The sequence below is a fragment of the Mucilaginibacter sp. genome (genome assembly GCF_025359345.1).
In the GTDB taxonomy this organism is placed as follows: Bacteria; Bacteroidota; Bacteroidia; order Sphingobacteriales; family Sphingobacteriaceae; genus Mucilaginibacter.
This window is the reverse complement of the sequence record NZ_JANYGQ010000017.1, coordinates 229,512-286,669: the sequence shown is the minus strand read 5'-3', so window position 1 is coordinate 286,669 and position 57,158 is coordinate 229,512. Positions and strand designations below refer to the sequence as shown.

Below are 57,158 nucleotides of genomic sequence, written 5' to 3'. Positions count from 1 at the left end.
GTTTGGCAGCGACAGGGCCACAAAGTAATTTACATCCTTTGAGCGTGCGTAAACCTTGTTAAATACCGGCGTAAAACCATACCGGCCTGATGTTTCAAAAGCCAGCCGTGTGATAATGGTAAACCCGTGTTCGAAGCGGAACATGGTGCCCGGGTCGAACAACAGGTTGCTCATTTTGCTGGTTCCGCCTGATGATTTTATAGTTGGCGTGAACTCGTAGCTAAAGCCAAATTTGGCGCTGTACAACACGTTAACGCCTACCGGGAAACCGATGCTGGCGGTATGATGATCGAAATTGGGGGTGAATTTACCATCAGCATGGGTAACTATCGGTACTATAAAACTCAAATAGCCCACCACTTTGGGGTACTCCGGTTTCTCTTTTATTTTTTGATAGGTGGCACCCTGTACTTTAATGGTATCAGGCGGGGTCTGGGCTTTTGTCAGCTGCGGCGCCAATGAGGCCGAAAGAAATACAAACGCTAACAGCGCATTAATTTTGAAATACTTTAGAACGTTTTTTTTAAGCGAGGGTAAGTTGGTTTGCATAGTATAATAGGTTTTGGGTTGACAGGGTTAAATTTCCAGTATAGGATTCGTTATACTTTTAAAAATATAATGATAGGAAAAAAGAAGGCCCAATCAAAATATGGTCGGCAAATAAATTATATTTTAAAAAGAGGTAAAGCCGTTTATAAATGCCTGACTATATTTATACCTTAACAGTTGAAAACAAAACCAGGCCAATGGAGCAGATATTTACACTAAACGGGCGGATATGGGTTGAAACAGCCGGCGAGAAAATCCTGGGCCATGGCCGTATCGAGCTGCTGGAGCGGATAAATCAATCCGGCTCTATCAGGCAGGCAGCGCTGCAGATGAAAATGAGTTACAAACAGGCGTGGGACCTTATTAACCACATGAACACCCACTTTAAATCACCATTGGTAACCAGCCATCGTGGCGGCAAAGGCGGCGGCAACGCAACGCTTACTGCCGAAGGGTTGAGGATAATAGCGGAGTTTCACCGGCTACAGGATAAATTCAAGGTTTTTTTGAAAGAGAACAGTGTGGGGATGGGGTTTTAAATTACGCGCCGTCCAATGTTATTTAACAAATAAAATGACACATAACACTACGGCAAAGGGCACACCTAAAATAATAGCCAGCACGAAATACGATTCCCGCCGGTTAAAATTAAGCGACCACCCCCAACCATTGGTCCGTGGCAGAAAGATTGGCTCTTTATTTTCGGGTGACGGTTGTTGGTTGGTGTATTCTTCGTTTGGGGTTTGCATGGTGGTTGTGGTTATTCAAATATAAGGTTTATAAGTACCGTTTTTGCGGTGCGCTAATGATTTTGAAATCTTTAAACTGGAGCAAAAAAATAACGGGCACAATAAAAAATACTTAGACTTTATTATCCGTTAAATACCTTGTCGCAATGAAAAAATCAACACTTGTTACATTATTTTTAGTTTGTGTTACAACTACTGTGCTATCACAAAGCAATGCTAATAATATATGGCGCCTAACTATTGCCGATAGCCTTACCTTAAAAGGTATTGAGCGCGCAACAGTTTCCGGCATTAATACCGGTAGCTATATCACAGGTGCTGATGGGGTAATTAATATTGATAAAAACAACATCGGTGGTAAAAGCATAACGGTTTCGTGCGTTGGCTATAAAACCCTTTATTATAAACCGGGCGGCAAATACCCGGATACATTGATGCTCAGTGCTATTACCACCGCACTGCACGAAGTAACCATAAATTCGAAGCCTAAAGGCACCCCCTTCGGCAATATTAACCTGCAGGCAACCGGCGGATACTTGTTTGCTACCAACGAAGAGATTGCCGAATACATACCCAATAACGATAAACTTACCGGCACTGTTACCGCAGTTGAATATGTATTGCTCAACAACCATAAGGGCATTGAAAGGGCGTTTAGGGTGACCCTATATTCGAAGGTAAAAGACAGCATGGAGCCTGGCGAACCGCTGATTAAGGACACCCTTATTGTATACAATCAAAAAAAGCTGCCGGTATTCAGGGTGGATATTTCGAAATATAATATCCAACTACCCGAAGACGGCCTTTTTATCGGTATTGAAACACTTTCGCGGGAACGCTATGGCACCGAAACTGTAAACGACCATGGCAGCCTTTATCCCCGCGTCCCCGGAATTAAGGGCGTTTTTAAGGGCGGCAACTTTCGTTACGACGACATCCCACGCAATGGCGTTAAATATGCCGTTTACCGGAGCGCCCTGAATGTAATGGAGTGGTCGGTTTTTGAAGACGGGACAAACTTTGCTATCGGGGCTGTTATTAACTGATCGGCTGGGTAAAACCTCTTGGGGGAAATCCACAAATCATTCCTGCACATCCTGAACCCATCATTCAAAAATCTTATATTTACCCCATGCCATTCACCTTTGCACATCCTGCTATTGTTTTGCCTTTTGGCAAGATTTTTAAAAACGGGCTCTCGGCTACGGGGCTGGTTATTGGCAGCATGGTGCCCGATTTTGAGTATTTCGGGCGGATGCGTATTGTTAGGGTCTATAGCCATACCTGGCAGGGGTTGGTTTGGTTTGATGTGCCGCTGGCCTTTATGCTGGTAATTTTGTACGAAATTTTTATCAAGGAAAAGCTGATAACCCACCTGCCTGGCGGACTTAACCGCCGCTTTTACTGGGCCAGGCAGCACGTTACTTTTTATACCGTTGGGTATTTCCTGGCTATCCTGGTTTCAGTTGCGCTGGGGGCGGCATCGCATATTGTGTGGGATGGTTTTAGTCACCCCAATGGTATGTATGTGCACCAGTGGCCGGTTTTGCAGCGGGTGTTTAACATATATGGCTACCATTTATTCGGGTTTACCATATTACAGCATGGCAGCACTGCGCTCGGGCTTTTGTTTATCGCTATTGTATGCTTAACCCTGCCTAAAGGCGAACTTACAAGCGCAAAAAGTATATCGGCTTTTTGGCTGCAACTAATATTGGTTACAGCGGTAACCGTTGCTGTCCGCCTGGCCACTGGACTGCCGCTGCATCAGTATGGCAATTTAATCGTTACCGTTATTGATGGCGGGTTGCTGGGGCTGGTGGTTGCATCTTTGTTGAGTGAGTAGTTGAATGTGGAGTTAAGTAGTAAGTGGCAGTTTCGATTAGCTGTGTTGAGTAGAAGTGATGAGTGGCAGTTATATGCTTCAAAAAGGTTGTTCTCATCCGCACTTCTGCATATTCGCACATCTGCACATCAAATCCTACAATCCAATAAATCCTATAAATCTTAGTTTATATTTGCACATCGGCACATTCGCACATCAACCCCATGCTACAAATACAAGAAAACGTATCGCTTAAAAATTTTAACACTTTCGGCGTTGATGCCAAAGCCAGGTATTTTGTGGAGATTAACCGCAATGACCACCTTGTTGAGTTGTTTATGGATCCGCAGTGGAAGCAGATGCCTCACCTGGTTTTGGGCGGCGGCAGCAACATGCTGTTACTGAAGGATTATGAGGGGCTGGTTATTCGGATAAATATCCGCGGCATTGAGCACAGGATCAGCCATAACGATGTGTTTGTTGAGGCCGGCGGCGGAGAGGTTTGGAACGACCTGGTGAACTTTTGCGTGGCACGCGGCTATGCAGGGATGGAGAATTTGAGTTTAATACCGGGCTCGGTGGGTGCATCGCCTATACAGAACATCGGTGCCTATGGGGTCGAGCTGAAAGACGTATTCCAAAGCTGCAACGCCTTTGAGCTGGCAACAGGCACCTTTAAAACTTTTACCAAATCCGATTGTAAATTCGGCTATCGCGAAAGCATATTTAAAAGCGAACTGCAGGGAGAGTATATTATAGTGTCGGTAAAATTCCATTTGTCGCTAGTGCCCAATTTTAATTTAAAATACGGTGCCATTGAGCAGGAACTGCAAAACCGCGGAATAACGGAGCCAACATTAAAAGATGTATCGCAGGTAGTGTCGCATATCCGGGTATCCAAACTTCCCGATCCTTCGACCATTGGCAATGCGGGCAGTTTTTTTAAAAATCCCATCATCAGCGCCGAACTATTTGCACAGGTGCATGCCAAATTCCCGGAAGTGGTGAACTACCCCGGCGGCGATGGACTGGTAAAGCTGGCTGCTGGCTGGCTGATTGAACAGTGCGGATGGAAGGGAAAAGTAGTTGGCCACACAGGTACGTGGAAAAACCAAGCGCTGGTACTGGTGAACCATGGTGGCGCAACGGGCGAAGAAGTGTACAGTTTTTCGTCGCAAATCATAGACAGTGTGTACACTAAATTTGGCGTTTTGTTACAACGCGAGGTGAATATTATTAGTTAAATAATTTTATTAGAAATAAAATACACCTTTAAAAACCGCTGGGAAATATAACATTCCTGTTACCTAAACTCGCTACTCCTTAGAGAAATAGTGTCATAGAATTGTCCGCAATACTACTGTTTACCAACGATTTAAATATATCAATAGTGTAACATATACACACTTTAAAATTCCAAATAATTACTTGTTGTACATTAAAGTCGTCATAGCAGGCAAAGCGTAAGTGGCACTATGCTTGCCTAAGTATAGTTACAAAACTTTAACAAGTATGACAAAGATTGAGTTTAACACCCTAGTACTACGTCAGGCAACCTCATTAAGGTCTTATGCCCTCCATTTTACCCATGACGCAGATGATGCTAACGACCTTGTTCAGGATACAATGTTGAAGGCCATAACTTATTATAATAAGTTTAAAGAAGGAACAAATTTGAAAGGGTGGTTATACACAATTATGAAGAACACCTTCATTAATAACTATCGCCGTTTTATAAAAATGAACACTTTTGTAACCAAAAGTGACGAAATAAGCTCTCCAAACCTGGTGTTCAGCTCGACCAAAAATCAGGGCGAAGCCAAGTTTGTGATGGACGACCTGAAAAAAGCATTAGACAGGTTGCCTGCTGATTATTACGTGCCCTTCACCATGTATTTCGAGGGCCACAAGTACCACGAAATTGCCGACCATTTAGAAATACCTATCGGCACCGTTAAAACACGTATACACGTTGCACGCAAGCTGCTAAAGAAAAGCCTTAAAGCTTATGATAACGGCGTAGCAAAACCTGTGTACGCCGAAAATTAAAAATTCATTTCAGTTACATCTATCTATATAAAACAAAAAGCCCGGATTTTTTCCGGGCTTTTTAGTTGTCTGAACCGGGATTTGTCCGATTTGGGGATTTATTGGATATTGTAATACAGCCATTGTTTAAAAACGCATAGATTTGCGTGTAATATGGCAGAACTTGCTACCTACACAAAATCGCAACTCGCTTTACGCAACGGGCAGGACAAACCTGAGGTATGGATAGCCTATAAGGGAATTATTTACGATGTATCGCGCAGTCGCCTTTGGCGCAACGGCAAACACTACGAACACTGGGCCGGCCAGGACCTTACCGCCGAACTTGGCGACGCACCGCACGATGAGTGGGTGTTTCAGAATTTAGATGTGGTGGGGAAGCTGGGCTGAAGACAGAAGCCGGAGGTCAGATCTCTGATTTCAGACCTCCGATTTCAGACCTCCTATAATATCTCAAACTTCGACAGGCTCACAAATTCCTGTACCCTTGCAGCAATTTCTTCCTGGGTTAAGTTAAGAATTTTTTCGGTACCGAATTTTTCAACGCAGAATGACGCCAGTGCCGATCCAAAGATGATCGCATTTTTCATGTTGTTAAAATTAACCGAACCAACCTTTGCCATATAGCCTACAAAACCGCCGGCAAAGGTATCCCCGGCGCCCGTAGGATCAAATACTTCGGCTAGCGGCAATGCAGGTGCCGAAAATATTTTGCCATCGCCAAACAGCAGCGCACCATGTTCGCCTTTTTTTATAATGAGATATTTGGGACCCATGGTTAATATCTTGTTGGCAGCTTTTACCAGTGAGTATTCGCCTGATAGCTGACGCGCCTCGGCATCGTTAATGGTTAGCACGTCTATCATTTTAATAGTATCCAGCAGGTCGTCAAGCATAATGTCCATCCAAAAGTTCATGGTGTCAAGCACAATCAGCTTAGGGCGGTTTTTAAGGCGCTTAATAACGGTTTGCTGTACCTGCGGCGTAAGGTTACCCAGCATCAGGTATTCGCAGTCCTGGTAGTTTTCGGGAATGATGGGATCAAAATCAGCAAGCACGTTCAACTCGGTAACAAGGGTATCGCGGCTGTTCATGTCGTTATGATACTTACCGCTCCAAAAAAATGATTTTTCACCCTTTTTTATCTGCAGGCCTTCGGTATCAATGCTGTGCTTGTTAAAATCCTTTATAAATGGTTCGGGGAAGTCGTCGCCCACAACGGCAACAATTTTTACCTTGTCGTAAAAATAGGAAGCTGCAAGACTTGCAAAGGTGGCAGCGCCGCCCACAATTTTATCCGTTTTGCCAAAAGGCGTTTCAATAGCATCAAATGCAACGGTACCAATAACCAGTAAACTCATGTAGTAGTAATTAAAAATTTTGCAAATATTATGAAATTAAGCCATAGTAGCCTTATTTACGCCGGCACAAAAACATTTAAAGCGCTATTAATGAGCCATTAATTTTGCACAGGCTTAATTTTTTAATTTTTTTTAAAAGAGTTGTTGCGTAATTAAGTCAGAAATCATACTTTTGCACACTCCAAACCGGAAATGTACTCCTGAATAGCTCAGCCGGTTAGAGCATCTGACTGTTAATCAGAGGGTCGCTGGTTCGAGTCCAGCTTCAGGAGCAGAAGCCTCACAGAAATGTGGGGCTTTTTTATTTAACGAATTTTACAGGCAAAGTATCATAGCTATAGTGAAAACACGACCAAAGGCAAAGAACACGGCTTAAAAACGTTAAATTTTAATTAGCATCTCATAGAACTTTTTCACAGCGTTCTTTTCATAGGCTTCTCTGAGAGAAATAATCATAATGGTTCGCCTCATGTTTTTTCCATCAATGGGAATAGCCACTACATCGGGGTCGTTTACACTGGTATCACTCAATATGGTATGCCAATGCCCTGTTTTTACAATTTCAAATAGCGTAGGTATGTCGTTTATTTCCATACAAATATTCGGGGTCAGCTTTTTTTGACTAAATGACTCCTCGATAAACTGTATAGTACTGTAACCACTGAATGGTAAGGCCAATGGCAACTCAGCCACTTCATTAAGTGATATATTGTTCTTTTGGGCCAGCGATGATTTTTTAGCAGTTACCAATACCATATTTGATTTTAACAGGGTTTGATACTTCAGCTGAGCATCTTTGGGTTCTTCATTGAATGTCAAAATAAAGTCGAATTGATGCAAATTAAGTTTTTCGAGAAGGTCCTTTGTGGTGCCAAATACAACCTGGATTTTGACATTGGGATACCGGTTTGCAAACTGTATCAATGTTTTGGCAAATAGAATACGCATGGAGTAAATTACACCAATAGTTATTTTTCCCGTATTCAAATTTTTCAGATCTTGTAAAAGCAATAATCCTTCATCAGCTTTGTTTATGCTCTGCAAAGCATATTCACTAAACAGGCTACCAGCTTCGGTAACTGTAATTCTTTTTCCAATACGGTTAAACAATGGAACATTTAATTCATTTTCCAGCTGCTTTATTTGTTGTGATAAAGTACTTTGACTGATATTTAAGGCTCTTGCGGCTTCTGTAAAATTCAATAACTCATTGGCTTTCAAAAAATATTTAAGCTGTCTTAATTCCATATTCCTAAATCGGTTTTTTCGATTGATCTAATAGAAAAATAACGTTTTGCAAATAAAGGCAATATGTTAATATTTGTGTAATAATACTCAAATTGAACATTTTACCAGATAAATAAACTAATTATGAAATTAAAACTAATGGTATCGGTTTTCCTTTTGTCTGCTTGTTTTACTGCATTTAGTCAGGAAAAGCAGAACATGGCTGTTGTTGAAAAAGGCTTAACTAAAGTATCCATCATGTACCCTTATGCCGACGGTAAAACCTTTAATATGGAGTATTATGAAACTAAGCACATGCCTATGGTAGCGACATTTTTAGGATCAAATTTGGTTAAATACACCATTGAAAAAGGGCTTGCCAGTGGTATTCCTAACCAACCACTACCTTTTATGGCTATCGGTACATTTTATGTAAAAAGCCTGGTCGAATATCAGGCGGCTATCGGGCCGCATAGAGACGCCATTCGTGCGGATTTTTCAAATTACACCAATATCAGTCCCGTCATTTTGGTGAGCGAGGTAGTAAAGTAACCATAACGACATAAAAATCAGTTCGAAAAACACACAGCCTGTGGTGCAAAACAAAAAGCCCTCAGCGCAAATTCAGAGAGCTTTTTGTTTTTATTTATCTATCAAGGCAAGCTTTATTTTGCTAAAATACGCACTCAAAAATCTATACTCACCACAATTTAACCTGCCCGTTATTGATTTCCGCCCGGTTTATTCCCGGTTTCTTTTCCTTTTGTGTCGTCGTTCTCAATGCCGTGTGCATTTTTCTTAATATCCCCTTTCAACCTGCCAAACCGGTAGTTAAAACGCAGGGCAAACGAGCGGTTGTAAGTTTGGGTGTAGGTTGTCTGGTAAAAATCAGCAGAGCGGATATCAGTCCTAAGGGTGTAAAATTTCGAGTATGGGTTGTTGGCCGCCAGCCCGATAGTTAGCTTTTTGTTAAGAAAGTCTTTTGTGAACAGGTATTGATTAAATATATTATCAGCGGTACGCCCCTGCAGGTTCACATTGCCGCTGAAATAGCCAGCGTTGAACGAAAGTGCAAACCCGCTGGCGCCAAATCTGTACCGCATGCTGCCAAATCCGCTGCCGGTAATCCCATCGTTTTTGTACACCACGCCATTAAATCTGCCGCTTAGCCTTACGTAATTCAATTGCCCGTTGAGGCTCAGGGTAAAATTTTTGGTAATGCTAAGGTTGGTGTTTATGTTTAGTCCCAGGGTTTTATTTGTTCCTAAGTTCTGGAACGTAGTATAAGTAACCGTATCAGGTTTGTTATTTATGTTTTCTACGTGCAGGCTCGATACGTTCTGGATTGAATTATTGGAGAACGCATAACTAAGATCGATATTGATGGAACCTCTCGAAAAGTTGCTATAGCTGAGATCGAAAGTATTATCCAACTCTGGTTTCAGCGCGGGATTACCGGTGGTGATGAACGCCGGGTTAGAGCGGTCGAGAAAGGGGTTGAGCTGGAATATACCCGGCCGCTGTATGCGCTGGGTAAATCCAAGGTTTAAACTGCTGGCGGCAAAACTTCGCTGTATTGAAACCGACGGGATCAGGTTATTGTAGCTTGGTGCAGTAGTAACTCCCGCCGAAACAAAATCGGCGCTTATAGCAGTGCGCTCCAGCCGTAAACCTGCTTTTCCTGTCCACTTCTCCATTTTTAGCTGGTACGAATTATACAGGCTGTAAATATCCTGGTGATAATTAAAATTATCGGTTAATTGGCTATTGGTAATAAACTGTTGGGTGGCAGTGTCCCGGTCATCAACATGAAAACTGCTGTAATTACTGCGCAGTATCATTTTCGCCCCGGTCTCTATTTCTATTTGTTTGGTAAGCGGCCCGGCATAGTCTATTTGAACGGTGTGATCCCTGTTGCCGGCGTTATTGTATTGATGATAGTCAGGAAACAGCGATTCCGGGTAATTGAATCGCTGGCTGAACATATTGTCGTTGAATTGTGTGTTCGGCGCGTAGCTGTATTTATACGAAAATGTTAGCAGGCGGTCTTTTGATCTTTTAAAACCGAGCTGGTAGTTTACAGCAAGATCGAGGCCTAATGTGCTGGTACGGCCTGTATTTTGCCAGTTATAGGTTTGTTTGGGCTCACCAAGGCTGTCGGTGGCCGAAAGCTGGCGGTTATCCAAATGAAGGTTCTCCCCAAAAACATTAACCGAGGCTGTAACCAGGTTCAGGGTATCGATCTCGTAACTCAGTTCGGCCCCGCCATAGTGAAAGTTCCCATTTTGAAATGTTGTACCTGATTGCGAAATAGTGGTCTGCGTGGCAAAAATATTTTCTGTGCTTCCCAGTAAAGTGGGCTTATTGCCCCCGCTGCCACTAAAACTTCTGCCCACGCCTCCGAAAGCAGCCATCCCAAATTTACCTTGTTTAAATGTCCCGTTCAGGTTAACGCCGGGTCCGAACGTTGAATTGAACCTTGTAAACATGCCTACATTGTAGCCCTGGTCAACGCTTCTTTTCGTAATGATATTAATTATGCCTGCCAAACCCTCCGCATCGTATTTGGCAGGTGGGGTAGTAATCACCTCTATCTTATCTATATTAACCGCAGGCATAGATTTGAGTATATCGGATGGGTTTTTACTCATCAGCGCTGATTCTTTTCCGTTGATCAGTATTTTATAATTGCCGCTGCCCTTTAGCCGGATATTGTCGTTAGCATCAACAGACAGTAACGGCACCTTCCGCATCATATCCAATACAGTCTGCTGTTTACTGTCAGGATCGGCCTGGATGTCGTAGGTAATCCGGTCCACTTCCTGTTTCATCAGTGGCCGCGCCGCAGTGATGGACACTTCCTTAAGCTGCCCGTTTGAGGGCGACAATAATAATTTCCCAAGGTTGATATCTGATGCACCGCCATTTACCGAAACCACTTTAGTATTGTATCCTACAAAAACAAGTACCAGTTGATAGGGTTTGCCGGCCGGCGCCTTTAGCGAAAAGCTGCCGTCATCTTTGGTCAGGCTGCCTTTAACAGCGGCATGTGTTTGCGGGTTCTGCAAAACCACGGTGACAAAACCTACCGGTTGATTATGGGCAGAGTCTGATACCGAGCCGCCTATAGTAATTGTTGGTTGCTGGAGATTTTGTCCCAAAGCCGGGAGCGCACACAGCAAACAAAACAATGCACCGAGAAACAATAGTAATTCAGTGTTGAAGGAATGCGTTTTATTCCCCGGAATTATTAAAAACGCTGGCCAGGTAGTCATTTGAGAGGGTTTGATTGATTATCTATGTTCTCTCCAAAGTTATCGCTATAACTTATAGCGAAGTTCACCCCAAAAGGGTGAAATTAACTGGCGCACAGTGGTATAATCAATTATTTTTTAGGTGGGAGATAGGGGTTTTGTTACAACAAGGTCGCTGGTAACTAAAAAAACAGATGGTATCGGAATAACCGATCCATTTTTGTCCGCTCACCCGGCAATCTTTAGCCATCCTGTAATGCTCATTCTTGGCAAATGGGTTATCAGTACCTCGTGTTCCAGTTCGTTGCTTTTAAAAAACACGCTTTTACCAGCATTGGGCGAAATGTCACGGAAACTACTACGCTGGTAAATGCGTAATTCTCCGCCGTCAACCTCGCTGTTTAAGTACATGATCATCGAAAATGCCCGGGTGCCATTTTGCTTAAAATTATCTAAATGGCGTTTGTAAAAAGCACCTTTTTCGTAAAGGGTGTAGTGGAATTCATAGCCTGTGATTCCTGCATAGCAAGTCCGGTTCAGGTGGCTCACAAAGTTATCCATCAGGTCAAAAAAAATATTTTCATGTACGTCGTTGTGAGTCCTGTCTAACCAGTAAATTTTATCGCTTCTTACCAGTTTATCATGGTTTACCAGCTTATTGTTTCCTGTGCCAGCTGAGAGGAGTAAATCGGCAGCATAAAGCGCTGTTATATTATCAGCCAAGTGGGCTGATAAGGCTATACTAAGAAAATTGCTGACTGTACCCACGTTAGTAGCCAGGTAGCTGTCGATGAGTTCGTCGAATATGATTTCCATACCGTTGTAAGGTACGCTAATTATCGACCATTAATACTATAGGGTCGATAAGTGCACGAGACTCTTCTACGGGATAGTGCGCGTTACGCTTTTTGCTGCGCAGCTATTTTCTTTATTTCGACTTTGGCCAGGCCAAACCATTTGCTGTTGCTGCGTTTTTCCATCTGGCTAAGGTGCTGTTCTTCATTCAGCATGTCACTAAAAATTGTCCAGGCATCGGCTTCGCGGTCGTTACGCATCAAAAACAGGCCGTATTGATAACGTTGCTCGAAATATGAGTAGCGGCCTTTCATCGCCTTAAATTCGTTTTCGGCCTCGTCAACTTGTCCCAGCTCTTCAAGCGACATGGCATAAGCCAAGTGTGCCTTAGAGCGGGCAAACTGCGGTATTTTGTACAGCTTTTTAGCTATTGGGATAACTTCTTCATACTGCTGCAGTTCGTAATAAGCGATCATCAAATGCATTAAACCATGCTCATTTTCGGCAAAGGCGCCAGTGAGGCTGGTTTTATAAAGGTCGGCTGCTTTTTCGGTTTGGCCTGCCGCAAGGTAGGCGTCTGCCAGTTTCATCCGGTTGGCAAACGTATCGGTAAAGTTTACCTCGTCTTCCAGTTTTTTGATATTGCCCCCGGGGTTTATTACTGCACCTAAATTAATTTTAGGCGCATTGAAACGTCGATTTGAAAGAATCTCCTGATAGATATAAATCAAACTGCCCAATACCGGCAAAACTATAATTATCCAAAGCCACCGGCCTTGAGTACCGCGGCGCAGGCAGTGTATGGCGCAGAAAATCTGCAGACCGATAATTAGGTAATAATAAGAGCCGCCGCCGTAAAACATGGGGGTAATAGTTTGATTGTGATTATCAAAAATAAAAAATTTGGCGATATTTTGTAATGAAAATCAATTTATACCTTTAGCAAACTAAATCACTGTTTCGCAATCGACTTTTCAATTATGGAAGAATCGGAAAATAAGTTCCTCCTAAAAGCAATTTACAGATACCTCTTTCATCTGGCCGTATTTATCGTTTTTGCTTTTCTATCACCGCGACTATACTTCGATTTTCAAAACTTAGCTATAAAGGTTCTGTCGGCTATTAATTATAGCGGTAACATCAAAACATCGCCTGAATGGCTGGTACTTATTTTAACGGTAACGCTGGTATGTTACCGGGAAGATTATCTACTTATAAAAAAAGCGAAACTAAACGAGTATTATATTTTGCCACTTTTGGGTTCAGATGTTATTTGCTTGATTATTGCAACGCTTGTAATGATAATTTACAACAACATTATCCACCCAAAAACAGAGGATATTAATTCTTTAAATAATCCGTTAATTGCTGCGGGATTGATAATGGTTAAGAATTGGGTAGTTGAGTTTATTCTCAAAAAACGAAGTATTGCGACGATTAAATTTGCTGCTTAATTCAATCTTAAAATCCGTTAAGCCTTTAATTTTAGTTGAATCGGTGAAATCCTAACTGCAAATTTTCTCAAACGGCACACCGTACACCTCGCCCATCGATTTTTCGTACTCGGCGGCGAAATCATTATAAATTTTGTGTGCGTAGTCAATGCCTTTGGTTCGACGCAGGGCTTTCAGCTTGTACATTATAGCCACATCATTAAATGGGTCGATATTTAAAATTACGCGGGCGACCTCGATTGTTTTGCGGTAATCAGCTGCCTCGTAAATCCGCTTTACTTCCGGTTGTATTTCGGGCATCAGGGCTTCTTCATAAGCCAGCCTAATACCATCCAGCCAGGTTTCAGGGATGTGTTGCAGCAAGCCACCGCGGGCAATAAGGTCAAAATGGGTCAGTATAGTTTCATCAGCAGGCTTGGCCTGGGTGCGCAGTTCGTTTATACCGCCCATCACCAAAAAATAATCGCAAAACAGCTCATCGCTTAATTTAAAACAATAGGTATCGTTTAAAAAGGTAAGCTCCATACCTTCAATATCAGCCAGAATACCACGCAGGTGGTTTATGGTAACGTTTTTTATATTTTTTGTTTTGGCAACATCCTTATCGGGCCATAACGTGGTTGATATTTTTTTAGATACCACGCCAGTCTCGTCCTTACTGTGCAGCAATACCAATATAAAAAGCTGCTTTATTTTAGGGCTAAACATGTAGGTTATGTCCCGGCTGTTTTTATCGTACACGGTAAACTCGCCCAATAAATAAATGGCATTGGCGCGTTTTTCATCTTCTTTACGGTGTATAGCGATAACGGCAGGGTCGCTGTCAATATCAACGGGTACCGCCGTACTCTTAGCTTCTTTTCGTTGTTTTAAATAAAAGATTATACCTATGACTACTCCGATAAATAGAATAATTGTCCACCAAGACGTAACCAATCTAAAGCTAAAACCGCCCGCAACCGGATTTTCCTGCTGCGATGCCAAGTAATCTTTCTCCGTAACCGGCGGCGAGGCCAGCGAGTAAACCCGCACTGTCGAATAATCGGGCGAGGTAAACTCCTGTATGGCACAATAAAAAGTTTCCTGCTGGTGGTTATAAAAAAGGTTAATGTCGGTTTCAATCTTTTCGCCCTTGGCTGGTATACTTCCGCTAACAGCCTCGTATGCCCCATCCTTTATCGAAAACCTGTACAGCCTTAAGCTGGTTTTCGGTTTATCATGCGCGTAGCAAATGGCATAGAAATACTTTTTGTCGCTACTGACGATGAGGTTATTCGCTGCCACAAAATCTTCGGCAGGCGGCTTTATTTCCCAGCATTTTTTGATGGTATGGGTGCTTAGGTTAACACTATACAGATCGTAAAAATGCATACCGCCAACCACCTGGTTACCGCTTTGGTTACCATAGCCGCCAAAAATGTAAACGTTGTTGTTTTCATCCGCCTGGCTATAACCCGAAAAAAAACGGGGCATAATTTTATCGCCGGTAAACTGCACTTTGTCCCAGGTATCGGCTTGCCTGTTGTACACGAAAAAATCCTTGTAATATGAGTACGAGCCATAACCGCCAAACAAAAATATACTGTCCTGCGCCTTATTATAAAAAATATTGTGGTGGTGCCGCTGTTCTTTAATAGTCCCAAAACCGGTTATATCCCATTTCAGGGTATTCAAATCGAGCGAAGCAATGCTTGGGCTGGGCTTCGGAGCTTTTAAGGTTTCGTACGAGTAGAGCTTATTTTCGCGGGTATTGATTATGCTTTTGCCCAAATGCAGGGGCACCGGGCATTTATTTTGATAAGTCTGGCCCGCTAGGTTGTTGCGCTGCACATCATAACTTATCAGCGAGTCGCTTTTAAACATGATCAATTTTTGTGCAGCTTCATTAAAGTTTGCGCCTGCAACTTCGCTAAAACTGCGGGTAAACCTTGGCGCCCAAAAGTACGATTCGTTAATCAGCCACACCGGGTTGTCAACAACGCCAAGGTTATCGCCATCGCCGCTGTATACGTTTTTGCCGCTCCACTCATTCAGGGGGAACGAATAGTTTTTGTTGCCGTCGCCGATTGTTAAATTCCTGATGGCCATTTTGGGCACGTCAAAATAGTGTTCGTTTTTCCCGAAATATATTTCAGGCGCAATAGTATTACTGAAACCAAAATCGTTTGCGCGGTACCATTTGCCATTTATCAATATGCCTACTGTATTTCCTTTTAGGTCAATATCTATTTTCACCGGCATCCAGCTCCGTTTTTTCAACTGCCCCCTGGTGAGCGGAATTTTTATTTTATTAGCCTTGCTGTCGATGTTAAAATTCAAAAAGGGCGATCCGTCATATATTGAGCTCAGGCTATAAGAGTTGTTTTTAGCATCGGTAATGTCGAGGATATACCCCAGGTGCTCGTTATCCCATAATGAAAGGTCGAAATTGATATAAAGGTGTCCTGAAAACGTGGGTTGCTCAGTTTTAAAAACCGAATACGAGGTACGTTTGGCCAGCAGGCTGTCGTTTGAATTGAACTGCAAACCCTGGCCTTTGCCTTTAACTGCGGCCAACAGTATGATAAAAGCAAATACAATTTTATATACATGAAAATGCAGTACAAAAATTTTATTCTTTCTTATCATTTAGCAATATAGGGTTAGCAAAAATTATAAAGGTAGCCTGTTTAAATAGCACAGCTAAATTAGAAATTTTTAGCTTGTTACACTAAGGTAAATACGGAACACAAACAGGTGGATTTATTGTTTGTTTTGTAAAGGATTTGTAATAGAGATGCGGGGTTATCCGTTGCCCGGTTATTAGCACCGGGTTGCACCCGGGCGCTACGGAACAATAGTTCTAAAAGTAAGATTTATCCTTGGCCGCACCACCTTCTTCGATTTTGGTAAACTGTGCAACCAATTGGTTTGGGTGGCATCCTTCATCACCAGCAGGCTGCCGCTTTCCAGTATTACCGATACCGTTTCTTTGCCTTTTTTATGTTTAAGGCTAAACTTTCTTTCGGCGCCAAAACTGAGCGACACGATGGTGGTGTTTTTGCCAAGCGACGACTCATCATCGCTATGCCAGGCCATGCCTTCATCGCCATTGTGGTACAGGTTGAGCAGGCATGAGTTAAAGGTCGTGCCGGTCAAGGTCTCAACCATTTGTTTTAACTCGAGCAGTTCTGGTGTCCAGGCAAGGGCTTTTTTAGTGGTGTTTGAGTAGGTGTACAAATACCCTTCATCGCCATACCAGGCCGCTTTGCGCTTGGTGATAATATGTTTGCCGAAAATTACAGCTTCATCATTTTTCCATTGTATCGTTTCCATTAACACGTTGTGGTAATTTGCCGCGGCACCGGGCTTCATAATTTTGCCGTGATAAATTACCGTCCCGCCAAATGGCAGCAGGTTTTCAGTTTGGCCTGTGCTAAATAAGTCCATGTAAATTAACTTAAAGCATCATGAAAAATCACACCTGCTGTGTAACGCGCCCCGCTGTGCAGCTGGCTAACTCCATGTTTCATATTAACCCGGTAGTAGCCTTTTGTGCCTTTCACCGGGCGGAAATTTGTTGTAAACACCAACACATCGCCCTTGCGTGGCTTTAGCACGATGGCCTTTGACTGCGCCCTCGGTATCTGTTCTGTCAGCACAAACTCGCCGCCGGTATAATCGTTATCCGGCTCAGTTAAAAATAGCACCATTTGCATGGGAAAGTACACATCGCCATATAAATCCTGGTGCAGGGTATTAAAGCCACCCGGGCCATATTTTAAAATCAAAGCGGTTGGTTTCGTTTGGTTATTAGCGTGGCAAAGCTGTTGCAATTCGGCAAACGTAGCCGGGAAGATGGTTTGAATATTAAGTGCTTTCATCCAATTATTTGCGATCGGTGCCAGCCTCGGGTAAACATGCTCTCTTAACTGCTGAATTAACGGCGGCAAAGGATAGGCAAAATACCGGTATTCGCCCAGGCCGTAGCGGTAGCGTTCCATCACCACCGTTTTGCGGTATGCCTCCGAATTACTGTAATTGCTAATCAACTCGCTGCAATCTTCGTCGCTAATTAAGTTGGGTATGATAGCGTAACCGTTGTCGTTCATGTTTTCGGTTACGTTTTGCCAGTCTATTTTTTCTATGGATGTTGTTATGTCGGTCATGTATTGTGTTTCTACGGGTGAATTAATTAGCAATTTCCATTTGTGCCGCCTCCCAGCCAATAATGGCTGTTTTGCGATTGCTGCCCCAGTGGTATTGCCCAAATTCTCCGGTTGATTGTATAACCCTGTGGCATGGGATCAAAAATGCTACCGGGTTATCCCCTACCGCACTTCCCACCGCCCTAGAAGCTGTGGGCTGGTTTAGCTGATTTGCTATATTACCGTAGGTTGATAATTTACCTGCGGGGATTTTCAACAGCGTTTCCCATACCTTCAATTGGAATTCGGTACCCTTTAGGTGCAGTTTAATTTCCTCCAGCTTGCTCCAGTCGTGCCTGAAAATATGCAGGGCGTTTTGCTGTATTAAATCCACCATGGGTTTGTAGGTAGCGTTCGGGAATACTTTTTGCAATTCAGTTAATCCTTCTGCCTCGCTGGTTGCAAACGTTATATGACAAATGCCTTTTGGGGTCGATGCTACCATTACATTACCAAACGGGCTTTCCGCATAGCTGTAGTTAATTGCAAGACTTTCGCCGCCGTTTTTGTATTCGCCGGGGGTCATACCTTCAATGTTTACAAATAGATCGTGCAGTCTGCTGGTGCCCGAAAGGCCGGTTTCAAAAGCGGTATCAAACAATGTGGCCTGGCTGGCAAGCATTTTTTTAGCATGGTCCAAACTGATGTATTGTAAAAACTTTTTTGGGCTCACGCCTGCCCAGTCGGTAAATATGCGCTGAAAATGGAAGGGGCTTAAATGTACCTTTTCGGCAATTTCGTCAAGTGTAGGCTGGTTTTTGAAGTTGCTGCGGATATAGCCTATTGCGTCCTCAATACGGCTATAGTTTGTTATTTCCTGGTCTTTCATTTTGTTTTTCTTTAATTGTACATAACAAAAGTACAGCGCCTGCAAACCGAACCCTACCCGAAACTTGCGGAGTTTAAATTAAGGAAAATGTGCCCCGGCTATGTCTGGATATGTTTATAGTTATTTCACTCTCACCTCCAAAGGTTGAGCATAATAAAAAGCCCGGCTATCAACATCTACAATTTTAACATCCATAGTTTCGTTGCTTTTTTTGATGTTTACATTAATGCTTCCATCCGGATTTACCGGCACACTTACAAATTTCCTATTGTCCGCCTTCGCAGGCGTAATAAATCCTTTAATAAGATTGATGCTTAAGCATATTGCTATAACGGTAAGTACAGCCTTTGTATAAAAATCGATTTTCATGATTACGGTATTTTACATTTAGAATCTAAAATACCAATTAATAATTCGAAACGATTGAAATTAATTTATACTGCTATATAGAAATGGGGAAGAGATTTGTCAACTTTTAAAGGCTGACAAATCTAATCTAAATTCGCATTTGCGCGAAAGCTACAAGCAACCAGTTTCGTCTTTCGGACCCTCGGTCTTCCGGACTTTCGGACTCCTACTTCAAATCCTTATTTATCTCATTCAGCAAATACTCTTTTTTATCGTCGCTGTATTCCCAAAACATCACGCCGGCTAAACCTTTTTTGTTTACATAGTCGCATTTGTTTTTTACCGACCACTCATCCTCGTACGATATAAACTGCCGAGTAGCAGGGTTAAACAGATAGGGCGCCGCGGCGTCATTATCGCGATAATATTTAAAGCCCTTTGTAGTATTGGTAACCAGGCTGTCTTTTATAAAAGTGAAACCGCCGGCGCGCATTTTACCATCAGTTTTGGTACCAAGACCATTTGCCAACGTATCCACAACCCTCGACGACCGGCCGTAAAAAGCCATGCCCATTACCAGTTTATTGGCAGGCACGCCTGCGTCCATAAAGTCGCTGATGGCTTTGTCGGCATTGTCATAGGCGGGGTTATATCTTTTTGATACGTACAGGTTAGTGTGGTGTACGGCAACGCCCAAACTATCCTGGAAATAATCATATGTCATCAGGTTTACATAGTTTAAGTACTTGGCCACCTTATCCATCTCGCTATTAAGGGTAAACCGTTTAAAGCCGCCTATTGCCGCAGTAAGGAAAAGTTTTTTGCCGGTTTCTTTTTCCAGTTTATTCAACTCCATCCTGAGCGCCTTAAACATCAGTGTAAAATTCTGCTTGTCCACGGGGCGGAACACATTGCCGTCGCCAATATCATTAGGATATTCCCAATCTATGTCAACACCATCAAGCTTGTATTGTCTTATGATCTCAACCGCACTGGCTGCAAACGCGTTCCGCGCAGTATCAGTTAACACCGCATCCGAGAAATTTTTACTCCATGACCATCCCCCAATTGAAATCAGGATTTTCAAATCGGGGTTTACTTTTTTCAGTTTAAGCAGGCTCTTAAAATTGACAGTATCAGTTTTAATATTGGTGAGCCATGCCCGGTTATTTTTTACGTTTACAAACGCATAATTAATATGAGTGAGCTTTTTGGCATCCACCATCGTGGTATCAATTAAACCGCGGTAACCACCTACATAGCCAATAATTACATGTTTTTTGGGCTGGGCGGCGGCTGTAAAAAGGCAGGTTGACAGCGCGATGGCAGCAATCAGGCGGAAAGGTTTTGGTAAATGACGCATGGTATAGTTTGTTGTTTATTGAATTTTATTTTCATAACAAATCGACCGGATTTAAAAATAGCGATGAGCTTGAAACCCATCGCTATGATAATATAGTCAATTAAAATAATCCCAGCTGCCCTTTATCGTCAATATCTATATCGTCAGGATTAGTTATTTCAAAGTCTATTTTTTTAGGTTGTGGTTTCACCGACTCTTCTTCAGTTGCTGGTTCCACCACTTTAGTTGGAACGGGCGGAACGGGTTTATCTTCCGGCGCATTAGTATCAGCTATTATGTCCCCATCTGTGTCATCATCGTCATCCATTTTTACATCAGCGATGGTTTCCTCTTCGGCACTTTCAACTGTTTCGTCTTCTTCCACATCTGCAATTACTTCCCCTTCCGGCGGTTCAATTTCAGCCATCAACTCAACCGATTTTACAGTGTGCTGCGATAGCCTGTTGCCCATCGCTTTCATCCCTTTAACATCAATCACTGCCGATAGATCAACCTCTATGGTTTCCGGTGTTTGTTCCTTACCTTTTAATTGTATCACGCTTACTACTGGCTGTACCGAGCCTGATATCAACACCAGTTTCGAACCGTTTTCATCGCTGATGATGCTGGTCTGCTTGCCTATGGCCAGGTTATCAAATACAAACCTTTTCACCATATAATTTTTCGACTTGCCGTCGATGTGTATTGCTGAGTAAACCTTTGCCGGGTCATATTTTTCAATCACAATCATTTTATCATCAAAGTGATTGTTGAGGTCGAAGCTGGTCAATTCGTACAAGCCAGTGCTCAATATGGTCAGTATCTTATCGTCGCCGTCAAATTCGCCCAGGTATTTACCCCTGCCATCGGCATTCAGGCGTTTTAATATATCATCGTACCAAATTTTTCGGCCTGCCAGTGTGGACACACCTTTACTTTTCAGGATGATTTTTTTAACCGGGTACTTGGTTATGATGTTACCCATCGAGCCCCGGCCCTTTATGGCCAACGCCGCAAAGTCCTCATCAAACTGCAATTTTTTAAGCTTGCTATGCGGTTTCAGCTGCACGTTAACAATCTCCGCCTCGCCGTTAGGATTGGCAGAAAAATACAATGACCGCGAACCTTTAGTACCCTTGGTTAAATCGTACTCCTTATCGCGGGTAACGCCCACTACCGAGAAACGCTTGATATAGCTTACCCCGCTCTGCCCGTCTTTGTAAATCATGTTATACACGGTACGCTCGTCATTCTTTTTAAATACGGCCACGTGTATTATTTCTTTACCCACAAAAACTTTGTCCTGCACCTTGGTTATCAGGCAGCGCCCATCCTCGCGGAACACAATAATCTCATCAATATCCGAACAATCGGTTACAAACTCGTCCTTCTTTAAACCTGTGCCGATAAATCCATCAACACGGTTAACATAAAGTTTGGCATTGGCCAAAGCCACCTGGGCAGCTTCTACCCTGTCGAACGTACGTAGTTCGGTTTTGCGCTCCCGGCCTTTGCCATACTTGTCCTTCAGTTTCTGGAACCATGCGATGGTATAGTCGGTAAGATGTTTTAGGTGATGTTTTACTTCTTTTATTTCGGCTTCGAGCCCCTTTATCTGTTCATCCGTTTTCTTTACGTCGAAGCGGGTAATGCTGCTCATCGGTTTATCGATAAGCTTCTTATAATCTTCCGGTACAATGGCCCGGTAAAACTGCGGGAAGAACGGTGTAAACAACTTGTCTAATACATCCAGCACCCTTTCAAAATTGGTGGACGTTTCGTAATCCGGGTGCTTATACATACCCTCCTGGATAAATATCTTTAGCAGCGAGCTAAAAAATATCTTCTCCATCAATTCTTTCAGCCTAATTTCCAGCTCCATTTTCAGCAGCTGGCGGGTGTAGTGCGTGCTCTCGGTAAGCATATCGTTCACGCTCATAAAGCGCGGCTTATCATGCTGTATTACGCAGGTATTTGGTGATATCGAAACTTCGCAGTCGGTAAAAGCATACAGGGCGTCAATCGTCACATCGGGCGAAATCCCGGGCGCCAGGTGCACCACAATCTCCACACTGCTCGATGTATTGTCCTCTATCTTCTTTATTTTGATCTTGCCCTTTTCATTAGCGGCAACAATGCTTTCCATCAACCCACCGGTAGTAGTACTGAATGGAATTTCGGTAATGGCCAGTGTTTTTTTATCGCGTTCCTCTATTTTTGCACGTATCCTCACTTTACCGCCCCTTTGCCCATCATTGTAGGCCGAAGCATCCGCCATCCCCCCGGTCGGGAAATCCGGCATCAGGTTTGGCAGGTTGCCCTTCAATACTTCTATTGAGGCATCAATCAGCTCATTAAAATTATGGGGCATTATCTTGGTAGCCAATCCCACGGCAATACCATCCGCACCCTGCGCAAGCAGTAACGGAAATTTTACCGGCAGCGTTATAGGTTCGCGGTTCCGGCCGTCATAGCTGGCTTGCCAATCTGTAGTATCAGGGTTAAAAACTACTTCCAGCGCAAATTTCGACAGGCGCGCCTCAATATAACGCGGCGCAGCAGCCGAATCGCCGGTTACCGGGTCGCCCCAGTTACCCTGGCAGTCAATCAGCAAATTTTTCTGGCCAATCTGCACCATGGCATCACCTATAGACGCATCACCGTGCGGGTGGTACTTCATGGTGTTGCCAATAACGTTGGCTGCTTTGTTAAAGCGCCCGTCGTCCATCTCTTTCAACGAGTGCAGTATGCGGCGCTGAACAGGTTTTAACCCGTCATTTATATGCGGAACGGCACGGTCGAGGATTACATACGAGGCATAATCAAGGAACCAGTTTTCGTACAGCCCGTCGAGTGAGGTAATGGTGTGTAATTTTTCTTCGTTATTAGCAGGTATCTCTTCCGGTGTTAATTCTTCACTCATTATTAGCTACAAAAAATATGGATGGGTAAAGATAAATATATTGTGCGGATGTGTGGATTTTGAGAGCCGGGATTTTTAAACACTTTGAGAGGTATTAACATTGGTGGGGCTGTTTTTTTAACCACGGAGGCGCCGAGAGTATTTATTTAAAGGCCCCGTATTTGAAAATATTAATTATATGCGTAATTTTGATAGTATGACAACGCTAACAGTAGAAATTGACAAAGAACGCGATTTGCCTGCCTTACAGGCGCTATTAAGCCGGATGGGTCTAAAATTTCGTTTGGCAGATGAGGATTGGGGTGATTTGTCTGAAACAGAAATAGAAGGAATAAAAGACGGTCTCGAGGATGTCGCCGCAGGACGTACTTTATCGCATGATGAAGTAATTGCAAGAATTAATAAAAAATTATATCGTTAGTGTAAATCTGTGAGTTATAACTTAAGGTGGACAGAACGAGCCGCCAATGACTACGAAAAATTGGTTGATTATTTATTGGAAAAATGGGGTGTTGAAATTACCATTGATGTTACCCAACAATTCGAGCAGACTATAACTCACATATAAAATTCGCCCGAACATTTTCCAATAGTTATAGTAAGAAAGAAAATACGTCGTTGCGTTGCCTCGCCACAAACATCAATATATTTCACTGCGAATAGAGAAACTGTTGAGATTTTGACATTGTTTGATAACAGGCAAAATCCTGATAAACTAAAATTATAGCTTAACATAGTTACTTTGGGTGTTTCCCGCTGATAGAAGCGGGTCGCGCTATCCGTTCATACGCCTGCGGGCCTTATTCACAGGCCGGTATCCACTGCTATCGCTAACACAGCATTACCCACTAGGTATTGCAGGAAAGTCTTGGAACAGCGATGCGCTGGTGCAAACCCTTGCAGATTTAAAAAACAACCTACTACTTCCCCTTCGTAAACAAATAGTTCTGTCCTCCCTGCAATAACGTAAACTCACCTTTCGCCGGGTTAAAAATCATTGTTATACCAGCCGGTGTAAAAACAAACTTGTCCGTATCAACAGTCTCCAGGGGAAATTGCGATTGGCCGGTGGCCTGTGCCATAAGCGTTGTATTATTTTTGGTGACGGTAATTTTTAATGGCAGTTGGGTGCTTGAATACTCGCCAAGGTATTTGTCCAGGTCTTCTGTTTTCAGGGTGGCGGTTTTAAAAGAAGGTATCACGAAAGGCTCGTTGAAGTAAATACTTAAAACGCCTATCATTACGTCATTTGGTGCATATACGGCTCCATTTGATATGTAAGCCACGGCCATTTTATCTTCGGGGAAATAGGACACCATCGACAAAAAGCTATCAATGCTGCCGCCGTGCCCGTATGATGTTTTATCGTTAAACGGTATTGTAAGCATAGCCATGCCATAATTCTCACGCATAGTTTGCATTTTGTCAAGGCTGCCTTGACCAACCAGTTTTCCACCGAACAGGGCTTCAATAAATTTAACCAGGTCGGTTGGTGTTGAAACTATTGCGCCTGCCCCACCGGGGACGCTCATGTCCGTTTCCGGCTGCTGCTGCCAGCTCCCGTTATAAACGAAGGAGAATGCTTCATTATCAGCGAAATTTGTTTTGCTGCCGTAGTAGGTATCGGCTAGGCCAATTTTTGAAATGATACGTTTCTTTAATTCATCAGCATAGGGGCGACCGGTAATTTTTTCGATGATATAGCCCAGCAGCACAAAGTTTGTATTGCTATAGCTGGCTTTCAAATCTGGCTCAAAGTCGGGTTTACTGTTTTGGATGATTGCCAGCATAGCTGTTTCGGTTTGTGGCTTTGCCATGTACGTTTTGTATTGCGGATCGTCGGTAAAGTTGTGTAGTCCGCTGCGGTGGCTCAGCATTTCCCCTATAGTAATCTTTGAGGCATTGGGGATTTGCGGAAACCATGTTGATAAAGAGGTTTCAAGGGTTAATTTTTTCTCTTCAATCAATTGAAATATCATGGTGCCAGTAAACATTTTTGTTACCGAACCGATGCGGTATTTTGTCTTGGTGGTTGCTGCCGTTTTATTGTCGCCGTTAACAGCACTGTAACCTATTGCGTTCTGATAAACCAGCTTCCCGCCAGCCGAAATTGCTATGCTGCCCATTTGCTTATTATTGGCGCCTAATACATTAAAAAAGCTGTCCAATTTTGCTTTATTTACATTTTGGGCATATGCGGTAACATTTATTGTAAAAGCAAGAAATGCGATAGCGAGTATTTTTTTAGTCATTGCGGTTGTGTTTAGTCTATAAAGATATGTTATTTGTTAGCCAAATTAACTGACAATCGCTATTTTTGGTAATGACCGATGATGAAGTTTTACAATTAATTCTCAATGAATTGACCAGCCCAACTATGGGGGTTACTGAACAATATCTTAAAATTCATCAGCCTGTTTATGATGAGCATGGGCTTAAAATTGAACGCATAGACCGGGAAGAAAAAGGGAATATCACCATAGCCTACCTTCCTGTACAGGGTGAATATTTTTATTTTGCGGTTTATATCGATTCGATTAAAAAGGAAATATATAATGTCGGAACCGAATCACGTAACATAGTATCCTTGCGTGTAACATCTGAAGAATTAACAGCGGCGGAGTTAAGGGGTCTAACAAAACTAAAAGTCACAAAAAATTGGAACAAAGGGGATCTAAAGCAAAACAAAAAGGCGGCGTATACTTTTAGTTGCATCCAAATAACACCTAACCCCGAACCGGATGAATTTGAAAATAAGCTTGGAAAGCTGTTGAACTATCTGAAAACAGATGAAGATGGCATAGTTGCGTTAAAAACCAGGGCTAACGCCTGGCTGCAGATTAACATGGATTTCCATGCCGGTAATCAACTCCTGGGAAGTGCGTCGATAAGCCCAGAATGTATAAAAATCATGAATGAACTGGGTTTGGGGATTGATTTCGATTTTGCTGCTTGGGGAGAGCAGTTTACGTAAGATAAAATTCACGAAGATTTGAAAGACGAATTTTATCAACTCAATATTAAGATGGATTACGTAAAAACGCAAGTTCTCAGCAATATATTTCATTACTTCTCCCAAACCACTCCCCTAACCCCTTTCATCAATATTAGTTACCTTTATAAAATTTCAAATAATGACAGCCGCCTTTGCAAAACCCACCCGGAATATCGCAGCAATAACTATTATAGCGGTGCTCATATTTTTTGGCGGAATGCTAATGCTTCACGCCGTCCCCATAGCCGCCAAAGACAAAATTGCCGACGGCCTGCTAGCTGATTTTGTAATTACGTTCCCGGCGCTCTATTATTTTATTATTATCCGCCCATTAAAAATATCAGCTAAAAAACTTCTGATTGTTATAAGCCTGAGCTGCGGTGTGGCTTACCTGGTATTGCCGCAACAGCAACGGGAATATATTTTGCAGGTACGCAAATTAACTGCGGTAGCCGAAATTGCGTTTATTATTTATGCGGTAACCAAATTCAACAAGTTAAGAAAGATATACCTGGTTCATAAGTCCATTTTTCCGGACCCGGTTTATAATTTGCGCAGCGCAATGGCCGGTGTTATGGGTGAATCGTTTGGTGTAAAAATAATAGCATCCGAACTGGCTGTATTAAGGTACGGACTGTTATTCTGGAAAAAGGAGCAGGCCGTCGAAAACAATAACAGTAGTTTCACCGCGCACCGGGAGTTTGGCTATATTGCCCTGTGGTGCATATTTATATTTGCCATGATGGTCGAAATTGTGGCCTTTCATTTTCTCCTGCGAAAATGGAGCAATACCGCCGCGATAATTGTAACCGTACTTTCCTGTTACAGTTTTATTTTATTCATTGCCGATCTGTCTGCAATCCTGAAAAGAAAAATATTGGTAAACAATAACCAATTGATATTGCGCACCGGCTTACGCTGGCGGGCCGTTACCACAATCAGCAACGTCAGTTCAGTAGAGAAGATACGATATGACTATCATTCAACAGGAACCTATTTTAAAGGCGGTATAACCAGCAAAAGCGGCAACTTGCTTATTACATTTAACGAACCTGTGCTGATTGAAAAACTTTATGGGGCAAGCAGATCGTTCGACACAATTTTGATGAATATTGATGATGTTGAGTTGTTTGCCAGTTTGGTTTCAGCTAAGTAAGCCAGGCGTTACGCATTATCACCGTCCGGCTCAAGCCGATACAACAGCCCCCACATCAAATCTCATTTTTCATCTCCCTCATCATTTTACCATAGTCCCACCTTCGCAACATGGCGTTTACAGTATTTACAATCCGTTTGTTTCGTGTTTCGTTAGTTTTGGCACCGTTTATCCATTTTAGAAAATACTCGCGGTGCGATTTTGCCAGGCTGTTAAAAAAATCCAGGGCTTCGGGCTCAAAGTCGAAACATTCTTTTAAATCCTCGGGTAAATCTACTCTATAGTCTACATCTTCCTCCAGGCTTACCGTAAGCATAGCGCCACTGTTTTTGCGCAGCGCTTTTCGTACTTCGGCCTTTAGTGCCATGATAAAATCACCCTCGCCCATTGGCATAAGGGCCATGCCACTCACGGCCAACCCATCCAGCATTCCCCTAACGCGGAACGATTTTTTGTTGCCCGGCTTTAGCTTCTGCGCCAAATCGGCCGGGATAGAAATATAACTCCAGCCGGTTTTTTCGCCCTGCCCGTCAAATTGTAAAATAATTGTGTTAAACGTAACCATGTATTTTAAAAATACTGCAATTATAAGCCCCTAAGACCGATTTTGGATAAAGATAAGGCACATTTTATGGCATTTAATGTTGTTAATGCGCCTTATTGTTAAATGTTTGTTAAAAATAAAAATCCTTGTAACTATTGGAAAACTAGCGTTGTCTTATTATCAAATACAAAATCACAAATAAATTACAACATTATGAAAACCTTAAAATCAATCGTACTGGGCTTAGCGCTACTAGTTATATGCGGTGTTGCAAAAGCAAACACTATCGACGAAAAAACAACTCCAAATTATGCAATTAATACTTTTGTTGATGCCATGACCCGCGGCAAATTAGCAGGGCTTGATGGCGTTTTGGATAAAACAGCAGAGTTTAATATGCTGCGTGGAAAAACAATGCTGAGCTTTGGCAAAAATGACATGCTTGCCTTCTTTAAAGAAAACAAAAACATAGAGCAAAGCTGCACTACCAGCACATCAATTGTTGAGAGCACTGCAAGCGTTACCATCGTAAAAGTTTCTATGAAATACGACAGTTTTGTACGCAATAACTACGTAACCATTGCCAACACCGGCAACGGCTGGAAAATCACCAACGTGTACAGCGTTTTTAAATAAGAATTTAGTTTTAGGTTTAGTTAAATAGTTTGTTAGTAAAAAGGCCCTGTGGTTGGGGCCTTTTTTATTTATGTAAAAATTACATTAGGAGTAAGTTAGATGTTACATTTGTGCGATAAATTTTTTCACTCCCCAATCAAGCACATAATGAAATCAGGATTCACCCGCATGCTACTGCTGCTGGCAGTTGTATACTGCTATACATCGTGTAAAAAAAGCGCAATCAAGCCGGTTGACAAAACCAACACTGACTATGCCGCCTTAAGTAAACAGATCGCGTTGAACCTTGTGCAGTCAATAAGCGGTAAATATGGCGGCGCAAATATAAACGAGGGAATAAAGGCGCCATCGCATATTTCATCAAACCACTCCGGTCCGGTGTTATTTAGCGTAAATCCGCTTTGCGGCTATACCATTGATACTACCTATAATACCACCGCAACTGCAGGTGACACCACCAAAACCTTCTTTGGTAATTTTAAATTTGTATACACCTGCAGCACTACCATTCCTGATGGCTATTTAGTGCACGACAGTTTGATGAACACCGAAAAAGGACCTTTATTTAATAACAAATACACCACCGCACAGAATTATAAGGTAAAGGCCCTCGACCAAACCTATAAGCTTGTATCTATGGATGGGTACTTATATTCGTTGGTTGAAACCGTAAATTCGGTAGGCTATAATTATGTCTATATCGGCTATAAATTGCAGGGACTTAAGGTGGATGTTTCCAGTGGCTCGGCGGATGTCATTTCCGGCACTGCATTGCTTAACATCACCCTGGTGAGGCAAGATAAGGGCTGGCCGGATAATACAATTAACATGATAGCAGGCACGTTGGAATATTTAGGAAACCACATGGCCAAGCTTACCTTGACGCCTCCAAACAAAAGCTACCTGGTTAACCTGCTTACAGGCGAGGTAACAGCTCTTTGATATATATAAAAAAAAAGAGGCCATTTCATACCAATTATGAAATGGCTTCTTTTCTAATTACGAAATCCAACCTGGTCAACTCAATCAACCTTAGTTCACAAACGGCTCCAATACCTTCTGCCATTTATCATACCCTTTGCTATTCAGGTGCAGCAAATCGCCTTCAAATAAAGAGTTATCAACCATGGTGCTTCCAGGAGCATACAGCACCGTGCTTACGTCAATAAAGATGCTGTTTTTCTTATTTTTAAGATAGCTTCTTATCAGTCCGTTGGCAATATTCACTTCGCCTATAAACTTCACCCTGCTAGGGCTCGGCTTTACCGACATAAAGTATATGGTAGCCTTAGATAATTTTTTGTTAATCATTTCCCAAAGTTTTTGGAATTCTTCAAAAACAAATTTGCCGGTTTTGCCTGCAGCGATATCATTTTCGCCGGCGTAAATAAAAATTTTGCGCGGCTGGTAGGGGAACAATATGTATGGGGTATAATAGTCAACTATCTGCCAAAGTTCGCAGCCACCAACCCCACGCCTGATGATGGGCTCATTAGAAAAGCGCTGTTCAAGGTCCGTCCATTTACGGATGGATGAACTGCCGATAAACAGGATGCCGTTTTTGGGCGGAAATTTCAGACTGTCCTGGTGTTTAAAATCGCGTATCTCGTTATCAAACGGGAAACCTGCTTGCGCGTGCAGTTGGCTGCCGATGCAAACTAATAGGAACAGTAGGATTAATTTTGCTTTCATAACTGGATATCTTCAAACTTACGATGTTTGCAAACGGCGAAGCCCTCAACGAGGCCTATAAAAACAAACAAATCGAGTTAAACTTCGCAAGTTTTGTCACAGGCCTTTTACTTCTGCATTCAGCCTGTTTTCAAAAAACAAAAAAGGCAAAAAGCTATTCACGCCATTCATTACCCAAACCGGGCTATTGTTACAGAATAAGATAATTTCGATCGGCTTATTTTGTTTTTTCTCAAATTCGGCAAGTACCTGCAGGCAGGCGCCACAACTGGTAACAGGTTTCAAAAGCTCAAATTCATCCGTAGCAGCCGTTACCGCCATTGCTTCGATGGGGTCGTCAGCGTGATTGGCGCCCCAGGTAAATAATGCCACGCGTTCGGCGCAAAGCCCCGATGGATAAGCTACATTCTCCTGGTTGCTGCCGTAAACAATTTTGCCGCTTTGCAACCTCAGTGCTGCCCCCACCCTGAATTTTGAATAGGGCGAGTGTGAGCTTTCCATGGCCTTTACCGCCTCAAGGCATAACGCGTGGCTGGCCTTATCCAGTTCGTTTAAGGATATATATTCTTTAAAGTTTATTTCTATTTGGTGTTCTGTCATTTTTAATATCCCCTGAAAATACGGGGGATACAATATACGACACGATTTTGGGATTTAATGGATTTTCATGATTAAATTTGAAAGAACCACTTTAAGTAGAGGTATCTGTTTCATCCCATTCCGAAATTTCACTAAATTTCCGCACCCAGTTTAGTGCGTAGTGCCTCTCGAATGAAATTGCCGGATTTATAATTTGTTCTTCTTTTTTATTGGAAAGCATCAAGTCTCGCAGGTGCCAGGTTATCATCTCGTTGATAATATTCTCAATAAAAATTTCCTCTTTGTTTCTAAGAGCAAGTGTGCTTAAAAAGAAGTCGGGATTTTCATTTATTGGCAATTTGATCATCAACTCATCAAGTTCATCATCAGATATTTGACAATCGAGGTCTGGTAAATTTTCGATTAAATTTACAGCCCACGATAAAACTATACAAGCTTCGATACGCCATGAAAAATCAATCAACTTTCGTTGAGATACTTCTTCTTCAAAAAGCTTTTTCTCACTCTCCGATACTTTGTCCCATAGCCCTGTCGTTTTCAACCAGTTCTCAACAATGTCTTTTTCCGCTGGGGCGCCGGCGACATATGACACAGCCCATAAAATCAATATCCTGCAACCAATGTCCTGGGACGATTGAAAATCATCTTCTGAAAATTCAAGATAAGGCAGGTAACTGATACGGCTGTTTTTTATGCCATAACCAACCAGTTTATTTTCAATAATTTGTTTTCGCTTTCGTAACTCGGCATGGTCGGTCCCAACAGGCTCCGCTTGCTTCTCACCACTTGTGTACCACATTTCATGTTTCGACGACTGGCGGCAGCCCGGACAACTTGTATCCTGCCATTGGTTGCCACACGCCGGGCATTTTCCTTTGGTTTCAAACGTGTTCCACGAGTGACCGCAAGTACATCCCCAATGAGGGTATCCGTCCGGCTCCCAACCACATTTCGGACATTCTATTTTTATTTCGGCACTCATTATCGGCGAGAAGTTATGACGCTACCGGCAACTCCCCACTATCCAAATCGTCAGCAATGAGCGGATTAATCCGCTCATCATCCTTTTCAACCCTTAGGTTATTGATGATGTGCATTTGGCGTGTCGGCGTGTTTTTACCCATAAAATACTCCAGCAGAGCTTTGATGTTAGCGTCCTTTAATATTACCGGGTCAAGGCGGATATCTTTACCTATAAACAAGCCAAACTCATCGGGCGATATTTCACCAAGCCCTTTAAAGCGGGTTATTTCGGGCTTAACACCAAGCCTGGCTATGGCATTGCGGCGTTCTTCATCGCTGTAGCAATACACAGTTTCCTTTTTGTTGCGCACCCGGAACAGCGGTGTTTGCAGGATTGACACGTGACCGGCCTTAACCAAATCAGGAAAGAATTGCAAAAAGAAGGTCATCAGCAGCAGGCGAATGTGCATACCGTCAACATCGGCATCGGTAGCTATCACAATGTTGTTGTAGCGCAGGTCGCCAATGCCGTCTTCAATATTCAGCGCATGCTGCAGCAGGTTAAATTCTTCGTTTTCGTAAACCACCTTTTTGGTAAGGCCGAAACAGTTTAGCGGCTTGCCTTTTAAACTAAACACCGCCTGTGTCATCACATCACGCGATTTGGTTATCGACCCGCTGGCCGAGTCTCCTTCCGTAATAAATAAGGTGGTTTCCTGTTTGCGCTCGTGGGTTTCGTCAAAATGCACTTTGCAATCGCGTAGCTTGCGGTTATGCAATGATGCTTTTTTAGCGCGTTCGTTAGCCAGCTTCTTTATGCCGGCAATATCCTTGCGCTCGCGTTCGCTTTGCATAATACGCTTTAAAAGCGCATCGGCAACGGCCGGGTTTTTATGCAGGTAATTATCTAACTCGCGCTTAACAAAATCCCCGATAAACCCGCGAACCGAAGGCCCCTCAGGTCCAATATTTTGAGAGCCCAGCTTTGTTTTGGTCTGCGACTCAAACACCGGTTCCTGTACCTTTATGGCGATGGCTGCTACAATCGACGCGCGAACATCGGAAGCATCAAATTCTTTTTTATAAAACTCACGGATCGTTTTTACCACTGCCTCGCGGAAAGCCGCCTGGTGGGTACCGCCCTGGGTGGTGTTCTGCCCGTTTACAAACGAGTAGTATTCCTCGCCGTATTGCTGTCCGTGGGTCATGGCTATTTCAATATCCTCGCCTTTCAGGTGGATAATTGGATAGCGTATATTTTCGGCATCGCTGTTGCGTACCAATAGATCGTAAAGCCCGCGCTCCGAAAAATATTTTTGGTTATTAAAGTTGATGGTAAGCCCCGAGTTAAGGAACACGTAGTTCCATATCATGCTATCCACAAACTCCGGGATAAAGCGGTAATGCCTGAAGATGGTATCATCGGGCAAAAAGTTTATAGCCGTGCCGTTGCGTTGTGTAGTTTCCTTTTCCGGCTCGTCGCGTACCAGTTCACCTTTGGCAAATTCAGCCAATTTGGTGCGGCCGTCGCGGTATGATTGCACAATAAATGAGTTTGAGAGTGCGTTCACGGCTTTTGTACCTACACCGTTCAAACCTACCGATTTCTGGAAGGCCTTGCTGTCGTATTTACCCCCTGTATTTATTTTCGATACACAATCAATAACTTTTCCTAACGGTATACCCCGCCCATAATCGCGAACGGATACCTTGTGGTCGCTCATATTTATCTCGATGGTTCTGCCGGCGCCCATCACAAACTCATCTATCGAGTTATCTACAATCTCCTTCAGCAACACATAAACGCCATCGTCGTATGCCGAGCCGTCGCCAAGTTTACCAATATACATCCCGGGCCGTAAGCGGATATGCTCTTTCCAATCCAGCGAACGGATACTATCATCACTATAATTTACAGCTTCAGCCATTTAGATCTTATCAATATTAAATTAAGGGAAAAGGCGGACAGTTCAGCACAGGGCAAACCTGTCCACTGGCAAAAATAGTATTTACGTTATGAAATCATTAACGCAATGTTTTAACTTATCAACAATCGCAACGGGAAAGCAATCACAAATATTTGCCGATTTAACTGATGACGCCGATGATCATTAGAACCAGCTATGGGAAGTGTAAATTTTTTGCAGGACGAGACACAGCAAAGCGTTCCATTTTTACACGCGGAACACCTGGAACGCCGTGAAACATCCTGATTATCAAGCGTTCTATTTTTTAAACCTGCCGATAAAGCGTTCCATTTCTGCAAAACGGAACACGGCACAAGCCGCCGGCCCGTGGTAAATTGCACGTGCAAATATTTCGCTTTTAAAAAATATTCTCTACCTTGCACTTAGGAAATGGTGTCTTCCTTTCAAAAACCGCATTCGCTGATGACGCCTGCAATCAATCAATAGCAATAAAGCTTATTGATATATTTGTTTGTGGGTGAAGAATTTAAATATCATATTTTACAAAACCATCGTCCGGGTAAAACGCCGGCCTATAACTGCTGCTTTTCCTTTCATCAACCTTAACCCCGTCTTGCATGACTGAAAACAAACCCATCCCCTTTAAGGAACATTTCGCAATCATAAAGCACCTCATCCGCTGGACGCTGATGGCCGTCCCCGTTGCCATAGTAATTGGCAGCGTAGTTGCGTTTTTCCTGTGGCTGCTTACCACTGCCATTCATTTCCGTTTCAGTCACCCGTGGTTATTGTTCCTGTTGCCGGTGGCCGGTGTGCTTATTCATTTTATTTACCAAACTGTCGGCAAATCATCTGAAAAAGGGAATAATTTGATAATGGAACAGATACATGAAGAAGGCGGTGCAGTGCCAAAACGGATGGCGCCGGTTATCCTGGCTACCACTATAATTACACACCTGTTTGGTGGCTCGGCAGGGCGCGAGGGTACAGCAGTCCAAATTGGGGGCAGCATCGCCGCCATGTTTGGCAAATGGTTTAAACTAAATGGGGCCGATATGCGCTTGATGCTTACCGCGGGTATGGCCGCGGGCTTTGGGGCGGTTTTCGGCACGCCGGTTACGGGGGCTATTTTCGCACTGGAAGTTTTGGCAATTGGCCGCATTAAATATGATGCCCTGCTGCCGGCTTTGATTGCCGCCGTGGTTGGCGACTTAACCGTTAGTGCCTGGCATGTTACCCATACACAATACCACATCGATATTTTACCCCAAACAACTGGACTTATAAACAGTTACCTGCATTTCGATTTGTCACTACTCGGTAAGGTAATCATTGCCTCGGCATTGTTTGGGCTTGCCAGTTTTTTGTTTGCTGGTATGGTACACGAAATTAAAAACGTGTGCCTTAAACTCTTTAAACATAAATGGATGATACCTGTACTGGGTGGGTTAATTATCATTGGGCTTACCTTTATCAATGACAAGCCCGATTATTTAAGCCTGGGGATTGATCCTGAACATCCCGGCGCAATTACCATCCCTTCTGCATTTCACGCCGGCGGGGCAGATACCTGGAGCTGGCTATGGAAAACCATTTATACTACGGTAACGCTTGGCACAGGCTTTAAGGGCGGCGAGGTAACGCCGTTATTTTACATCGGCGCGACTTTAGGTAACACGTTGGCTGATTTGTTAAATGCGCCGGTTGGTCTGTTTGCTGCGCTGGGCTTTATTGCCGTTTTCGCCGGGGCAACTAATACACCATTGGCCTGTACCTTTATGGGAATTGAGCTATTTGGCGGCGAGCATGCGCTGCTGTTTGCCGTGGCTTGTTTTACAGCTTATTTTTTTAGCGGTAACTCAGGTATCTACAGTTCTCAGCGGATTGCGGTGCCGAAGATTTTTGGCGATGGAAATGCCGGCGAATCTATTGCCGATGCGGCAAAACGGCGGGGGTATATGTATGAGAAATTGAAGAAATATAGGTTTAGGAAATAAGCTCAAATAAGTAAAAGAACCCGCATGCTGAACTTGTTTCGGCATGACGCTGGATGAAATTATAACTTCACCTCAAACGGCGAATTATGGCTCGTTACATACGGCACAGTATTGCGTCTCTGTATAAAAAATCCTGAATGTTTAATGAATAATGTTTTACATTTAAAATAAAAAAACGACCATGAATAACAAACCTGCCCCGTTAAATTACCCGGCCATTAAAAGGCGTAAGTTTTTTGTAAATACCGTTAAGGCCACCGGCGTATTGTTGCTGGCACCACTGGTTAACAAGGCATCGAATTTTATTGCTGCTGATGAAAGCTATACAGTAGGACAGGTAATGGATATGTTTATAAAACAGGTGCCGGGCGGGGCATTAACCAACACCGTGGATACGCTAAAATCGGGCAATAGAGATATAAAAATTACCGGGATAGTTACGGCCATGTTTGCAACGATTGAAGTAATCAGGAAGGCGATTGACCTGGGCGCAAATTTCATCATCGCCCACGAGCCTACTTTTTATAACCATGCCGATGATACCAAATGGCTGGAAAATGACGAAGTATATAAATACAAAGCCAACCTGTTAAAAGAACACAACATTGCCGTATGGCGCAATCATGATTATATTCATACGCTCCGGCCCGACGGTGTAACGCAGGGAGTGCTTGATCAGCTACAATGGCAACAATACGCCGATAAAAAACTTCCGAATATTGTTACTTTACCGCCTGCATCTTTGAGTGATTTAATTGGACATTTGAAAACAAGGCTCGATATCCAGATGGTGCGGTATATTGGCAATCCGGCACAGGTTTGCTCCCGTGCGCTACTAATTCCCGGCGCGGCGGGCGAGGAGAGGCACATAAATGGCATCAACCAGGTAAAACCAGATGTGCTTATTATTGGCGAATTGCACGAATGGGAAACTGCCGAATACGTACGCGATGCCCGCGCCAAAGGTGATAAAATTGCATTGGTGGTGCTTGGCCATATCGCAAGCGAGGATGCCGGGTCCGAGTTTATGATGACCTGGGTTAAAAAGAATGTGCCGGGTATAAAAGTAACACGCGTTAAACCCGGCAATTCATTATCTTTTATGTAGGCAGCGGCTACTTTAATCCGTATACCACCACTTTATTCGAGAACGTTGGCAGGTAAACGTGCCCGTTAACGATAGTTGGCGATGAAAATTTGGCGTAATTGCCGGCGTAGTCCTGGCCTGGATTTTGGCTATTGCTCCAAAGTTCTTTAGTGATGTCGCTGGCGTCGAATGCCCGCAATATTCCGGGACTCACATCGTGTTCGGCATCGCCGGATGAAGCATAGGATGCCCACAAAATTCCTGTGCCTGCTGTCGAGCCATTCGAAGAAACCGATAATACCGCGCCGCTTTGCCCTGTCGGCCCACTTACTGCTGATGTAACTTGCTTACCCACATCCATCAAATTGCTCGTACGCAAAAAAGGAAATGCCCGCAACTGGTCATTTTCTGCCCATATAAAAGCAAACTCGCCGTTAGCTCCTTTAAAATAAGCAGGCTGGCAATGCATATTGGCGCTGGGGTTTAAAGCTATTGTTTGTTGCACCTGGTTGGAGGCTGCATTAAACCCGCCCATATTATCTTTATTTACCAGGTAAAGGTTGCCATCTTTACAACCGGTAAGGTAAAAGTTGGACCCAGGTATTAAAAAAGCCCCCATGCTGCCGTAGTCAAGGTCGTTATCCTCAAGCGTTTGAAAATTGAAAGGTGTAAAAAAAGAACTCACCTTTAGCGTCGACCCGTTTGGCGTAAGCTTCAGCGCACTTTCGCCTCGATTTATCAGCGCGCTTTGATTACTACCTTCGCCAACTGTGCCGTTGCCAATCACCGCGTATAAATTGCCCTGGTCGTCGGCTGCCATACCCATGCCGCTTTCCCAAATTCCGCCGTCGCCGCCATTTGGGGTATCGTTATAAACAATATCCCTGGAGAGTGTTTTTGAATTGTAACCCAGTATCCAGCCGTGGTAAGGCCCCCAGTCGCAATGTGACGAGAACGTTACGTATACCACGCCGTTTAGCAGCGTTAGGGCCTGGCGCTGGTTTTGTCGCTGCGCATCAAAAGTCAAAACGTTGGCCACATTGCCATCGCCATTACCTGTATAAGTGGCGGTAATTTTAACCGGGCTCCCTGTTTGCTCGTCGCCTGTAAGTATATTCACGGCGTGCAAGTATTGTACAAATGCTGCCCCGTCGGTACTGCGGGCAACAAAGTAAATCGTTTGTGCGGCCGAATCTATAACCGGTGTGCCCACTATACCAATGTTGCCGCTAAAATCCTGGTACGAGCCGCCGCATGCCCCTGTCATGTCTGTGTTTTTTGGTGCACGCATACCCTGCTGGGTAAAGTTTTTTTGCCAGTAAAGCTTGCCGCTGTCGCCATCATAAGCATAAACTGAATTATTAACAGTTGCAATATAAGCCACGTTGTGCGTGCCACCAGCTATGGTAATATTGCCGGCCACCAAAGGCTGGGCATAAACCTGGTCGTCAACGGTTAGTGTAAAAAGCCTGCCAAACTGCTGCGAATTAACATTGGCTGTGGAGAGCTTGGTTTCGTGGTTGTTCCAGCCGGCGCGGGTGTTATTGTTATGTTGTGTAAGCACCGAGGTGTGCTGGTCGTTAGGCACGTCGGTGTTAGTATTCGTGGATTGTTTAGGGGCTTGCCTTTTTCCGCAGCTTAAACAAAAAAGTACGGCGATAAAAAAAACATGGCTATATTTTAACATCAATAAAGTATTTAAATGGGTTGCCCAATTTAAATACTTTATGAGGCATATTATTATTCCATCAATAATAAATAATAATACCGGCCGGCTTTTATAAGATCCGTTTAAAACACCACTTTCCCGGTAGCGGTCACCAATGATGCAATCCTAACAGCATCAAAAATACGTTCTTCGGTGGTGCCCAATTTTATCAGCGAGTCCTCATGCGCATTTACGCACATTTCGCAGCCGTTAACTGCCGAAATTGCCAGGCTCATCAACTCAAAAAACTCCTTGCCGGTTACCGGTTTCATCATCAGCTGCATGCGGATGCGCGCCGGTATCTGGGTGTATTTTTCTTTTTGAGTAAAGTGACGGAAACGGTAAAATACATTGTTTGATGCCAGTAATGACGCACAACCAACAGCTTCGCCAATTTCGGCAGCTGTGGCGCCCTGCTCTTCAGCACAATTGGTGAAATAGGTAGTTAAGGGGCCGTTGTTATTGTTTACAGCTGTCGAAAGGCCAAGCAAGGCGCACTCTTTAGTGCTTAATTGTTCGGAAGTCAGGGTGCTGGTAAAGTTCAGCTTTAAATCGCGCAGGTAGCGCGACTCTCCTTTTTCAAGCAAGGTTAAGCTTGCTGTGCGATAAGCCATGTCGATGCCCAGGCCTTGCAGTAATTCGTTTATTATCTCGGTAGATTCGTTCATGATTTGTAATTTGTAAGGAATAAAAAATCCCTTCTTGAAAGAGCCAAGAATCAAGACAAAAAGAGCAAGATTTTACATCTTTTTTCAACTTTTCTATCTTGATTCTTGGCTCTTGATTCTTGAATTCCTGGCTCTAATTATACTGTAAGTGTTTCTTCGCCTTTAACCCAGTTGCAAGGGCAAAGTTCATCGGTTTGCAAACCATCAAGTACACGTAAAACCTCTTTTACGTTACGGCCCACGCTCAAGTCGTTTACCGATACCCAGCGGATGATGCCTGTTGGATCAATAATAAAGGTCGCACGGTAAGCAATTTTTTCGTTTGGTTCTAATATACCCAGCTCTTCAGCTAACGATTTTGAAGTATCAGCAAGCATAGGGAATTTCAGGTCGCGTAAATCGGCATGATCCCTTCTCCAGGCTGCGTGCACAAATTCGGTATCGGTTGATGCGCCAATCAGGCGGGTATCGCGGTCGCGGAATTCACCATAGCTTTTATTGAATTCGGAAATTTCAGTTGGGCACACAAAAGTGAAATCTTTTGGCCACCAGAACATTACTGTCCAAACGTTATCTTCGTTTACCAAAAAATCAGATGTGATAGTTTCAAACTCTTTTCCTTTTTCGATACTTACAACAGCGGTTTTAGAAAATTGAGGGAATTTTTGACCTATAGTTAGCATATTTATATTGTTTTTTAAATTTCGCTACAAATATATCACTTTTAAATACCGCATTTTATATAAAGAATTGATAACATATAGATATAATCTATATGTTATATTCCTTACGATTGCTTTTGCCAATATGACAAAAAAGCTACCTCAGCCGGTCAAATAATTTAAATTAATTTAAATATTCATGAGATAATTGCTCACTATTACAAAAAGGAAAATCCGTTTTTATTTTAAAATGGATTAGTTTATATTTGTTAAACGAGGTATCGCGTTAACCAGCGTTTGGCCCACTTAAACCATATTATTGATAAACAGCCACCTGGTGCTGGTATATAACAATAATCCCAAAACGCAAAATAGTTCGTCTGCGTTTATCGTTCTTAATCACCAATTACAACCATTTCCTGAGAAGAAATTGTTTTTGTTTTACTTAAACTATTGGTATTATGCAACAAAATCCCTTAACTAAAACCCCTGATAGCGGGAATTTATGCCCATGCAGAAGGGCCGATCGGTCAGAAATGCAAAGAATTCCGAGGGGCGGCTTCGTAAAAACTTTTTTCTTTTGGCTTCCGGTAAGAAAGTACAAGTGTCTCAAATGCATGCGCAAGAAATGGATATTGCAATGAGCATTAAAATTTTCGCCTGTTAAAATTACTGTCATTATTACATCCTATTTAATTGCATATAAAGGGTAAAAACCTATTTTTACCGTAACAACCATTTATTGCCTCCACCAGGCGGCTCTATAAGTTAGCTTTCGGAAAAAAATTATCATTAACCTATATGCAACGACGTCATTTTGTAAAATTATCGGCAACTGCCACCGCAGCCCTCTTGTTTAGCCGTATTACGTATGCCAGCGATAACGCCGCTTTAATAAACCACCCGGATGAAGTTTGGGGGCAGTCTGATGCCGATTGGTTCCAGTTGAAACCATCAGGAAATGGCGCGTTCGTTCATAAAGATGTGGAAGTAAGCTTTAAAACCAATGGCAATGCAAGCGGAGTATATGTTCAGTCGCCAAAAACAGTTTTATCGGGCATAAAACTTAAATGGAAACATCAAACTGCCACGGCAGCCAAAACCATGGGCGACCATTTTGAACGCAGCTATGGCGACCTTGCCTGGCGCGGCATGGACAGTGATAACAAAAACCCCTGGTATGTATTAGTAAACGATGGCAAAAACACAGCCTGCTTTGGTGTAAAAACCGGGCCAAACACAATTTGCTGGTGGAATGTTGGCCCTGCAAACCTTGAACTAACCCTGGATACCCATTCGGGCGGGGCTGGGGTACACCTGGGCAACAGAAAACTGCATGCCGCAGATATTGTGACCATGCATAGCACGGCCACCGAAAATACCTACGCTGCAGCCCACCGTTTTTGCAAACTTATGTGCGATAAGCCGCGGCTACCAAAGCAACCTGTTTATGGTATAAACGACTGGTATTTTGCCTACGGCGAGAACTCGTACGAACTGATTAAGAAAACCACCGCCATGATGGCTGAGCTGGTTACTGATACCAATAACCGCCCGTTCTCGGTAATTGACGCCGGCTGGGCCGAATATTCGCCGCTGCTGCCGGGCGATGGTGGCTGGAACGAAACCTATGCAAAACCCAATGACAAGTTTAAGGATATGCACGCCATGGGCGACGAGATAAAAAAACTCGGTATGCGCCCGGGTTTATGGATACGGCCACTTTGTGCAAGGCACGATGAAAAAGAAAGTTTAACATTGCCGAAAATCCCTGGCCGTGACGATCCGAAAGCGCCGATACTTGACCCAACCATCCCCGAGAATATCGAACGCATAAAAGCTTATTTTGATGTTTACAAGCAATGGGGCTTTGAAATGGTAAAACATGATTATACCACTTATGATATTTTTGGGCGCTGGGGTAACAAAATGAAGGACGCACTAACAACGCCTAACTGGAGTTTTTACGACAAAACAAAAACCACTGCCGAAATCATCAATCATCTTTACCGGACGATACGTAATGCAGCCGGCGACGGTATTTATATTATCGGCTGCAATACCATGAGCCACCTGTCGGCCGGGTTGTTTGAATTGAACCGCATTGGTGATGATACCAGCGGCAGGGAATGGCCGCGTGTTAAAAAAATGGGCGTAAACACCATGGCTTTCCGCCTGCCCCAACATAACGCATTTTATGCTGCCGACGGCGATTGCGTTGGCGTTACCAAAGATATATCGTGGGAGCGAAACAAGCAGTGGATGCAGTTGCTTGCCGAAAGCGGTGCACCGCTATTTATTTCGGCCCAGCCCGAAGCTACCGGCGAAGCACAGAAAAAATATATTAAAGAGTGCTTTGCTATGGCCGCCAAACCGCAGCCGCTTGGTGAACCACTGGATTGGATGACAAACCCCTTTCCAAGTAAATGGAAGCTGAATGGCAGGGAAGTTGATTTTAATTGGGATTTGTAACGAAGAATCAAGAAGTCAAGAGTCAGGAATCAAGATAAGAAGACTAGGCGGACTTTTTACTTCTTGACTCTTGATTTCTCGATTCTTGGATCTATTTTTTCCCCGGGCTGTAACCTAATCCCCCAAATAGCATCTCAAAGGCATATACAATCGTTATGGCCTTAGAAATTAAAAACCTTACCAAACAATATAACAAGCATAAAACCGGCTTATCTAATTATTCCATCACAATCGACAGGGGGATCTTAGGTCTGCTTGGGCCCAACGGGGCAGGGAAATCAACCCTGATGAAAATTATTGCCACCATCAGCAAACCCACAACGGGCACGCTGTTTTTGGATGGCGAAGATATTGTTAAGAACCCCGACAACATCCGCAAAATATTAGGCTACCTGCCGCAGGATTTTGGCGTGTACCCAAATCTTAACGCATACGAGTTCCTGGAATACATTGCAGCACTTAAAGGCGTTGGCGGCCCTGATTTACGGAAACGAATTGATATGCTGCTCGACGGTGTTAACCTCACTGCTGATGCCAAACGCCCCATAGGCACCTACAGCGGCGGCATGAAACAGCGTATAGGCATAGCCCAGGCCCTGCTTAACGACCCGAAAGTTTTAATTTTTGACGAGCCAACCGTAGGTCTCGACCCGGAGGAACGTGTCCGCTTTCGCCAGTTAATTTCCGATCTGGCAAATGATTGTATCATTATACTTTCGTCGCATATTGTATCAGATATCGAGGCCATTGCCGATGAGGTTGCCATTATGCAAAACGGCACGCTGCTTGAAAAAGGCACACAGCCCGATATAGTGAAACTGGTTGAGGGCAAGGTATTTGAAACCATACTGGATAGTCAGCAACTTAACGATTTAAAGGCGCGGCATCTTGTTATTGATACCAGCCGTCAAAAAGATCAAACAAGGGCGCGCTATATTACCCGGGACCACCAGCCAGAGGCAGGTTCTATCGCAGTTAACGCTACACTGGAGGATGCCTACCTGTTTTTAACACATACTAAAGCCTAACGCCGTGAAATACATTTACAGCATCATAAAGGCCGACTATTTGCAGCGCACGCGCAGCTATTCGTTTTTAATAACACTGGCAATTACCATTTACGCGGCCTATTCGTTTGTGCCGCCGCCAACAGCCTCGTACACCACACTGAATGTTGTCGGTTATAAAGGAATATATAATTCGGCATGGGTGGGGCATGTTTCGGCAATGATGACAACCATCATGCTTTCGCTCTATGGGTTTTTCCTAATAAACGGAGGTATCAAAAAAGATGTAGATACAGGCATCGGCCAAATTATTGCCACAACACCCATTACCAATTTCGGATACTTATTAAGCAAATTCCTCAGCAACTTTTTTGTTTTGCTTACCATTTCGGCCCTCACATTCTTGATTAGCATTGTCATGTTTTTTGTGCGAACAAGCGGCAGCCCTTTCATCATCGGCGATTTTATACTACCATTCCTGTTTTTTGCAATTCCGGCCTTGTTCACCGTATCGGCGCTGGCCATAGTTGCCGAAGTTTTTTTGGGGCGAAGGCTGATCCTGCAATACATTATCTTCTTCTTCCTGTTCGGTGCGCTGATGGCAAATGTCGTCGGGCACAAGAGCAGCACGGTAAATACGTTCATCGACACCTTTGGCGTAAACACCATGACCAATAGCGTGAAGGACAAAGTAAACACGCAATATCATGAACATATCGACGCCGTTAACCTTGGCTTTACTTTTAGCGCCAAACACCGGTTTAAAACTTTTGAGTGGGATGGCATTAGCTGGACAGGCATTTTTATTGCAAGCCGGCTGATGTGGATTTGCATTGCATTTGGCTTAGTTTATTTTTCATCCTCTTTTTTCCACAGGTTTGATTTTAAACAAGCCGCCGGTAAAAAGAAAAAAGCCCTGGCACCGGCAAACATATCGCATACCAATGGCACCTTTGCAGCCGGAATTAATGTGTCGTTGTTACCGCCTGTGGTTACCGATTACAGCATCTTCCCGTTTGTTAAAACCGAACTATTACTGCTTATCCGCAAAGGGCCAAAATGGTTTTGGCTGGTCAACGGCGGGCTTTGGATAAGCATGGTGTTTGTTAAGCTCGATATAGCTTATGCATATCTTTTGCCCATATTGTTGTTTTTGCAGGTTACGCGCTGGTCGGAACTGGCAACCAAAGAAGTAACAAACCGGCTTCACTATTTCACCTGGTCGTCATACAAGCCATTACAGCGCATGCTGCCATCGCAGTTATTGGCAGCTTTTACAATGGCTGTTGCATTAGCGCTGCCGGTGATATTGCGCAGTGCCGCCGCCGGGAATATTTATTCGGTGTTCAATATTATCAACGGCGCTGCCTTTCTTGTTTTACTCGCGGCAAGCCTCGGGATTGTAAGCGGTGGCAAAAAGCTATTCAAGATTCTGTTTTTCTTTATCACCTATCTTATAACGCAAAAAATACCATTAACCGATTACCTCGGGGCGTTGCCACATGATTCGCCCATAGGCTTTATATCGATTATGTTGATGCTGAATGTATTTTTGGGCGCGGTGAGTTTTTCGGTAAGGAGCTGGCAGGTAAGGCATTTGTAAGTACACTTTATCAATTATTAAAAATTGATGTGTAATTTATTTTGTTTTTTTGTATAGCTTAGATTACAATTAAACCAAAGATAGCCGGACTTATGACGCGCCTTGCAAAACAATATAGCCTGTCTATAGTGATTGTGACTATGGCTTTTGCATGCCGGCAAAAAATAGCTAAGTTAACTCCCGCTGATAGCGCAATGGTGAAGGATAGCGCGGTTAAGTTGATGGTTAATATCGAAAACGATATCTCAGCCAAAGGCCCCGCTGCCTGGCTAAATTACTTTGACGATAGTCCAGGCTTTTTCATGGCATCCGACGGTAAGATTGCTTTTGCCAGCTACCCGTCGGCACGAAAATTTGTTTTGGATACCCTTGTTAAGATTATCCCGCGCATAAAATTAGTTTGGAGCAACGTAAAGGCCGTCGCCCTGGCAAACGATGCAGTATTTATCGCAGCCGGATTTAACGAAGATCTTACAGATACCAAAGGTTTGACCCAACATACACACGGCTATTTTACCGCCATTTCCGGGCTTAATGACGGACGTTGGAAACTGAAAAATCTGCATTGGTCTATTTCGCATTAATCTGCTCCGGCTCCGAAACCTCTATCTCAGGCCTGTTTTTGTACATTAAAAACACACCGGTTACACAAAGTGGTTTGCCTTTCAGGTTGGTATAGTCCAGCGTTACCTTATTGCCTTTTATGGCTACTGTGTACTTCTGATTGGGATAAACGCCCCCCATATTTAACAACGCAAGCGTATCGCTCACTACCCGTAGCGAGTAAACAGTATCGCAAAGGGTTCCTGTTTTTCCCATATTTTTGGCAAAATCGTCTGCCGAAAACCTTTTTTGTGCTGAGGCTGTTGCGGCAAATGCGATGGTTACGATAAAAAGAAGTGTTAATTTTTTCATGGCGATGCTGGTTTTTTGTACACTTACAAATAATACAAAAAACTACAGCTAAACAAGTAAAATGTTTGTTGCGCAGAGCTTACTTAACCGGCTTAATTTGCCTGCGGTAAGCCTTAATGGCCCTGAAAATAGAGTTGGCAATAGCGTTTTGCCCGTCCTCGGAGTTGAGGTATTTTTCTTCGGTATTGTTATTTATGTAACCGGTTTCAACCAATACGGCTGGCATTGCGCTATGGGCAAGAACCAAAACACCCTGCTCCTTAACCCCACGGCTACGGCGACCATCGTTTCCTTTAAACTGTTCATCCAAAAGTTCGCCGAACAAAATACTTTGCTTGCGGTACTTTTGCATAAAAGTATTTAACACAATCATCGATGTAGGGTCCTTTTCATTATACCCGGCATAGTTTTTTTGATAGTCTTTTTCGATATAGATTGAAGCATTTTCGCGTAGGGCTTCAATCTGTTCTTCCTTGCGGTGAAAACCGTAAACCAGCATCATCACGCCCTTTTCCTTGTGAGCAATTTTTGCTGTCCCTTCTGGCGATGAATTGCAATGGATAGAAACAAATAAGTTAGCATTTATTTGGTTAGCAATGTTAGCGCGTTTATTCAGTTCCACAAACCTATCGGTCGAGCGGGTCATCACCACGTTTACCTCCGGCATATTATCTTTAAGCAGGCGCTCCAGTTTTTTTGCTATCGCGAGGGTTACATTCTTCTCGGACGAATAGGAACCGTGTGCACCCGGGTCTTTGCCGCCATGACCAGCATCAACTACAACAGTTTTAAAATGAAACGATTGAGGCCCATCATCATCGCCCCCACTAAATGATGTTATTATCAAAAATAAAAACATGGAAACAGTAAGGGTAAATACTCTTAGGCTTCGGGCGTATTTTGTCATCAGATAGATAAGTGCATAATTAAATAAATTGTTTCAACCTATTCAAATTATGCCGGTTTATTGCATTTAGGGCACAAGCCCGCTGCATATAAGGTAAAGCCATCCACTTTAAAGCCTTTTGGCAATTTTATCTCCGGCAGGTGAAGGTCGTCCAAACAATAAACACTTTTGCAAACGGTACAGTTAAAATGTAGGTGTTCATCATGGTGGTGGTGTTCATCACCACATACCGGCGAACACATGGCGTAGTTGGCCGTGCCGTCCAGATCAAACACTTTGTGTATAATGCCTTTTTCTTCAAATGCAATCAGAATACGGTAAAGAGTAACCCGGTCAACATCATTCAAAACGCTTTCGAGGTCGGGCTGCGAGGTTGCTACTTCCTTTTTAGACAGTAAAGACAGTACCTTAAGGCGCGGCGCGGTTTTTTTAAGATGATGCTTATCCAGCAACTCTTCAAAAAGTTCTTTTTCTAGAGAAGTCATTTGAACTATTTAAAATTTTACAAACGCAAAGTTAAAAAGAATAACACACACATCGGCAAAAAGTATAGATGTGTATTTGAATTAGGGATGAGTCAATAGTCTTAAGTCGAAAGTCTTAAGTAAAAAACGACAGCAATCCGGCTTAAGACTTTCGACTTAAAACCTCAAACTTAAAACTAATGGCTATGCGGGTGACTGTGCTTCATATGAAACAGGGTATTGTCGGCCCGGCAAATGGAAGTGTACTTATAGTTAAAAAAATGGGCTGTGGCAATAAGCAATCCTCCAAACGGCACAATAATGGCCTCACGCCAGCTTTTAACATAAACGTGCCCGATAATTATCAGCAGGAAACCACCCAATAGTAAAACAGCCGGCAAAATACGGTGGTGCGAGCGAAAGTACGAAATGCCAATGGCGTAAAAACCAACAAAAACAGCAAGGGTTATCATGCCCCACTCAAACCAGGGATTGGCTAAAAAACCCAGGCCAAACAGTGGCAAACTGGTTATTAATAAAGGCACCAGGGCGCAATGCACAGCACATAATATAGACGCTGTCATGCCTACATTATCAAGCCTTGAAGAATGCCGTGGGTGTTTCATGTTGCAAATATAAACATAAATGCAACGCCATTGCATCTGTTTTTATTAAAAATTAGTCATGTTAATTTAATATTATTTTAAGGTTTTCAAATAGTTTAGCAATTACTACTTTTGCCAACGCTAATTTAAGCTATGTGCCCCCTATGTCAGTAACGGCAATAAAAAACGTTTGGAGTAACACCTGGAAACAAACCCTAAAACGCAGGCAGATTATTGTCGGCACGGTTATTATGCTGTCGGTAGTTTTTACTATGCCATTGTTTTTCGGACATATCGAGAAAAGACAAGGTACGCTTATTAACGACCCTGTTTTAGCAGCGGTACCTCCGCACAACGTATCAGTTGCAATTTTCGCGATTATATGGGGCATGGTATTATTAACTATGATAAGGGCGGCTCACAAGCCACAAATTTACATAATTTATTGCTGGGCGCTCATCCCGATAACCATCGCTCGTTTTATTGCCATAAGTATAGTGCCCCTTGAACACCCGATTGGATTAATTCCGCTTACAGATCCTCTTACAGGCGTTTTTTATGGGCAGGCGCTCATCACCAAGGATCTCTTTTTTTCGGGCCACATAGCTACACTTACGTTAATATTTTTGTGCCTTCAAAAACGTAACGATAAAATAATTGGTTTTTTTGCTACTATAATTGTTGCTGGTTTATTAGTGGTGCAACATATCCATTACACTATCGATATTTTAGCTTCACCGGGTATTGTTTATATCTGTTACCGTTTAACGCGCAGGTTTTTAGATGACGACGCTGCTCAAAAAATCCTGACGGTTTAAAGTCCGTACTATCTTTTTGACAGGATTATTTTTCGCCGGTAGCTACCCAGGTTCCCATTAATGTCTGTACCTTCTAAAATCAAAGTGTACGTTCCCGCCCTGTCCGATGAATAGAATGAAACAGAAGCCTTTCCATCTTTATCAGTGATTATGTTAGGGTACCAGGCTATGGTCGACCGCAGGTCTTTAGCGGCTGTGTCCTTATTTTTCACTGTATATTTTGGCTGATAAAACTGCTTTGGCAAGCTAAATGGCATAGGTTTGTATAAATAGGTGCCGGGGGTGTAAGGCATTACAGGTCCGCTTCCTGCCCGGGTCGTAATTTCAACAAAGGCTACGTCGGCCATACTTAAATCGGCAGGGGCATCCATTGGGATATATTTCATGGTGTATTTTGAAGTTATATTAACCTCTATGCCTTTCACATCCTCAGCCGAATGAGTGGTTAAATAATCATTAATATCCCTAAATCCGGTTATTGCGTACACTTTTGAAAGTGGTACTCCATCTATAATCAACTTTATCGCCCTGTCATGTATAAAATACCAGATAGGGTCGCTGCCCCTGTTTAAGTCAGTTACAAAGTTAAACAGCATGTTGTCATGTTCAGCCCTTTTGTGGGAGCCCATCAACAAAAAGGCACCCTCATGAAACCCCTCCACCCTTTCCTTCAGCAAATCCAAAAATGTCTTCTTGCCGGCCTTTTCCAATTCTTTTTCATCTATCACTACATCCGCATTGCCCGGCCCATTAAGGTTTTGTGAATCCTTAATAAATTTTTTCGCAGTAATTTTTACCTCCTTCAAAATATGGCCGCTACCCTGGTAGTTGTCTTTCGCCGTTTTATTTGCAATGCTCCCCTTTATGTAATTCATGGTAATGGTATCGCTGTTTACATACCATGGGGTTGCGGTTTCCGAAACCATGGCAAACAAAGGCGGCTTAAATTCATCAACCTTTAAATCAATGTTAAAACTTTTGCCCCGTTTGTTCCGGGCTTGTAACATATAATAAGGCGTGTCCAATGGGATAATATTACGGAAGCTGAAACTGCCTCCTTTGTTGGTTACAGAATCCATTAATAAAGGCGGCTTTTTTGAAAATAGCAACACATGCGAGTTTACTACCGGCTTGTTAAACACATTTGTTACCTGCCCATTTATTATAAATTCTTTTTCAGCATTAAATACCGGTTGCCTTGCCATGGCAAGTATATTGCTCCAATTATAACCCACCCAACCCTGGGTTAATAACAGGTTATCCAGCTGCTGTTGTATGCTACCATCGGCATCTTGCCGAAAATAATAACCCGGCTCTTCAACTGTACCTTTTAAATCGGATGTGAGCAAAAGATTGCTTATTATGCTGGTGGTACCCGCACTGTCTATTTTAACCTGCGAGTCGTCAGTTACCGCCATCGAAAAGCTTCCCTGTACCGGTTGGCCATTCTTATCGGTGATGTTTATTTGCATACCAATACTATCCCGCGCGCCGTAGCCAGGCTTGTCCGGCTTTGCATCTATTCGCAAAAAATCATTATGATTTATGAAAATCATCCGTTCGTTAAGCGGTTGGCGGGCTGCATTAAGCAAAGTAAAGCGCGCGATACCGGTAGGGAAACCGGCCGTGGGTATTTTACTTTTTACCGGGATACCCTCCAGGTTTACAATAGCTCCGTAACAAACCACGCCGTTGGCCTGGCCGATCAAATAATAACTGCCGTTAACTTGCGCACCAGCAATGGTCACCACCAACGAATCTGCTGCCACAGATTGCGTTATTTTTAGTGTCGTTCCAGAGTTTTGCACAACAGGCAAGCTGTATGTTTTTACCACCCCATTTTGCAACGTTACTTTCGCGATATAAACTTCGCCGGCGGCCGGCATCATATCAAACGCCCCCATACCTTTATGAACCGTTTTAAATTGAGCTATCTGCTGTTGATGGCTGTCATAAACAGCACCTTCAACATTCACGGCTTTACCATCTTCGCCAATTGCTTTAAAGCCTACGTGCGCGGGCAAACCAGCTACCAGCGCACCACCTTCGGGCATAAACTGTAGGTCGATATTTTCGGGGCGGCTTATATTTACAGGAATAATTAATTTGTGAGTATCATCAGCGGTCCCGGTTTCCTGTGCTATTAACGCCAGCTTTTTTACCGGCGATTTAAGGGTAAAATCAACATCAACAGTTCCGTCAAGCTTGGTTTGCACTTTGCTTTTATACCAGGTTTTTGGGCCATCAAGTACATTTAATTCCAAATCTTTTAAAATCGCCGGTCGGCTATTAAACTGGTTAAATTGCAGTTTAAGTTTTCCTTTTTCTATACCACCCTCCCTGGTTAAACTAAAACGGGTATTTACCAGCCAATTATTTGCCGATGGGCTTGCGATATAGATTCTCTGTTTAAAAACATAGGTTTCCCCAAAGTTGCGCATCCAGTTGGTATATGCCCTGAAGGTATAGCCGCCTTCAACCACCGTTTTGGGATCAAGCCCTATGTTTCCCCAACTTAATCCGTTGGCCACCGGCAGCATCTGCCGTTGCACCACCTTATTGCTGTCATTAACGAGTTCCACGTACATGATTCCGCTTTTTACTGAGGGCGTAAGGTAAGCGGCGTTAAGCAGGTAGGCCTTAAACCAAATGGTGTCACCCACGGCATAATAAGGTTTATCAAACTGGCAATGAAGCTTTTCCACTGCACTCCGGTTCCTGAATGAATCTGCTGCAGCAGTAAGCTTAACCATATCTGTTTTAGTGACAACCTGTGCCCATACGGGTTTAACCCATAACAAAAACAGGAGGCAGCCTGCGCCAAATTTTAATTGCCGAAATGATAAGGTTATTAAGGTCACTTTATTTTAACATATACGTGTTTTATATTCCCCTTGCCCGATTCCCGTTCATCAAACTCAAATTTATTTAAACTCTTTATCAACGGCAGCATTTTCGGATAACCGTAATTCCGGGAATCGAAGTCGGGCTTCTTTTTCAATATCTGAGTGCCCAGGTTACCAAGGTAAGCCCATCCATTTTCGTCGCCCAGGTCGCTTATGCTGTCTTTCACAAGCTTTACCAGCTCATGGTCAACTTTATCTATCGGCGCCGCCTTAGGCAACGACCGCTTTTTACCCGACCTGACTTTCCGGCCCTCCTCAGGCGCGGCTTCCTCAGCTTTTAAAATCTCTATATAAATAAACTTGTCGCAGGCCGTAATAAAGGGGATAAGGGTTTTCTTTTCGCCTATCCCTATTACCTTCATCCCGGCTTCGCGCAAGCGTATGGCCAGCCGGGTAAAGTCGCTATCGCTTGATACAATGCAAAAACCATCCACCTTGCCCGAATATAAAATATCCATGGCATCAATAATCATGGCGCTATCGCTTGAATTTTTGCCGGTTGAGTAACTGTATTGTTGTATAGGTGTTATGGCATTTTCAAGCAGTACCGTTTTCCAGCCGGAAACCGTTGGCTTTGTCCAGTCGGCATAAATCCTTTTAAAAGTTGGCGTACCGTATTTGGCAATCTCTTCAAACATCTGCTTCACGTTGGCATACGGCACATTGTCTGCATCAATTAAAACAGCCAGCCTCAAATCCTTAATCATATCCATAGTACAACGCTTTTAAAGTTTATAGTTCGGCAATGTTCGCAACCGGGAATTGAAGCAATGTTTAGGTCGTCCCTTTTAATTTTAATAAAGATATAAAAAAAACAGCCGGCCGCATTATCTGCGACAGGCTGGTACAATTGGTTGATTATTGGTTTTTATTTCGAAAACACCTGCACCAGGTCGGGCGAGGCGCCTATCATTTTTATTTTATACCGGTAGCCTCCATTAAAGCTGTCCTGTTCCTTTAAAAACTCGTGGTCTTTTTTGCTGATCCAATAGGTTTCTGAGTATTTGTTGCCTTTGTATTCGCCTTCGGTAAACAGTTTCCAGCAATCAATTTTTTCGCTGTTTAAGGTTGATATTATTTCGCTGCCGATTACCTTATAAAGCACCCATTCCGGCGGACTCAGCCCCGCATCATAAAAGTTAATAGCGAAGGTTTTGCCTGCTGCCAGCGGGAGCATTTCAAACGTCTCGATGTCTAAATTCCAGTTAAAGTTTGGCAGTTTAAAATCGAGCGCAAACCCCTTCCTGGTGTTGTTGGCCACGGTGTCGGCGCCTGTAATCTTATCAGGGCCCCAGTTGTAGGCATTTATTTTGTTTTGCAAAGTTTCTGAATGATAAACCGGTGCAAAATCAGCTTGTTTATTAATCGAATAAACCACGCGGTAGCTATTGGTGTCGCTGCCATACCAGTGCTGGCTTATGGTAAAAACTTTTTCGCCGTTAATGGTGGTAGTTTTTATGTCGCGCAGCCAAAACGACAAGCCAAGCTTCTTTTTATCCTTCGGCGCCTGGAAATATACCAGGTACTGGTTTAATGCCGGCTTTAAAGACGAAGTAAGCAGGCGTTTGTCTTTAAGTCGGATAGTGTCTACCTGCCCATAGGCCTGGCTTGCAACGAAGGATATTATAAGTGTAATGATGTAAATAATCTTTTTCATAAATTTTATCTTTTTTAGCCTGATGCCTTTTTTATATTAACTGGCACCATCAATATGTTAGGCTGGTTATTAAAATCGCTATTCATTTCTTTTTCGAGCTCATTATAGTTCAACGCATGGTTTATCGGGTCTCGTTTGTAAAAACCCCTGATACGCGAACTCGAATAGTACAGCATCTTTCCATCCGGCGATATGCATGGCGATGAATTGGAATCGCCATTATTGACCTTTGGCCCCAGGTTTTCGGCCGGCGACCAGCCATCGCCATTTTTATAGCAGATGTATAAATCCGGCCCGCTTTCAAATAAGATGTAACGCCCGTCGGGTGCTATGAACGGGTCCTGTACCTCTTCTTTGTCGCGCAGGGCAAGCAGTTTTGGTTTGTCGAAATGGTCGCCTAACCACTTAGCACAATAGCTCGACATCCCTGCATGGCCTTCCCTATCGCGCGAACAAAAATAAAGGTCGCCCGCCCGGTTTACCGATATGCCGTAATTGCTGGCCATTTTGCTATTGATGGCAGTATCCAGGTAGTGCGGCACGCCCCACTCATCGCCGGCCAAACGCTCCGCATACCAAACGTGAAAATTAGGCTGCGGTTTATTTTGCGGCATGCCCTCGGGCGGGCGGTTCGAAATAAAAAACATTCGTTTGCCATCAGGGGTTATAAAAGGGTCGGTATCGCGCCAGCGGCCTGATATGTTTACTACCGTTGGCCTTGCCCAGGCACCGTTTATCATCTTAGACGAGCATATTGTCCAATAAACTGCGCCGCGCGAAAAGTAAACCGTTTTGCCATCCGGTGTAAAAGAAGTGGCCCATTCGGTATAGGGAGATGAAACCACGCCATCCGCAAATAAATGCGGATTGGCGGCGGTATCAATAATATCAGCCTGTATATTTTGGCTAAAGGCCGATAAAACAGCGCACCAGGTGATGATTATGCCCAGCACAACCGCCTTTACCAACCAGTGTAAATAATGCATTATGGTATAATTGATAGATGAACAGTTTTAATTAATATCCTTGCCGTCCTGCAGGGTTTTAATTTGTTTTCCCATATTGTCTTTGGCGGGCTTGCCTGGCGCCTGTGCCTGTGCTTTTTCTATATAGGTTATCGCCTTTTTATAGTCGCCAATGCCCGAGTAACCACGGCCCAAACCTGCGTTTGTGAAAAAGGTATCCGGGTGTTTATCATAGTTCATTTTGTAAACAGCAAACGCTTCTTTTGCTTTCTTCTCAGCTGATAGGCTCCGGGCATAACGGTACAAATCAGTTTCGCTGCCAAGCGGCAGGGCTTTTTTCATAACCTCGTCGGCTTCGCTGTTGCGGCCAAGTGCCTGCAATACGGCAACTTTGGTGGTCCAGGCCTGGAAGCTTTGGTCGCCGCCAAAAATCCGGCTGGTGGCTGTATCGGCCCACATTAAAGCTTCTTCAAGATTGGTTTTATTTTGTGCACAGTATAATGCAGCCTGGTTCCAGCTTTCCCAGTTAAACCCTTTTTCGGAGCGCAGTTCATCCCTGAACATCGCTACCTGGTTCTTCATGGCATCTACTTCTATTTTAAAGGGAATGACCAATTTTTCCCATTGGAGCTGTACCGTCGCTCTGGCCGGGGCTTCATCCGCAAATTCGTATTTGAGCCGTTCAACGCTTTTATCGGCAGGTACCGGTTTAACTTTTACACGCAATACGTCCTCATCGGCCTTATAAAAGAAACTACCCCACGACGAAGTGTTTTTCGAGAAGATCAACGTGCATTCGTCAGCGCCATAAGCTACAAAAAAGCCATACTTTCCAGCACCCAGGGGCTGACCTTCTATTTTTACATCGCTCGAAAAATCAATAGTGGTGCTTTCATTAGCTCCGGCGCGCCATGGTGCACTTTTCGACGGACCAAAGCCCTGGTCAACATATCCCGGCGGAACAAGTTCGCCCCAAATGTGGCCATCCCGTTTCTTTACCGCTGGGCGGCTGTAGCGAATAGTAACATCGGCAAGGCCTATTTGCTCACTGACAGATGCCCGTTTGTTATCCCCGTCGGGAAGCGAGGTAAGTTGCGCTTTTGCCATACCGGCAAAGCCTAATTGGATACATGCCGTGATGATACCCGCATAAATTAGCTTTTTCATATCGAAGGATTTAAGTATTGAACAGAATTTTCAATAAAGCTGGTTTTTATCAGATTGCCCGGCAAATCATTTAAACCTTATGGCTTTTATTTTAAATGATTTGCCTTAAAACATCAACCGACCGCATTTACTTTATCCCTGCGTTTATTGAATATATAAGGTGAATTATTGAAAACCCGGTGCCGTAACAAAAAACCTTTGTACATTTAAAATATGAAATTTCTGAGTACCGGCGCAACGCTGAAACAGCTTCAATGGCTGATTTGGATTGCCGTTTTGTTAATTATATTTTTTTCGTACCTGCCCGAAGATGGTCTTTACCAGGCCGGCGCCTGGTCGGTTTTTATAGTTGTGTTTAATGCCATTATTATTTATGGCAACATCAAATTTCTTTTCCCGCGATTTTATGAAACCGGGCGAAAGACAACCTACGTTATACTAGCTATAATTTTTGTAGTGTCGGTAGGCCTGGCAAGGGGCTTCCTGATGACATTTCTTTATAATAAATATTTTGCGGTAAAGCCCGAGACCATAACAAAAGGCACCATTTTCAACTTTATGATAGCAGGCTTCTTAACCTACCTGCTTAGCTTTATCTTCAGGATTGCCATTGCCTATTTTGCATTAAAACAGCAATCAGAAAAAATACTGGCGCAAAAAAGCCAGGCCGAACTTAACTTACTAAAAAGCCAGGTACAGCCGCACTTCCTATTCAATACCCTGAATAATATTTACTATGAGGCTTACCGTGAGGCGCCACGTACAGCAAAACTTATTGAACGACTTTCAGATATAATGCGATATTTTGTTGATGAAAGCCCAAAAGAAGAGGTCTCACTATCAACCGAAGTTCAGTTTTTGGAAAATTATATCGCGCTCGAAAAAATCCGGATCCGCCACGAAATCGAGCTAAATTTTATTAAAGATTGCAACGCCGATTTACGCATACCGCCCATGCTGTTCATGACTTTTGTGGAGAATATTTTTAAACATGGGATTGATAAATCGAGCAGCAAAAATAAGATAGACATTTCGCTGGTACAGAAGGATGGTTACCTGCTTTTTGAAACCCGCAACCAGGTACACGAAAAACCCGGCACCAATGAGCCCAATGGATTCGGTATCGAGAACTTACGCAAAAGGCTTACCCTGCTGTATGGCACAAATTTCGAACTGAATATTAACAGTCCCGGCAATTATTTTAATGCCTTTTTAAAAGTACCCGTAGCATGAATTTAAGCTGCATAATTATTGACGATGAGCCCAATGCAGTAAACCTGCTGGAGATTTTAATAGGCCAAAATACCAAATGGCAACTATTAGGCAAGTGTTATGACGCACTTGAAGCAATTGCATTTTTAAAAGAAAACAAGCCCGATTTTATTTTCCTGGATATCAACATGCCCCAACTAAGCGGGATGGAACTGGCCGGGCTGTTGTCAAAAGATACAAAGATAGTTTTTACTACCGCCTACTCCGAATATGCAGCTGAAAGCTACACCTTTCAAACTATTGATTACTTGTTAAAGCCCATCACCTTAAAACGTTTTTTAGAGGCGATGCACAAAATTGAGGGCTATTTTACTTTCCATGCGGCGAGCCACAGCGTACAACCTGCGGGTGGCAGCGAATACTTTTTTGTGAAGTCGGGCAAGGTGCTGCGGAAGATATTAATGGAGGATATACAATATTTTGAGGGCGAAAAAGAGTATGTGCGCCTCGTAACCCCTAACGAGCAACTTTTGATTTACCGGCGCCTGAAAGAGATCGAAGAACAATTAAACCCGCCGTTTGTAAGGGTGCATAATTCCTACATTGTAAATACCAAGCAAATCATAAAGATACAGGACAACCACATTTATATAGCCGCCAAGCAAATACCCATCAGCGAAAAGTTTAAGGATAAGTTTATGGGGGTGATAAGCCAGCGAATTTTTTGATTACACCGATTGGAGAATGATTACATCGATTTCACTGATTATATTTTCATCCTAAGCCTTATTCTGCCCTTAAGCTATTTATCGGGTTTGCCATTGCCGCCTTAATGGTTTTAAAAGCAATTGTCGATAATCCGGTTATTAACCCGGCAGCTAATGCTACGGCAAACATCCACCAGCTTATTGTTATGCGGTAAGGGAAATCTT

At 43.3% G+C, this 57,158-nt stretch carries 56 protein-coding genes, 1 tRNA gene and 1 riboswitch (2 of these 58 cut by a window edge); of the genes, 24 read left to right on the top strand and 33 right to left on the bottom strand.

Features of this window, described 5'->3' with window-relative positions:
- On the bottom strand, positions 1 to 549 hold the 5' portion of the coding sequence (locus Q0R52_RS10470) for a hypothetical protein (protein ID WP_295794603.1). It extends 66 nt beyond the left edge of the window; only the first 549 of its 615 coding nucleotides appear in the window; it begins with the start codon at positions 547 to 549; its stop codon lies off the left edge, out of view.
- 149 nt (positions 550 to 698) lie between these two features.
- Here Q0R52_RS10470 and Q0R52_RS10465 point away from each other — a divergent pair, with 149 nt between their 5' ends.
- On the top strand, positions 699 to 1,088 hold the full coding sequence (locus tag Q0R52_RS10465) for a winged helix-turn-helix domain-containing protein (protein WP_295794602.1): 390 nt from the start codon (positions 699 to 701) through the stop codon (positions 1,086 to 1,088).
- Positions 1,089 to 1,106: 18 nt separating this feature from the next.
- Here the strand turns inward: Q0R52_RS10465 and Q0R52_RS10460 are convergent, their stop codons facing one another.
- Positions 1,107 to 1,298, bottom strand: coding sequence for a hypothetical protein (locus tag Q0R52_RS10460; RefSeq protein WP_252792058.1), 192 nt, complete (start codon positions 1,296 to 1,298; stop codon positions 1,107 to 1,109).
- Between the two features lie 146 nt (positions 1,299 to 1,444).
- On the opposite strand from Q0R52_RS10460, the gene Q0R52_RS10455 reads away from it, so the two are divergent.
- The 5 genes from Q0R52_RS10455 (at position 1,445) to Q0R52_RS10435 (ending at position 5,562) form a co-directional block, all read left to right on the top strand.
- Positions 1,445 to 2,344: a hypothetical protein gene (locus Q0R52_RS10455; protein WP_295794600.1), complete on the top strand. Its 900-nt coding sequence runs from the start codon at positions 1,445 to 1,447 to the stop codon at positions 2,342 to 2,344.
- Positions 2,345 to 2,430: 86 nt separating this feature from the next.
- Positions 2,431 to 3,144: a DUF4184 family protein gene (locus Q0R52_RS10450; protein ID WP_295794598.1), complete on the top strand. Its 714-nt coding sequence runs from the start codon at positions 2,431 to 2,433 to the stop codon at positions 3,142 to 3,144.
- 203 nt (positions 3,145 to 3,347) lie between these two features.
- Positions 3,348 to 4,367, top strand: a complete 1,020-nt coding sequence (murB, locus tag Q0R52_RS10445; RefSeq protein ID WP_295794596.1) for a UDP-N-acetylmuramate dehydrogenase — start codon at positions 3,348 to 3,350, stop codon at positions 4,365 to 4,367.
- Positions 4,368 to 4,635: 268 nt separating this feature from the next.
- On the top strand, positions 4,636 to 5,172 hold the full coding sequence (locus tag Q0R52_RS10440) for a sigma-70 family RNA polymerase sigma factor (protein WP_295794593.1): 537 nt from the start codon (positions 4,636 to 4,638) through the stop codon (positions 5,170 to 5,172).
- A gap of 153 nt (positions 5,173 to 5,325) precedes the next feature.
- The gene (locus Q0R52_RS10435; RefSeq protein WP_252792063.1) at positions 5,326 to 5,562 is read left to right on the top strand and encodes a cytochrome b5 domain-containing protein; all 237 of its coding nucleotides are present in this window, start codon (positions 5,326 to 5,328) and stop codon (positions 5,560 to 5,562) included.
- Between the two features lie 53 nt (positions 5,563 to 5,615).
- Here Q0R52_RS10435 and Q0R52_RS10430 read toward each other — a convergent pair whose 3' ends face one another.
- Positions 5,616 to 6,533: a PfkB family carbohydrate kinase gene (locus Q0R52_RS10430; protein WP_295794591.1), complete on the bottom strand. Its 918-nt coding sequence runs from the start codon at positions 6,531 to 6,533 to the stop codon at positions 5,616 to 5,618.
- Between the two features lie 198 nt (positions 6,534 to 6,731).
- Between Q0R52_RS10430 and Q0R52_RS10425 the strand changes: the two genes are divergently transcribed.
- Positions 6,732 to 6,805 (top strand) — tRNA-Asn (locus tag Q0R52_RS10425).
- 109 nt (positions 6,806 to 6,914) lie between these two features.
- Here the strand turns inward: Q0R52_RS10425 and Q0R52_RS10420 are convergent.
- The gene (locus tag Q0R52_RS10420) at positions 6,915 to 7,781 is read right to left on the bottom strand and encodes a LysR family transcriptional regulator (RefSeq protein WP_295794589.1); all 867 of its coding nucleotides are present in this window, start codon (positions 7,779 to 7,781) and stop codon (positions 6,915 to 6,917) included.
- Positions 7,782 to 7,904: 123 nt separating this feature from the next.
- Between Q0R52_RS10420 and Q0R52_RS10415 the strand changes: the two genes are divergently transcribed.
- Complete coding sequence (locus Q0R52_RS10415; protein ID WP_295794588.1) at positions 7,905 to 8,312, top strand: EthD family reductase; 408 nt, start codon at positions 7,905 to 7,907, stop codon at positions 8,310 to 8,312.
- Between the two features lie 170 nt (positions 8,313 to 8,482).
- Here Q0R52_RS10415 and Q0R52_RS10410 read toward each other — a convergent pair whose 3' ends face one another.
- The 3 genes from Q0R52_RS10410 to Q0R52_RS10400 form a co-directional block, all read right to left on the bottom strand.
- On the bottom strand, positions 8,483 to 11,035 hold the full coding sequence (locus Q0R52_RS10410; protein ID WP_295794586.1) for a TonB-dependent receptor: 2,553 nt from the start codon (positions 11,033 to 11,035) through the stop codon (positions 8,483 to 8,485).
- A 207-nt stretch (positions 11,036 to 11,242) separates the two neighbouring features.
- A complete protein-coding gene (locus Q0R52_RS10405) occupies positions 11,243 to 11,830 on the bottom strand; it encodes a 2OG-Fe(II) oxygenase (RefSeq protein ID WP_295794584.1) in 588 nt (195 codons plus the stop codon).
- Positions 11,831 to 11,913: 83 nt separating this feature from the next.
- Positions 11,914 to 12,672 (bottom strand): PLDc N-terminal domain-containing protein, encoded by a 759-nt coding sequence (locus tag Q0R52_RS10400; protein ID WP_295794580.1) that lies wholly within the window; start codon positions 12,670 to 12,672, stop codon positions 11,914 to 11,916.
- Positions 12,673 to 12,789: 117 nt separating this feature from the next.
- Here Q0R52_RS10400 and Q0R52_RS10395 point away from each other — a divergent pair, with 117 nt between their 5' ends.
- Positions 12,790 to 13,263: a hypothetical protein gene (locus Q0R52_RS10395; protein ID WP_295794578.1), complete on the top strand. Its 474-nt coding sequence runs from the start codon at positions 12,790 to 12,792 to the stop codon at positions 13,261 to 13,263.
- 51 nt (positions 13,264 to 13,314) lie between these two features.
- Here Q0R52_RS10395 and Q0R52_RS10390 read toward each other — a convergent pair whose 3' ends face one another.
- The 7 genes from Q0R52_RS10390 to Q0R52_RS10360 all read right to left on the bottom strand — a co-directional run bounded on the left by Q0R52_RS10390 (position 13,315) and on the right by Q0R52_RS10360 (position 22,892).
- Positions 13,315 to 15,891: a kelch repeat-containing protein gene (locus Q0R52_RS10390; RefSeq protein WP_295794575.1), complete on the bottom strand. Its 2,577-nt coding sequence runs from the start codon at positions 15,889 to 15,891 to the stop codon at positions 13,315 to 13,317.
- Positions 15,892 to 16,089: 198 nt separating this feature from the next.
- Complete coding sequence (locus tag Q0R52_RS10385) at positions 16,090 to 16,692, bottom strand: alpha-ketoglutarate-dependent dioxygenase AlkB (protein ID WP_295794574.1); 603 nt, start codon at positions 16,690 to 16,692, stop codon at positions 16,090 to 16,092.
- Between the two features lie 5 nt (positions 16,693 to 16,697).
- On the bottom strand, positions 16,698 to 17,411 hold the full coding sequence (locus tag Q0R52_RS10380; RefSeq protein ID WP_295794572.1) for a 2OG-Fe(II) oxygenase: 714 nt from the start codon (positions 17,409 to 17,411) through the stop codon (positions 16,698 to 16,700).
- Between the two features lie 22 nt (positions 17,412 to 17,433).
- Complete coding sequence (locus Q0R52_RS10375) at positions 17,434 to 18,279, bottom strand: methylated-DNA--[protein]-cysteine S-methyltransferase (protein WP_295794571.1); 846 nt, start codon at positions 18,277 to 18,279, stop codon at positions 17,434 to 17,436.
- Positions 18,280 to 18,399: 120 nt separating this feature from the next.
- Entirely contained in the window at positions 18,400 to 18,648 is a 249-nt protein-coding gene (locus Q0R52_RS10370) for a hypothetical protein (protein WP_295794570.1), read from the bottom strand.
- Positions 18,649 to 18,853: 205 nt separating this feature from the next.
- Positions 18,854 to 19,990, bottom strand: coding sequence for a glycoside hydrolase family 18 protein (locus tag Q0R52_RS10365; protein ID WP_295794568.1), 1,137 nt, complete (start codon positions 19,988 to 19,990; stop codon positions 18,854 to 18,856).
- Between the two features lie 100 nt (positions 19,991 to 20,090).
- Positions 20,091 to 22,892, bottom strand: coding sequence for a DNA gyrase/topoisomerase IV subunit A (locus Q0R52_RS10360; RefSeq protein ID WP_295794567.1), 2,802 nt, complete (start codon positions 22,890 to 22,892; stop codon positions 20,091 to 20,093).
- Between the two features lie 196 nt (positions 22,893 to 23,088).
- Here Q0R52_RS10360 and Q0R52_RS10355 point away from each other — a divergent pair, with 196 nt between their 5' ends.
- Together Q0R52_RS10355 and Q0R52_RS10350 are read left to right on the top strand one after the other, a co-directional pair.
- Positions 23,089 to 23,313 (top strand): hypothetical protein, encoded by a 225-nt coding sequence (locus Q0R52_RS10355; RefSeq protein WP_295794566.1) that lies wholly within the window; start codon positions 23,089 to 23,091, stop codon positions 23,311 to 23,313.
- A 9-nt stretch (positions 23,314 to 23,322) separates the two neighbouring features.
- Positions 23,323 to 23,460 (top strand): type II toxin-antitoxin system RelE/ParE family toxin, encoded by a 138-nt coding sequence (locus Q0R52_RS10350; RefSeq protein WP_295794564.1) that lies wholly within the window; start codon positions 23,323 to 23,325, stop codon positions 23,458 to 23,460.
- Between the two features lie 352 nt (positions 23,461 to 23,812).
- Here the strand turns inward: Q0R52_RS10350 and Q0R52_RS10345 are convergent, their stop codons facing one another.
- Positions 23,813 to 25,144: a serine hydrolase domain-containing protein gene (locus Q0R52_RS10345; RefSeq protein ID WP_295794563.1), complete on the bottom strand. Its 1,332-nt coding sequence runs from the start codon at positions 25,142 to 25,144 to the stop codon at positions 23,813 to 23,815.
- A gap of 71 nt (positions 25,145 to 25,215) precedes the next feature.
- Here Q0R52_RS10345 and Q0R52_RS10340 point away from each other — a divergent pair, with 71 nt between their 5' ends.
- Positions 25,216 to 25,866 (top strand): DUF4279 domain-containing protein, encoded by a 651-nt coding sequence (locus Q0R52_RS10340; protein WP_295794562.1) that lies wholly within the window; start codon positions 25,216 to 25,218, stop codon positions 25,864 to 25,866.
- 160 nt (positions 25,867 to 26,026) lie between these two features.
- On the top strand, positions 26,027 to 27,043 hold the full coding sequence (locus Q0R52_RS10335) for a hypothetical protein (protein ID WP_295794560.1): 1,017 nt from the start codon (positions 26,027 to 26,029) through the stop codon (positions 27,041 to 27,043).
- A 55-nt stretch (positions 27,044 to 27,098) separates the two neighbouring features.
- Here Q0R52_RS10335 and Q0R52_RS10330 read toward each other — a convergent pair whose 3' ends face one another.
- Complete coding sequence (locus tag Q0R52_RS10330; protein WP_295794559.1) at positions 27,099 to 27,608, bottom strand: YdeI/OmpD-associated family protein; 510 nt, start codon at positions 27,606 to 27,608, stop codon at positions 27,099 to 27,101.
- 192 nt (positions 27,609 to 27,800) lie between these two features.
- On the opposite strand from Q0R52_RS10330, the gene Q0R52_RS10325 reads away from it, so the two are divergent.
- The gene (locus Q0R52_RS10325; protein WP_295794557.1) at positions 27,801 to 28,223 is read left to right on the top strand and encodes a nuclear transport factor 2 family protein; all 423 of its coding nucleotides are present in this window, start codon (positions 27,801 to 27,803) and stop codon (positions 28,221 to 28,223) included.
- Between the two features lie 147 nt (positions 28,224 to 28,370).
- Positions 28,371 to 29,165: a hypothetical protein gene (locus Q0R52_RS10320; protein WP_295794556.1), complete on the top strand. Its 795-nt coding sequence runs from the start codon at positions 28,371 to 28,373 to the stop codon at positions 29,163 to 29,165.
- A gap of 90 nt (positions 29,166 to 29,255) precedes the next feature.
- On the opposite strand, the gene Q0R52_RS10315 is transcribed toward Q0R52_RS10320, so the two are convergent.
- The 4 genes from Q0R52_RS10315 to Q0R52_RS10300 all read right to left on the bottom strand — a co-directional run bounded on the left by Q0R52_RS10315 (position 29,256) and on the right by Q0R52_RS10300 (position 33,406).
- Positions 29,256 to 29,915, bottom strand: coding sequence for a GDSL-type esterase/lipase family protein (locus Q0R52_RS10315; protein ID WP_295794545.1), 660 nt, complete (start codon positions 29,913 to 29,915; stop codon positions 29,256 to 29,258).
- Positions 29,916 to 30,011: 96 nt separating this feature from the next.
- Positions 30,012 to 30,515 carry a cytidine deaminase gene (locus Q0R52_RS10310; protein WP_295794543.1) on the bottom strand — a complete coding sequence of 168 codons (504 nt, stop codon included), beginning with the start codon at positions 30,513 to 30,515 and terminating at the stop codon, positions 30,012 to 30,014.
- A gap of 91 nt (positions 30,516 to 30,606) precedes the next feature.
- The gene (locus Q0R52_RS10305) at positions 30,607 to 31,497 is read right to left on the bottom strand and encodes a DUF4272 domain-containing protein (protein ID WP_295794541.1); all 891 of its coding nucleotides are present in this window, start codon (positions 31,495 to 31,497) and stop codon (positions 30,607 to 30,609) included.
- A gap of 13 nt (positions 31,498 to 31,510) precedes the next feature.
- A complete protein-coding gene (locus Q0R52_RS10300) occupies positions 31,511 to 33,406 on the bottom strand; it encodes a DNA topoisomerase IV subunit B (RefSeq protein WP_295794539.1) in 1,896 nt (631 codons plus the stop codon).
- 416 nt (positions 33,407 to 33,822) lie between these two features.
- A riboswitch (Fluoride riboswitch) is annotated at positions 33,823 to 33,885 on the top strand.
- Positions 33,886 to 34,023: 138 nt separating this feature from the next.
- Here Q0R52_RS10300 and Q0R52_RS10295 point away from each other — a divergent pair.
- Together Q0R52_RS10295 and Q0R52_RS10290 are read left to right on the top strand one after the other, a co-directional pair.
- Positions 34,024 to 35,403, top strand: coding sequence for a voltage-gated chloride channel family protein (locus Q0R52_RS10295; RefSeq protein ID WP_295794537.1), 1,380 nt, complete (start codon positions 34,024 to 34,026; stop codon positions 35,401 to 35,403).
- A gap of 181 nt (positions 35,404 to 35,584) precedes the next feature.
- Positions 35,585 to 36,511: a Nif3-like dinuclear metal center hexameric protein gene (locus tag Q0R52_RS10290; RefSeq protein ID WP_295794535.1), complete on the top strand. Its 927-nt coding sequence runs from the start codon at positions 35,585 to 35,587 to the stop codon at positions 36,509 to 36,511.
- A 7-nt stretch (positions 36,512 to 36,518) separates the two neighbouring features.
- Here Q0R52_RS10290 and Q0R52_RS10285 read toward each other — a convergent pair whose 3' ends face one another.
- The 3 genes from Q0R52_RS10285 to Q0R52_RS10275 all read right to left on the bottom strand — a co-directional run bounded on the left by Q0R52_RS10285 (position 36,519) and on the right by Q0R52_RS10275 (position 39,549).
- Positions 36,519 to 38,177 (bottom strand): PQQ-binding-like beta-propeller repeat protein, encoded by a 1,659-nt coding sequence (locus Q0R52_RS10285; RefSeq protein ID WP_295794533.1) that lies wholly within the window; start codon positions 38,175 to 38,177, stop codon positions 36,519 to 36,521.
- A gap of 104 nt (positions 38,178 to 38,281) precedes the next feature.
- A complete protein-coding gene (locus Q0R52_RS10280) occupies positions 38,282 to 38,866 on the bottom strand; it encodes a carboxymuconolactone decarboxylase family protein (protein ID WP_295794531.1) in 585 nt (194 codons plus the stop codon).
- 137 nt (positions 38,867 to 39,003) lie between these two features.
- The gene (locus Q0R52_RS10275; RefSeq protein ID WP_295794530.1) at positions 39,004 to 39,549 is read right to left on the bottom strand and encodes a peroxiredoxin; all 546 of its coding nucleotides are present in this window, start codon (positions 39,547 to 39,549) and stop codon (positions 39,004 to 39,006) included.
- A 780-nt stretch (positions 39,550 to 40,329) separates the two neighbouring features.
- Between Q0R52_RS10275 and Q0R52_RS10270 the strand changes: the two genes are divergently transcribed.
- The 4 genes from Q0R52_RS10270 to Q0R52_RS10255 all read left to right on the top strand — a co-directional run bounded on the left by Q0R52_RS10270 (position 40,330) and on the right by Q0R52_RS10255 (position 45,194).
- A complete protein-coding gene (locus Q0R52_RS10270; RefSeq protein WP_295794528.1) occupies positions 40,330 to 42,000 on the top strand; it encodes a hypothetical protein in 1,671 nt (556 codons plus the stop codon).
- A 155-nt stretch (positions 42,001 to 42,155) separates the two neighbouring features.
- Entirely contained in the window at positions 42,156 to 43,028 is an 873-nt protein-coding gene (locus Q0R52_RS10265) for an ABC transporter ATP-binding protein (protein WP_295794527.1), read from the top strand.
- A gap of 4 nt (positions 43,029 to 43,032) precedes the next feature.
- Positions 43,033 to 44,610: a hypothetical protein gene (locus tag Q0R52_RS10260; RefSeq protein ID WP_295794525.1), complete on the top strand. Its 1,578-nt coding sequence runs from the start codon at positions 43,033 to 43,035 to the stop codon at positions 44,608 to 44,610.
- Positions 44,611 to 44,702: 92 nt separating this feature from the next.
- The gene (locus tag Q0R52_RS10255; protein WP_252792093.1) at positions 44,703 to 45,194 is read left to right on the top strand and encodes a hypothetical protein; all 492 of its coding nucleotides are present in this window, start codon (positions 44,703 to 44,705) and stop codon (positions 45,192 to 45,194) included.
- Here Q0R52_RS10255 and Q0R52_RS10250 read toward each other — a convergent pair.
- From Q0R52_RS10250 to Q0R52_RS10235, 4 genes are all read right to left on the bottom strand, one after another.
- Positions 45,181 to 45,525, bottom strand: a complete 345-nt coding sequence (locus tag Q0R52_RS10250; RefSeq protein ID WP_295794523.1) for a hypothetical protein — start codon at positions 45,523 to 45,525, stop codon at positions 45,181 to 45,183. The two genes, Q0R52_RS10255 and Q0R52_RS10250, sit on opposite strands and share 14 nt — an antisense overlap.
- Before the next feature lie 79 nt (positions 45,526 to 45,604).
- The gene (locus tag Q0R52_RS10245; protein ID WP_295794522.1) at positions 45,605 to 46,432 is read right to left on the bottom strand and encodes an N-acetylmuramoyl-L-alanine amidase; all 828 of its coding nucleotides are present in this window, start codon (positions 46,430 to 46,432) and stop codon (positions 45,605 to 45,607) included.
- A gap of 47 nt (positions 46,433 to 46,479) precedes the next feature.
- A complete protein-coding gene (locus tag Q0R52_RS10240) occupies positions 46,480 to 46,917 on the bottom strand; it encodes a transcriptional repressor (protein ID WP_252792096.1) in 438 nt (145 codons plus the stop codon).
- A gap of 176 nt (positions 46,918 to 47,093) precedes the next feature.
- A complete protein-coding gene (locus Q0R52_RS10235) occupies positions 47,094 to 47,522 on the bottom strand; it encodes a MerC domain-containing protein (protein WP_295794519.1) in 429 nt (142 codons plus the stop codon).
- A gap of 143 nt (positions 47,523 to 47,665) precedes the next feature.
- Between Q0R52_RS10235 and Q0R52_RS10230 the strand changes: the two genes are divergently transcribed.
- Positions 47,666 to 48,319: a sphingomyelin synthase family protein gene (locus Q0R52_RS10230; RefSeq protein WP_252792098.1), complete on the top strand. Its 654-nt coding sequence runs from the start codon at positions 47,666 to 47,668 to the stop codon at positions 48,317 to 48,319.
- Positions 48,320 to 48,327: 8 nt separating this feature from the next.
- Here Q0R52_RS10230 and Q0R52_RS10225 read toward each other — a convergent pair whose 3' ends face one another.
- From Q0R52_RS10225 to Q0R52_RS10205, 5 genes are all read right to left on the bottom strand, one after another.
- Positions 48,328 to 51,180 (bottom strand): hypothetical protein, encoded by a 2,853-nt coding sequence (locus Q0R52_RS10225; RefSeq protein ID WP_295794517.1) that lies wholly within the window; start codon positions 51,178 to 51,180, stop codon positions 48,328 to 48,330.
- Positions 51,177 to 51,938, bottom strand: coding sequence for an NYN domain-containing protein (locus tag Q0R52_RS10220; RefSeq protein ID WP_295794515.1), 762 nt, complete (start codon positions 51,936 to 51,938; stop codon positions 51,177 to 51,179). Before Q0R52_RS10220 ends, Q0R52_RS10225 begins: the two co-directional genes overlap by 4 nt.
- 155 nt (positions 51,939 to 52,093) lie before the next feature.
- The gene (locus Q0R52_RS10215; protein WP_295794513.1) at positions 52,094 to 52,882 is read right to left on the bottom strand and encodes a hypothetical protein; all 789 of its coding nucleotides are present in this window, start codon (positions 52,880 to 52,882) and stop codon (positions 52,094 to 52,096) included.
- A gap of 14 nt (positions 52,883 to 52,896) precedes the next feature.
- A complete protein-coding gene (locus tag Q0R52_RS10210; protein ID WP_295794511.1) occupies positions 52,897 to 53,868 on the bottom strand; it encodes a hypothetical protein in 972 nt (323 codons plus the stop codon).
- Positions 53,869 to 53,895: 27 nt separating this feature from the next.
- Positions 53,896 to 55,014 (bottom strand): DUF2911 domain-containing protein, encoded by a 1,119-nt coding sequence (locus Q0R52_RS10205; protein WP_295794509.1) that lies wholly within the window; start codon positions 55,012 to 55,014, stop codon positions 53,896 to 53,898.
- Positions 55,015 to 55,227: 213 nt separating this feature from the next.
- On the opposite strand from Q0R52_RS10205, the gene Q0R52_RS10200 reads away from it, so the two are divergent.
- Both Q0R52_RS10200 and Q0R52_RS10195 read left to right on the top strand, forming a co-directional pair.
- A complete protein-coding gene (locus Q0R52_RS10200; RefSeq protein ID WP_252792104.1) occupies positions 55,228 to 56,247 on the top strand; it encodes a histidine kinase in 1,020 nt (339 codons plus the stop codon).
- Entirely contained in the window at positions 56,244 to 56,954 is a 711-nt protein-coding gene (locus tag Q0R52_RS10195) for a LytTR family DNA-binding domain-containing protein (protein WP_295794507.1), read from the top strand. Before Q0R52_RS10200 ends, Q0R52_RS10195 begins: the two co-directional genes overlap by 4 nt.
- Positions 56,955 to 57,012: 58 nt before the next feature.
- Here the strand turns inward: Q0R52_RS10195 and Q0R52_RS10190 are convergent, their stop codons facing one another.
- Positions 57,013 to 57,158, bottom strand: partial view of an ABC transporter permease gene (locus Q0R52_RS10190; RefSeq protein ID WP_295794506.1) — the 3' end only. The gene runs 2,296 nt beyond the window's last position; only the last 146 of its 2,442 coding nucleotides appear in the window; its start codon lies off the right edge, out of view; it ends in the stop codon at positions 57,013 to 57,015.

Bases quoted from the DNA above. Each gene is read 5' to 3' on its own strand.
- Q0R52_RS10465 (WP_295794602.1), top strand. From the start codon at position 699: ATGCCTGACTATATTTATACCTTAACAGTTGAAAACAAAACCAGGCCA.
- Q0R52_RS10460 (WP_252792058.1), bottom strand. From the start codon at position 1,298: ATGCAAACCCCAAACGAAGAATACACCAACCAACAACCGTCACCCGAA.
- Q0R52_RS10455 (WP_295794600.1), top strand. From the start codon at position 1,445: ATGAAAAAATCAACACTTGTTACATTATTTTTAGTTTGTGTTACAACT.
- Q0R52_RS10450 (WP_295794598.1), top strand. From the start codon at position 2,431: ATGCCATTCACCTTTGCACATCCTGCTATTGTTTTGCCTTTTGGCAAG.
- murB (WP_295794596.1), top strand. From the start codon at position 3,348: ATGCTACAAATACAAGAAAACGTATCGCTTAAAAATTTTAACACTTTC.
- Q0R52_RS10440 (WP_295794593.1), top strand. From the start codon at position 4,636: ATGACAAAGATTGAGTTTAACACCCTAGTACTACGTCAGGCAACCTCA.
- Q0R52_RS10435 (WP_252792063.1), top strand. From the start codon at position 5,326: ATGGCAGAACTTGCTACCTACACAAAATCGCAACTCGCTTTACGCAAC.
- Q0R52_RS10430 (WP_295794591.1), bottom strand. From the start codon at position 6,533: ATGAGTTTACTGGTTATTGGTACCGTTGCATTTGATGCTATTGAAACG.
- Q0R52_RS10420 (WP_295794589.1), bottom strand. From the start codon at position 7,781: ATGGAATTAAGACAGCTTAAATATTTTTTGAAAGCCAATGAGTTATTG.
- Q0R52_RS10415 (WP_295794588.1), top strand. From the start codon at position 7,905: ATGAAATTAAAACTAATGGTATCGGTTTTCCTTTTGTCTGCTTGTTTT.
- Q0R52_RS10410 (WP_295794586.1), bottom strand. From the start codon at position 11,035: ATGACTACCTGGCCAGCGTTTTTAATAATTCCGGGGAATAAAACGCAT.
- Q0R52_RS10405 (WP_295794584.1), bottom strand. From the start codon at position 11,830: ATGGAAATCATATTCGACGAACTCATCGACAGCTACCTGGCTACTAAC.
- Q0R52_RS10400 (WP_295794580.1), bottom strand. From the start codon at position 12,672: ATGTTTTACGGCGGCGGCTCTTATTATTACCTAATTATCGGTCTGCAG.
- Q0R52_RS10395 (WP_295794578.1), top strand. From the start codon at position 12,790: ATGGAAGAATCGGAAAATAAGTTCCTCCTAAAAGCAATTTACAGATAC.
- Q0R52_RS10390 (WP_295794575.1), bottom strand. From the start codon at position 15,891: ATGATAAGAAAGAATAAAATTTTTGTACTGCATTTTCATGTATATAAA.
- Q0R52_RS10385 (WP_295794574.1), bottom strand. From the start codon at position 16,692: ATGGACTTATTTAGCACAGGCCAAACTGAAAACCTGCTGCCATTTGGC.
- Q0R52_RS10380 (WP_295794572.1), bottom strand. From the start codon at position 17,411: ATGACCGACATAACAACATCCATAGAAAAAATAGACTGGCAAAACGTA.
- Q0R52_RS10375 (WP_295794571.1), bottom strand. From the start codon at position 18,279: ATGAAAGACCAGGAAATAACAAACTATAGCCGTATTGAGGACGCAATA.
- Q0R52_RS10370 (WP_295794570.1), bottom strand. From the start codon at position 18,648: ATGAAAATCGATTTTTATACAAAGGCTGTACTTACCGTTATAGCAATA.
- Q0R52_RS10365 (WP_295794568.1), bottom strand. From the start codon at position 19,990: ATGCGTCATTTACCAAAACCTTTCCGCCTGATTGCTGCCATCGCGCTG.
- Q0R52_RS10360 (WP_295794567.1), bottom strand. From the start codon at position 22,892: ATGAGTGAAGAATTAACACCGGAAGAGATACCTGCTAATAACGAAGAA.
- Q0R52_RS10355 (WP_295794566.1), top strand. From the start codon at position 23,089: ATGACAACGCTAACAGTAGAAATTGACAAAGAACGCGATTTGCCTGCC.
- Q0R52_RS10345 (WP_295794563.1), bottom strand. From the start codon at position 25,144: ATGACTAAAAAAATACTCGCTATCGCATTTCTTGCTTTTACAATAAAT.
- Q0R52_RS10340 (WP_295794562.1), top strand. From the start codon at position 25,216: ATGACCGATGATGAAGTTTTACAATTAATTCTCAATGAATTGACCAGC.
- Q0R52_RS10335 (WP_295794560.1), top strand. From the start codon at position 26,027: ATGACAGCCGCCTTTGCAAAACCCACCCGGAATATCGCAGCAATAACT.
- Q0R52_RS10330 (WP_295794559.1), bottom strand. From the start codon at position 27,608: ATGGTTACGTTTAACACAATTATTTTACAATTTGACGGGCAGGGCGAA.
- Q0R52_RS10325 (WP_295794557.1), top strand. From the start codon at position 27,801: ATGAAAACCTTAAAATCAATCGTACTGGGCTTAGCGCTACTAGTTATA.
- Q0R52_RS10320 (WP_295794556.1), top strand. From the start codon at position 28,371: ATGAAATCAGGATTCACCCGCATGCTACTGCTGCTGGCAGTTGTATAC.
- Q0R52_RS10315 (WP_295794545.1), bottom strand. From the start codon at position 29,915: ATGAAAGCAAAATTAATCCTACTGTTCCTATTAGTTTGCATCGGCAGC.
- Q0R52_RS10310 (WP_295794543.1), bottom strand. From the start codon at position 30,515: ATGACAGAACACCAAATAGAAATAAACTTTAAAGAATATATATCCTTA.
- Q0R52_RS10305 (WP_295794541.1), bottom strand. From the start codon at position 31,497: ATGAGTGCCGAAATAAAAATAGAATGTCCGAAATGTGGTTGGGAGCCG.
- Q0R52_RS10300 (WP_295794539.1), bottom strand. From the start codon at position 33,406: ATGGCTGAAGCTGTAAATTATAGTGATGATAGTATCCGTTCGCTGGAT.
- Q0R52_RS10295 (WP_295794537.1), top strand. From the start codon at position 34,024: ATGACTGAAAACAAACCCATCCCCTTTAAGGAACATTTCGCAATCATA.
- Q0R52_RS10290 (WP_295794535.1), top strand. From the start codon at position 35,585: ATGAATAACAAACCTGCCCCGTTAAATTACCCGGCCATTAAAAGGCGT.
- Q0R52_RS10285 (WP_295794533.1), bottom strand. From the start codon at position 38,177: ATGTTAAAATATAGCCATGTTTTTTTTATCGCCGTACTTTTTTGTTTA.
- Q0R52_RS10280 (WP_295794531.1), bottom strand. From the start codon at position 38,866: ATGAACGAATCTACCGAGATAATAAACGAATTACTGCAAGGCCTGGGC.
- Q0R52_RS10275 (WP_295794530.1), bottom strand. From the start codon at position 39,549: ATGCTAACTATAGGTCAAAAATTCCCTCAATTTTCTAAAACCGCTGTT.
- Q0R52_RS10270 (WP_295794528.1), top strand. From the start codon at position 40,330: ATGCAACGACGTCATTTTGTAAAATTATCGGCAACTGCCACCGCAGCC.
- Q0R52_RS10265 (WP_295794527.1), top strand. From the start codon at position 42,156: ATGGCCTTAGAAATTAAAAACCTTACCAAACAATATAACAAGCATAAA.
- Q0R52_RS10255 (WP_252792093.1), top strand. From the start codon at position 44,703: ATGACGCGCCTTGCAAAACAATATAGCCTGTCTATAGTGATTGTGACT.
- Q0R52_RS10250 (WP_295794523.1), bottom strand. From the start codon at position 45,525: ATGAAAAAATTAACACTTCTTTTTATCGTAACCATCGCATTTGCCGCA.
- Q0R52_RS10245 (WP_295794522.1), bottom strand. From the start codon at position 46,432: ATGACAAAATACGCCCGAAGCCTAAGAGTATTTACCCTTACTGTTTCC.
- Q0R52_RS10240 (WP_252792096.1), bottom strand. From the start codon at position 46,917: ATGACTTCTCTAGAAAAAGAACTTTTTGAAGAGTTGCTGGATAAGCAT.
- Q0R52_RS10235 (WP_295794519.1), bottom strand. From the start codon at position 47,522: ATGAAACACCCACGGCATTCTTCAAGGCTTGATAATGTAGGCATGACA.
- Q0R52_RS10230 (WP_252792098.1), top strand. From the start codon at position 47,666: ATGTCAGTAACGGCAATAAAAAACGTTTGGAGTAACACCTGGAAACAA.
- Q0R52_RS10220 (WP_295794515.1), bottom strand. From the start codon at position 51,938: ATGGATATGATTAAGGATTTGAGGCTGGCTGTTTTAATTGATGCAGAC.
- Q0R52_RS10215 (WP_295794513.1), bottom strand. From the start codon at position 52,882: ATGAAAAAGATTATTTACATCATTACACTTATAATATCCTTCGTTGCA.
- Q0R52_RS10210 (WP_295794511.1), bottom strand. From the start codon at position 53,868: ATGCATTATTTACACTGGTTGGTAAAGGCGGTTGTGCTGGGCATAATC.
- Q0R52_RS10205 (WP_295794509.1), bottom strand. From the start codon at position 55,014: ATGAAAAAGCTAATTTATGCGGGTATCATCACGGCATGTATCCAATTA.
- Q0R52_RS10200 (WP_252792104.1), top strand. From the start codon at position 55,228: ATGAAATTTCTGAGTACCGGCGCAACGCTGAAACAGCTTCAATGGCTG.
- Q0R52_RS10195 (WP_295794507.1), top strand. From the start codon at position 56,244: ATGAATTTAAGCTGCATAATTATTGACGATGAGCCCAATGCAGTAAAC.